This window comes from Ureaplasma miroungigenitalium, assembly GCF_025780085.1.
GTDB classification, from domain to species: Bacteria; Bacillota_I; Bacilli_A; order Mycoplasmatales; family Mycoplasmoidaceae; genus Ureaplasma; species Ureaplasma miroungigenitalium.
This window is the reverse complement of sequence record NZ_JAOXHL010000001.1, coordinates 115343-173013: the sequence shown is the minus strand read 5'-3', so window position 1 is coordinate 173013 and position 57671 is coordinate 115343. Positions and strand designations below refer to the sequence as shown.

The 57671-nt window shown below is 31.1% G+C and carries 33 protein-coding genes (2 of these 33 running past the window's edge); 28 read left to right on the top strand and 5 right to left on the bottom strand.

Translation table 4 applies throughout. The features are described from left to right. On the bottom strand, positions 1 to 6508 hold the 5' portion of the coding sequence (locus tag OF376_RS00565; protein WP_263821610.1) for an ABC transporter permease. The gene continues 242 nt to the left of window position 1, outside the view; the window shows 6508 of its 6750 coding nt (coding positions 1-6508); the start codon lies at positions 6506 to 6508; the stop codon falls past the left edge of the window. A gap of 212 nt (positions 6509 to 6720) precedes the next feature. Between OF376_RS00565 and rplK the strand changes: the two genes are divergently transcribed. The 8 genes from rplK to OF376_RS00525 all read left to right on the top strand — a co-directional run bounded on the left by rplK (position 6721) and on the right by OF376_RS00525 (position 13794). Then, entirely contained in the window at positions 6721 to 7167 is a 447-nt protein-coding gene (gene rplK, locus OF376_RS00560) for a 50S ribosomal protein L11 (protein WP_318031934.1), read from the top strand. 6 nt (positions 7168 to 7173) lie between these two features. Continuing rightward, entirely contained in the window at positions 7174 to 7863 is a 690-nt protein-coding gene (rplA, locus tag OF376_RS00555) for a 50S ribosomal protein L1 (RefSeq protein ID WP_263821608.1), read from the top strand. Between the two features lie 104 nt (positions 7864 to 7967). Beyond that, positions 7968 to 8846 (top strand): energy-coupling factor transporter ATPase, encoded by an 879-nt coding sequence (locus tag OF376_RS00550; RefSeq protein WP_263821607.1) that lies wholly within the window; start codon positions 7968 to 7970, stop codon positions 8844 to 8846. Next, positions 8834 to 10099 carry an ATP-binding cassette domain-containing protein gene (locus tag OF376_RS00545; RefSeq protein WP_263821606.1) on the top strand — a complete coding sequence of 422 codons (1266 nt, stop codon included), beginning with the start codon at positions 8834 to 8836 and terminating at the stop codon, positions 10097 to 10099. The genes OF376_RS00550 and OF376_RS00545 overlap by 13 nt, the downstream gene beginning before the upstream one ends. A gap of 3 nt (positions 10100 to 10102) precedes the next feature. Further along, entirely contained in the window at positions 10103 to 11440 is a 1338-nt protein-coding gene (locus OF376_RS00540) for an energy-coupling factor transporter transmembrane component T family protein (RefSeq protein WP_263821605.1), read from the top strand. Between the two features lie 40 nt (positions 11441 to 11480). After that, on the top strand, positions 11481 to 12365 hold the full coding sequence (locus OF376_RS00535; protein WP_263821604.1) for a hypothetical protein: 885 nt from the start codon (positions 11481 to 11483) through the stop codon (positions 12363 to 12365). Positions 12366 to 12367: 2 nt separating this feature from the next. Further along, a complete protein-coding gene (locus tag OF376_RS00530) occupies positions 12368 to 13078 on the top strand; it encodes a YebC/PmpR family DNA-binding transcriptional regulator (protein ID WP_263821603.1) in 711 nt (236 codons plus the stop codon). Between the two features lie 2 nt (positions 13079 to 13080). Further along, positions 13081 to 13794, top strand: a complete 714-nt coding sequence (locus tag OF376_RS00525; protein WP_263821602.1) for a hypothetical protein — start codon at positions 13081 to 13083, stop codon at positions 13792 to 13794. Positions 13795 to 13875: 81 nt separating this feature from the next. On the opposite strand, the gene yihA is transcribed toward OF376_RS00525, so the two are convergent. Together yihA and OF376_RS00515 are read right to left on the bottom strand one after the other, a co-directional pair. Continuing rightward, a complete protein-coding gene (gene yihA / locus OF376_RS00520) occupies positions 13876 to 14442 on the bottom strand; it encodes a ribosome biogenesis GTP-binding protein YihA/YsxC (protein ID WP_318031919.1) in 567 nt (188 codons plus the stop codon). Then, positions 14442 to 14732 carry a YneF family protein gene (locus tag OF376_RS00515; RefSeq protein ID WP_263817812.1) on the bottom strand — a complete coding sequence of 97 codons (291 nt, stop codon included), beginning with the start codon at positions 14730 to 14732 and terminating at the stop codon, positions 14442 to 14444. Before OF376_RS00515 ends, yihA begins: the two co-directional genes overlap by 1 nt. Before the next feature lie 110 nt (positions 14733 to 14842). Here OF376_RS00515 and OF376_RS00510 point away from each other — a divergent pair, with 110 nt between their 5' ends. Continuing rightward, positions 14843 to 17806, top strand: coding sequence for a cation-translocating P-type ATPase (locus OF376_RS00510; RefSeq protein ID WP_263821601.1), 2964 nt, complete (start codon positions 14843 to 14845; stop codon positions 17804 to 17806). A 75-nt stretch (positions 17807 to 17881) separates the two neighbouring features. Here the strand turns inward: OF376_RS00510 and OF376_RS00505 are convergent, their stop codons facing one another. Next, positions 17882 to 18451 (bottom strand): O-methyltransferase, encoded by a 570-nt coding sequence (locus tag OF376_RS00505; RefSeq protein WP_263821600.1) that lies wholly within the window; start codon positions 18449 to 18451, stop codon positions 17882 to 17884. Further along, positions 18451 to 18906, bottom strand: a complete 456-nt coding sequence (locus OF376_RS00500) for a transposase (RefSeq protein WP_263821599.1) — start codon at positions 18904 to 18906, stop codon at positions 18451 to 18453. The genes OF376_RS00505 and OF376_RS00500 overlap by 1 nt, the downstream gene beginning before the upstream one ends. A 216-nt stretch (positions 18907 to 19122) precedes the next feature. Here OF376_RS00500 and gmk point away from each other — a divergent pair, with 216 nt between their 5' ends. The 19 genes from gmk to OF376_RS00405 all read left to right on the top strand — a co-directional run. Next, positions 19123 to 19695 (top strand): guanylate kinase, encoded by a 573-nt coding sequence (gene gmk / locus OF376_RS00495; protein WP_263821598.1) that lies wholly within the window; start codon positions 19123 to 19125, stop codon positions 19693 to 19695. Next, entirely contained in the window at positions 19696 to 20682 is a 987-nt protein-coding gene (locus tag OF376_RS00490) for a hypothetical protein (RefSeq protein WP_263821597.1), read from the top strand. 8 nt (positions 20683 to 20690) lie between these two features. Next, on the top strand, positions 20691 to 21488 hold the full coding sequence (locus OF376_RS00485; protein WP_263821596.1) for a PP2C family protein-serine/threonine phosphatase: 798 nt from the start codon (positions 20691 to 20693) through the stop codon (positions 21486 to 21488). A gap of 2 nt (positions 21489 to 21490) precedes the next feature. Next, entirely contained in the window at positions 21491 to 22594 is a 1104-nt protein-coding gene (locus tag OF376_RS00480) for a protein kinase domain-containing protein (protein WP_263821595.1), read from the top strand. A 13-nt stretch (positions 22595 to 22607) separates the two neighbouring features. Next, positions 22608 to 23474, top strand: a complete 867-nt coding sequence (rsgA, locus tag OF376_RS00475) for a ribosome small subunit-dependent GTPase A (protein ID WP_263821594.1) — start codon at positions 22608 to 22610, stop codon at positions 23472 to 23474. A gap of 90 nt (positions 23475 to 23564) precedes the next feature. Next, positions 23565 to 25085, top strand: a complete 1521-nt coding sequence (locus OF376_RS00470; RefSeq protein WP_263821593.1) for an ammonium transporter — start codon at positions 23565 to 23567, stop codon at positions 25083 to 25085. A 42-nt stretch (positions 25086 to 25127) separates the two neighbouring features. Beyond that, positions 25128 to 26657: an ammonium transporter gene (locus OF376_RS00465; RefSeq protein ID WP_416906734.1), complete on the top strand. Its 1530-nt coding sequence runs from the start codon at positions 25128 to 25130 to the stop codon at positions 26655 to 26657. Positions 26658 to 26818: 161 nt separating this feature from the next. Further along, positions 26819 to 29074, top strand: a complete 2256-nt coding sequence (locus OF376_RS00460; protein ID WP_263821592.1) for a hypothetical protein — start codon at positions 26819 to 26821, stop codon at positions 29072 to 29074. A gap of 256 nt (positions 29075 to 29330) precedes the next feature. Beyond that, a complete protein-coding gene (locus tag OF376_RS00455; RefSeq protein ID WP_263821591.1) occupies positions 29331 to 29576 on the top strand; it encodes a hypothetical protein in 246 nt (81 codons plus the stop codon). Between the two features lie 13 nt (positions 29577 to 29589). Further along, on the top strand, positions 29590 to 38727 hold the full coding sequence (locus OF376_RS00450) for a hypothetical protein (RefSeq protein WP_263821590.1): 9138 nt from the start codon (positions 29590 to 29592) through the stop codon (positions 38725 to 38727). A gap of 14 nt (positions 38728 to 38741) precedes the next feature. Further along, entirely contained in the window at positions 38742 to 47996 is a 9255-nt protein-coding gene (locus tag OF376_RS00445; RefSeq protein ID WP_263821589.1) for a coiled-coil domain-containing protein, read from the top strand. Between the two features lie 208 nt (positions 47997 to 48204). After that, positions 48205 to 48930 carry a purine-nucleoside phosphorylase gene (gene deoD, locus OF376_RS00440; protein ID WP_263821588.1) on the top strand — a complete coding sequence of 242 codons (726 nt, stop codon included), beginning with the start codon at positions 48205 to 48207 and terminating at the stop codon, positions 48928 to 48930. Between the two features lie 56 nt (positions 48931 to 48986). Further along, the gene (locus tag OF376_RS00435; protein ID WP_263821587.1) at positions 48987 to 49385 is read left to right on the top strand and encodes an HU family DNA-binding protein; all 399 of its coding nucleotides are present in this window, start codon (positions 48987 to 48989) and stop codon (positions 49383 to 49385) included. 57 nt (positions 49386 to 49442) lie between these two features. Beyond that, a complete protein-coding gene (gene greA, locus OF376_RS00430; RefSeq protein ID WP_263821586.1) occupies positions 49443 to 49904 on the top strand; it encodes a transcription elongation factor GreA in 462 nt (153 codons plus the stop codon). Positions 49905 to 50479: 575 nt separating this feature from the next. Next, positions 50480 to 51829 carry an RNA polymerase sigma factor gene (locus OF376_RS00425; RefSeq protein WP_263821585.1) on the top strand — a complete coding sequence of 450 codons (1350 nt, stop codon included), beginning with the start codon at positions 50480 to 50482 and terminating at the stop codon, positions 51827 to 51829. After that, entirely contained in the window at positions 51816 to 52505 is a 690-nt protein-coding gene (locus tag OF376_RS00420; RefSeq protein ID WP_263821584.1) for a tRNA (adenine(22)-N(1))-methyltransferase, read from the top strand. Before OF376_RS00425 ends, OF376_RS00420 begins: the two co-directional genes overlap by 14 nt. Beyond that, on the top strand, positions 52465 to 53283 hold the full coding sequence (locus tag OF376_RS00415; protein ID WP_263821583.1) for a Nif3-like dinuclear metal center hexameric protein: 819 nt from the start codon (positions 52465 to 52467) through the stop codon (positions 53281 to 53283). Before OF376_RS00420 ends, OF376_RS00415 begins: the two co-directional genes overlap by 41 nt. A gap of 326 nt (positions 53284 to 53609) precedes the next feature. Then, complete coding sequence (locus OF376_RS00410; RefSeq protein WP_263821582.1) at positions 53610 to 55442, top strand: Vmc-like lipoprotein signal peptide domain-containing protein; 1833 nt, start codon at positions 53610 to 53612, stop codon at positions 55440 to 55442. A 223-nt stretch (positions 55443 to 55665) separates the two neighbouring features. After that, positions 55666 to 57671 carry the start of a midas domain-containing protein gene (locus tag OF376_RS00405; protein WP_263821581.1) on the top strand. The gene runs 2071 nt beyond the window's last position, so only the first 2006 of its 4077 coding nucleotides appear in the window; its start codon is at positions 55666 to 55668; its stop codon lies beyond the right edge, outside the window.

Here is a 57671-nt window from a genome sequence, read left to right as displayed (position 1 = left end):
AGACAAACATGAAGTTATTAACGTTCGCGAAGTTACTCTTACCTAAGACTTTCATCATGGCAATTGATTTTTGCGATTCTTCAGCTAAAGTTGAAGCAATCACAATGATAATGATGAATAAGGTTGGCATTAAAGCTAACATAACATTTAATAAGATTTTGAAAATTGTATTATCGATGGTATCCGCTAAAATAGTGTTTTCTAGATTAGCATCAACAGCTAGGAAGGATGGCACAATGACTTGTTGTCCAAATGTATGACGAATTTTTAGGGCTAAGCGTTTCATGTTTAAAACGGAGAAATCTTGGTAACTAACACTTGGGTTATCACTTACGATTTGGTTCGTTTTAGCTCATGACAATAGCATCATGTAATTCACAGCTGAATCATGGAAATCATCATTAAAGTTGGTGTCATTAATTGGTCAATTTCCTAGGGCTGGTGTTAAACCAGATGGTGAATAGAAAGAAGCTAAATTATAGAAGAATAATGGGTTTTTTTCTTTGGTAAAGAAACCATTGAAGAAACGAGATTCATCAATTTCTATACCACCTTCATAAAAGTGCGTAGTTTTATAATCATAAAAACCGATTAAATGGTTAGCGATTTTTTGGTTGACAAACATTTGTTCATCCATGTGGGTATCAATAATTCCCTTAACCACAAATTTGGCCTCGTAGTCTTGATTAATACCATTGAAATCATTGGCATACCGTTGAATATGGTTTTTAATTTTATAATCAAAACGATCGCCAACTTTAAGGCGGTATTTTTTAGCCACAACCGCATTAATTAAAATAGGGTAGTAATCCTGGTCTAAACGATCATCTTGTAAATAACTTAAAAGATTTTTTTGTTGTTCATCATAAAAGTCTAATTGTTTGGTCTTGCTATCTAAGTTAGCTAAATAATTAATCCCCATAATTTTGGCGTGGACACGTTTATTTTGTGATTGCATATCCCCGTCTAAATAAGTGTAGGCCTGCATTTGAGTAGCATCTTCCATGTTAATAGTCTTCAAACCAATCTTGTATTGGTGAGGGTTTAATTTTGGAATGGTTAGAATTTGGATTACTAGACGGACAAACTCTGGTCTAAATTGAGCTGCTCCTTGTTGCGTTCCTACATTATCTCGTAAATTAAATTGTCAAACCCCATCTTTTTTAATGAAGAAACTATCAGGGTCATTGACGCTTTTTGGTGCTTTTCCTGTGACTGTTCATAAGTTAACATGTGAATGAACGATGTTAGGGTTGGTAAAATCAGGAACATCATAGTAGCGATCAATTTTATTATGTTGATCATCATACGTATAACCAAAGATTTCAAAAGCGGCTTCTAATAATTCTTGCGCATTTGCTTCAGCTTTTCCTGAAACTTGGTTGGGTAAGAAGTTTTTTGCAAACACTCACGGGTTAAATTGAATTTTAAATCCTCCCGTATCAACTTGGATGTTTCCATCTAAAGCCATTTTAGTAATAATTTTAGAGTCTAAGAACTGAATATTTTGGAAAATTTCTGGTTGGGTTGAAGGTGATGGGAAGTATGTATTACTTAGTAAAGGCCCATAACCCACTGGCGCATTTGGATCGTGAATGTTATTGATAATACGCATGGCGTTATTATATTCAATTGTCGAATATGGGAAAGTGTTAACATCCTGTTTATAAATTTGATCTAAATTATTTAAATAGAGATTGATTTGTTGATCTTGGAAGTAAATTTTTTTAACTTGCGATACGTGTTGTTTTAAGAGGTCATGGTAACTAAACATGACTGTTCCTGGTTTGTTAAAGAAACCTAAAATAGTATATGTTTTGTCTTGTTGATTAGGTGCACAAGTTTGTTGAGCGTTGCTGTTACATAACTCAGTCGCCTTAATATCAATGTGGATAGGACGGTTATAACTCATATAATCAATTTTTCATTGATTTAATTCTTTGTTATTGCTCATGTACAGATTATTGTTGAAGGTTGCAATTTGTTGGTTTAAACCAACATTCTTATTGTACACAGCTGTGTGTTCGGTAACTAAACTATCTATTTGGTAGACCTCATTAATAGTTGGCTCATTTAGGTATTCTAAAACACTTAAATCAAAGAAGACACGTCGATTTTGATCAATCATATTGGTAATTGGACGTTTAGTATAAGGTAAACCCTTAACACGCAATTGTAAAGTAAACGTTTGGTCTGCTATAGATTCAGGGATATTTGTGAAATATATTTCTGGTAGTCTATGGTATGCGTGATATAAGTAATAACCATTTTGACTGTAATCTAAACGATGTAAATTATTCGCAAAATCAGGTAGATCATACACAACCTTATTAGTTTCATCATAAGCCCCTAATAATGTATAAATACTTGGTTGTTTTTGTAATGATTCAACGTCATATAAAACATATTGATCATTTAAATTAGTAATCGGTTTTAAGGTTTTTAAAACATTGTTATTTGTTGTATACACCAGGTTAACAGGTTGATTTAATTGGGCAACTGGTACACCAATATATTGGTGGTGTTGGTGGGCAAAGAATTTGAAAATAGATTTTTTATCGATTACTTGTAAATCAGTTTCTAATTCAGTTTTATCAATAATCTTTTGTTGTTCATCATTTTTTAAATTAGCATATTCAAATTGGTAGACATGATTATCAGGCAATTGATCGATTGGGAAATCAATAAAACCATGTGCATCAATTTGAGATGATAAAACGACTTTTTCATTATTTTCGTTAACAAAATTTAATTTAACTAAGAAATTAGTATAGTCCGTAACTTTAGCATCTAATAAAACTTTTTGAATAATTGGTTTCATTGGTGCTTGTGGAGTTTGTGCTCCGATTAAAGCATACGGTGAAGTGTAATATAAACCACCTTGGCTTGTCGGACTAAAGAGATCAACAGCATATTCGTATGAACGTTGTTTATTAGTATGCACAGCAGATTCAGCGAAATCGTTTTTCGCCGAAGCTAACATCGTCGCTGTAATCGTGAATGAACTCGAAATCACCATCAGAATTGACATCCGCATTAAATTAGAAATCACATATGTTGATCGCAAGACTGCGTTTGCGCCAAATTTACGTAGTAGTTTGTGTGAACGCATCATTAATTTATTTAATTTAAATCCTGGGTCACCTTTCATTGTTTCCGCAACTGGCTTAGCTAAAATTTTGAAAATAGTAATCAAACTAATGATTGCAAGGATCGCCACAAGTGCACCAATTAAGGCAAAAATTCAACCAACAGACACATAGTTAGTAGGTAAACTAATGAATCAATAAGGTTTAAACAAACTCATTAGAAACGGTTGTAAGAAGAAAGCGACTGGATAGGCAATAAGCGTTGTAAATAACGGTGGCAGAATAAAGAATGGTAAGAACGATAATCAGATATGAGTTTTAGAATGCCCTTGGGCTAATAAGGTTGCAAACATAATCTGACGCTTTTTAATCAAGTTTCGTAAACTAGTTCCCACAAAGTACATCCCCAGAATAAGGATTAAACAAATTAATACAATAGCTACACTTAAAACAATGTGTGTTAAACGATCTAAGAAACTAACACGCTTAGAGTATAGCGGAAAGGCTTTAAGTGCTTCGTTGCGTTTATAAATTTGGGCTTTATGTGAAGCATTAAACGCTTGTTTTAATGATTCATACAATTGATTCTTCTTCAATGTTTCGTATGGTTTAGTATTGGTTTTTAAAGTGTAATATGAGAGGATAGGAACAGAGCTATTATAAGTTTTTAATTTATCAAAACCACTTTGATTTAAGAATAAGACAGCTGTTTTTTTAGTATCAATTAAAATGTCATCACTGTTTACGGCAGGGAACATAAATTCAGAAGAATCGGCCGCACCGACTAAATAAAATACCTGGTTGTTAATTTCAATTTTATTTTCATCAGGGACAACATATCGCAATCATGATTCATAGTCTTTTGGGATTTTTTGACCATTAATTTCTACAAACGGCGGGAAGTCATCGTTCTTCTTGTATGGCAAGTTTTGAGCTTTTAAGAAAGTCTCTCAGTCACCGGGTTTTTTTGCATCATTTAAGGCTTGCAAATAAGAGCGAGAAACATATGCTAGATCAGCTGACTTTGTAAAAATATTAATATTAAAAGGGATTTGGATATCATGTGATTTTGAAACAGTAGCTTCAATTAAATAACTATCCCCAGCTACTTGGTAATTTTTAAAATAGAACAATTGAGTAAAATGCATAATTGTTGTTTGTAAATTATGAAAATTATCTGGATGTTCGTTAGTTCATTGTCTTAAGGCATCTAGATCGTGATATTGTGTAAAGGGTTGATATATAATGCTGTATTTTTGCAAGTTAAGGCCCAATGGAAGATGGGTTTCATCCCCTTGTTCACCCTTGACGATTATTTTTAATAAATCTAATTGGCTAGCAGTAGTTTCTGGTTTATTACGTAAGTCTACAAAGACGGTTTCATCATTTAAGAAATGAGCAGGGAGATAAAAAATGTTTTGAGTTGTTTGATCAACATATACGGCTTGTAATTCGCTATCAGGTTGGAAACTGTGCGGTTTAACATGTAAACTAAAGTAATTAGGTTGGACGGCTTTAAATTGTTGATAAACATCAAAACTAAAAGCTTCAGCTTCTTTTTGATATTCATTCGAGGTTAATCAGTCACCGTTTTGATATAGTACATTAAAGAAATCTAAAAGGTTGAACTTATGGATTACATTAGGCGTAATATATACACGATAATCACGCAAGGCGTGGGGGATACTTTGGTCTTGTGTAGGATCTTTTTCATAAGTGTCTCTTAAATAATTTTCAAAAGCCTTATAGCTTAAAAATAAATTTTCGAAGTTATTAAATTCAGCCCCTGTTGGTTCAAAAAAGATGCGTTGATATTTTTGATCATATTTCAGCGAATCTTTATATTTATCAACAATTTGGACCATATTATCCATACGGTGCTCATTATCCACAATTTGGTTATTCATATAAGTGGGTTGATCAACGTTTAATGCGATGAAATTTGTATTTGATTTAGAATCCTTGAACACCCCTGACTCATGACGTTTATAATAAACATCATGTTCATTCAAGGTGCTTAAGAAGCTTTCTTTTAATCAATCTTCATAAACGTAATGTTTACCTTGGGCGACATTGATTTTCGCCTTTAATAAACGCTCATGGTTGATTAAATTAACATCTTGTGGATGTTTATTTAATTCATCTGAAATAACTTGTAATTGGCTTTTTAAATACGTTAATTCTCGATTATTGCTTAAATATTGTTGTTCAGAGTATTCATAGAAGATTTTTGCTTCCTCTTTTATTCGTGCATTTAATAAAGCTTTGGCATTAGCGATAATATCCAATAACACTGGAAACTGTTGTGAATCTGTAATCATTTTTTTAGGGATTAACAGATCATTAACAAAAAGATCGTGGTATTTGAGATTCGTGTTATCAATGGCTATTTCATTGTTATATTGATCTTTCAAACGATTAATCAAGTTAAATGTTTGCACATCTACATTATCTGTAGAATGGTTTTTATATTTCAAGTATTGAGCAAAAAAGAAGTAACGATCTGATGATTTACTTAGATCAACATGCAAGGGAATTTTAACAAACTCCTCATCCACTGTGTTTTGTTCTAAGAAATCAATAATATGACTTCATGTTTGATCGTAATTATTAAACACATTATAATCAAATTGGTGATATGTATTTTGTTGAATTATTTTTTTATAATCTAAGTCAACATTTTTAATAATCATTGGGTTTGTAATGTAATTACGTAAACCAAAACCTAATGATTTATCGAGTGTATGAAATGCAAGGTAAGGATCACCCGCCTTGACTATCGCAGTATTAATTTTAAAAACATGATCATACTGCTTGCGATGATCTTTTAGACTAGGAGTTTTAAATAAGATTTTCCCAGCTTGTAATTTTTGTACACCAACCAACTTGGTTTGGTTATTAACTTTATCAAAGACCAGGTTGTTATAATTGGTTGCTAGCTCATCTTTGTCTTCGTTGTTGTCATCGAATCAAAAAGCTGTATAGATTCGATTTTCATCTAAATAATTTTTATCAACAACGCCTTTTAAATTGGCGATTTTGTTATTATCATCACGGGGTCAATATAAACCAAAATCATTAGGACTTGGTAGGTTTAAATAATTTTGTTGACTAAGTCGTGCTTTATTGAAAACTTGTAACTTAACAATATCTTCTTTATTGTATGCTATTTGATTATCAGTAATTGGGATATCATTGAAAACTAATAGATCCTCATCTAATGGCTGAACTAAAAACTCGTGAGCCAAGGAAGATTTTCTTAAATCTTTTTGCGATTTATTTAATCGTTGTACAGTAATAGTAGTTGTTGTGACGACAATTGTAGAAACGATCATTAAAATTGATAATTGAATCATCAGTGTTTTTGTTCGAAACAACAATTTGAACATATTTTTCATTAATAATCAAAATTTGCGCATAATTCACCAAAACCTTAATTATGAATAGTATTAATTAATATTAATATAAATTATTTTACTTTTACATAATATTTTAATATAATAGTAATGTGTTGTAATGACACATTTTTTTAATAATGAGCATGTGGAAGATATTTCGATATCGTTAAACCACGTAGCGAATACTAAATATTTTATATAGAAAGAATAAAGAGGTGTTGCGTGTGGCTGTAGTGAAAAAGAAAAAAGAAATTACAAGAATCGCAAAATTAAACTTAATTGGTGGCCAAGCTAAACCAGGTCCAGCCCTTGCTTCTGTCGGAATTAACATGGCAGAATTTACAAGAGCTTTTAATGACAAAACAAAAGATCAAAACGGGAAAGTAATTCCTGTTGTGATTACTGCTTACAAAGATAAATCATTTGACTTTGAAGTTAAAACAACGCCAGTATCATACTTGCTTAAAGAAGCAGCAAAAATTCAATCTGGTGCTAAAGACCCTAAAAAACAAGTTGTAGCAACAATTACTAAAGAACAAGCTTTAGAAATTGCACGTTATAAATTAGTTGACATGACTGCTTACGATGAAGAAACTGCTTTACGTATGGTAGCTGGTTCTGCTAAACAAATGGGAATTAAAATTGAAGGATATAGTCCTTATAAAGCTGACAAGGAGTAAACGATTATGAGTAAATTAACTAAAAAACTAAAAGCCGTTTACGAAGGCTTTGATAAGAATAAAGCTTATTCATTAGAAGAAGCGATTGCTTTAGCAAAAGCTAAATCAATTACAAAATTTGATGGTTCAATGAATATTGCTATTAAATTAAATTTAGACACAACAAAAGTTGAACAACAATTACGTGGATCAATTTCATTACCTCACGGAAATGGAAAAGATGTAAGAATTCTATTATTATCTGAAGATGTGAGCGCAGAAGATGCTAAAGCAGCTGGAGCAAACTACTTCGGTGGAACTGATTACATTCAAAATATTGAAAAAATGTTAAACGACATTGATGTAATTATTACAGATCCAAAAGTAATGCCAAAATTAGCACGTTTAGGTAAAGTTTTAGGTCCTCGTGGATTAATGCCTAACCCTAAAATTGGAACAGTTACGACTGATGTTTTAAAAACTGTTAAAGAATTTAAAAAAGGTCGTCTGGAATACCGTACAGATACTTATGGAAACATTCATTTAAACATCGGTAAAGTATCATTTGATGCAGAAAAAATTAAAGAAAATGCATTAGCATTATTAACTTTAATTCGTTCACGTAAACCATCAACAGTGAAAGGGCAATACATTCAAAATATTACTATTTCACCAACAATGGGAGCCGGAGTTAAAGTTTTAATTCCAAATAATTAAGACTATTTCAATAAAAAAAATAAAAACAAGTTCTCCCCTTGTTTTTATTTTTATTATAATTATATAATTATAATAAATGTACTCTTATGAATAAAGGAAAATTTATGGTAGACAACACAAACAACACGATTAAATTCAAGGACATCGATAATTTAGTTCACGATTCCGAAACAGCAGTTAGTTTCGAAAACGTTTTTTTCTCATATAATGAGGATCGTGTTATTTTAAAAGATGTTTCTTTTGAAATTAACCAAAATGAATATGTTTGTATTATCGGTCATAATGGTTCAGGGAAGTCAACTATTAGTAAAGTCCTAACAGGATTATTAAAACCCGCTTCTGGTGCTATTAAATTATTCGGAATCGAGATCAATGAGGTTAATTTAAAGTTTTTAAGAAACAACATTGGAATTGTTTTCCAAAATCCAGATAACCAATTCGTCGGGATTACAGCAGAAGATGATATAGCTTTTGGTTTAGAAAATCGAAAAGTACCACCTCACCAAATGTGAGATATTATTGCTGAGGCAGCCAAGGCCGCTGGTGTTTATGATTTATTAAAACGTGAATCATTAGAATTATCAGGCGGACAAAAGCAACGGGTTGCGATTGCTTCTGTTTTAGCTATTAACCCATCCGTAATTATCTTTGATGAATCAACATCAATGCTTGACCCAAAAGGTAAGCGTGAATTAAAAGATCTAATGATTGGTCTACGAGATGTGGCTAAAAAAACTATTATTTCAATTACACATGACATGGAAGAAGTAATTAATGCAGATAAAGTAATCGTTATGAAAGCGGGCGAGGTGCAATTCGTTGGTAAACCACAAGATGTTTTTGAAAACGAAGAAAAACTAAAAGCGATGAACTTAGATATACCGTTTACTTTAAAATTATCCAAACTCCTTAAACAAGGTGGTTTGAATGTTGATTTAACACTAAACAACAAGGAGTTGATTAAAAGAATATGCCAAAAATAATTCGTACCCCCAACCCTGATGTTAGTGTCAGCGTAAAAAATCTATACGGTGTTTATGACGAAAACAAAGAGAACCAATTCGTTGCTTTAAATAATGTTAGTTTTGACTTTGCTAAAAATAAAATTTACTGCATTATCGGGAATTCAGGTTCAGGTAAATCAACCTTAGTGACCCATTTTAATGGGCTATTAATGTCTAAGTATGGATACATTATGGTGGATGACATTGTAGCTGGGGATTATTACAATATTAGTAATCATTTGCTAGGTGTTATTGACAAAAAAGATAATGTGATTAACAACCAATTATGAAATTACAAACTAGATGATTGAAACTTCCTTGTGTTATTTACTAAACAAGTCAACAAAAAGATTGCACGTATTCTTTTTGAAGGAGCGTTTAAACGCAAAGTGAAATCAATCCGTTTCATTAAAGATTTAAACTTCACACGCAATTATCATTTAAACAATGTAGCCAATATTGCTGTAATCCGGATTGATGAGGATAGTAATTTAGAAATTCCAAACACCTTGTCGTTTGAACAACTAAGAGATTTTGAAGTTCGTTCATTACCTAATATTAAAACTAATTACAAATTAACTTCTAAGTTACGACAATATAAAAAAATACGAAAAAAAGTAGGTTTTGTGTTCCAGTTCCCAGAATATCAATTGTTTAAACACACTATTGAACAAGATATTATGTTTGGTCCAATGAATTTTGGAGTAAAAAAACAAGAAGCGAAACAAAGAGCTAAGAAGTACTTAAACAAACTAGGTTTAAGTGATGAATACTTAGAATATTCACCATTCGGTTTATCTGGTGGACAAAAACGGCGTGTAGCCATCGCAGGAATTCTTGCTATTGAAACCGATATGTTGATTTTTGATGAACCAACAGCTGGTTTAGATCCGGTTGGTGAAATGGAAATGATGCAAATCATTCTTGATGCGAAAAAAGAGAATAAAACCGTTTTTGTGATTACTCATACGATGGATCATGTTTTAGAAATTGCCGATGAAGTAATTGTTATGCATGAAGGTGAAATTATACGTAACGGATCAGCCTATGAAATCTTTAGTGATCTAGAACTGATGCAAAAAACGTCAATTGAACCACCGAAAGTGATTTCTACAATTAACCAGTTAAGAGCACTTGATTCATCCTTTGATGAACTCTTAACTATCGCTCCCAAGACTATTGAAGAATTAGCGGATGCGATTGTGCAAATTAAGCAAAAGAAAGGAAAATAAAAGATGAGTTCAAATGCCTATGTCTTTCGTCACTCAGTAATTCATCGTTTAAATCCAGCGATGAAATTTATTGCCTTCTTATTATTAATTGCAATGGTTTTTTTACCATTGGGTTTCTTTGCTCAATTTTTTATCGGAGCATTTGTTTTAATTATTTTCTTTGTCGCTAAATTACCAGGACGAATGTTATGAAATATTTTTAAATCCGTTCTGTTCTTATTCTTCTTACTCTTACTGATTAACTGGATGACCTATAAAGATCCTATTGCCATTTTTAATGTTTCCCAACATAGTGTGGTTTTTGGGAATTTAGAATGAGTCAAATCACCTGGTTTATACGTAGGGGGTATTCACCACTTTGATACTTCACACCAAGTTGATAATTTGATTTCGCCAATTTGAGGTGGAGAAATTCGTACTTATTTAAATCCTAGTTTCTTTTTATCAAAGGATTTTGATTTCGATCAATTCCTAAAAATTAACGAATTAAATGAACAAGAATTTTATAAAAAAATAGCAAGCAGTTTTAATAGTTTAGAAGATGGACAAATTAAGGATAACTTTTTAAATACGTTTGGTAACCTACCTCCAAATGCCTTGCATCCAGAATTAAAATATGCTGAACTAGCATACTGAATGAGTATTTCGAATTTTAAATTACCAGTAGTTGATCCTACTGATCCAGCAAACATAGTGGTTCTAAAACATTTTGGTTTAGCTTTAAGTCAATCTAAGGAACAACTAGGACTAACAAACACTATGATTTTATATACACGATCAAGTGTAGCTTTATCACCAGTAGCTATTCAATTAGCCCTATATATTGCCATTAAAATTTTCTTGATGATTGTTTTAGCTTCGATTTTAACATCGACAACCACTTCTATTGAATTAACAAATGGATTAGAAGACTTGTTAACACCGTTCAAAATCTTGCGTTTACCAGTAACAGAAGCTTCAATGATGATTTCCATTGCTATTCGTTTTATTCCTTCATTACTTGATGAATCTAAACGGATTTTAAATGCCCAAGCATCTCGTGGGGTGGATTTCAAAAATGGTGGCTTTGCCCAAAAAATTAAATCCCTAGTCGCGTTAGTCGTACCGTTATTTTCAATAGCCTTTAAAAAAGCTGAGGACTTAGCTAATGCCATGGAAGCTCGAAGTTATAATCCGCGTTATGCGCGTACACGTTACCGAAACTTTTCTTTAAAGTTTATCGACTGATTATTATTCTCTATTTTGTGTGTCTTTGTCGGCTTCATTATTTCGCTGGCCGTATCCAAAATTTACTTCACACCGTTTGGTATGTTCGAAGCAACGTCATTATTTTCAAAATAATAAACTCCGTAGAGGGTTTATTTTTTATAATTATATACATATGGTTAAACAAAACAAAAACACTAAAAAACGATGATTGTTATCCTTGGGTTTACCTAGTCTCGGGCTGCTTGCATTAACTAGCTCGTGTTCATTAGTGATTCCATATAACATGACATATAAAACGTATTTAGCTTTAGCTCAAGACGTCGTTGCAGGTTTAGAAACAAAAATCGTTAATAATAAAATGAAGGCGTTAAAAGCTCAAGAATCCAATGCAAAATTAGAACAAATCGAACCAGATGTTTTGGAGCGCTTGAACCATAACGCATTATTTTTAGCGCGTCAAAAAATTCAAATTCAAATTCATAAAGATATAGCCAATTACCAAAAACAACAGCAAGAAATTGTTAGCAGTGTGCAATTTCATTTAAAAAACAAAATCCAAAGTTATATCCATGTTGATTCGGATCATTTGCAAATTGTACAGCCAGACTTTTTTATGAATTATTTAATGAACCAACAATGTGATTTAGAACAATTTCGTTACAGTGTGCGAAGCGTTTATCATATTCAAAATGTTATACGCGATGATGATCCGAACCGTTTAGATATTAGTTTTAAAGTGTTATTTGTTGATCAAAATATTCCCTCAGCATATGTCACTATCGATTCGTTTGTGGGTAATAAGTTTATTAAGTATGAAGTTTATCAGATTATGATTAAGGCTGCTCAGAACTTCTTAAAAACACTGCAAGCAAATAATTTCCAAGACATTACGAACTATCAAGATTTAGGTCAGTTTTTTGCAGAGATCGATTATCATTTAATTTTAGATAATCAAGTTACTATTTACACAGCAGACATATATAATAAGTTATATATGCAACAAAGAGATTTATTATTTCAATATCAAAAAGATCATATTTTAAGACAGAGGAGTTAATTATGCCACGTAAACATTTAATTGCCAGCGGAATTAATAAAAAACAACAACAACAAGCCAAGATATGAATGAAGTGTGCCAAAGAAATTAAGGCAGCAACAAAAGTGGGTGGACCAAATCCGGAAGCTAACCCCCGTTTAAAAGCAGCTATTAACCGAGCTTTATCAAACAACTTAAGCCGTGATAGTATTCAACGAAATATTGAGGGAGCTAATAAAGATCAAGAAAATTTAGTAGAATTACACTACGAAGCTTTTGGTCCTAACGGTTTAGCTATTATGATTCACTGTTTAACAGACAATGAAAACCGGACTATTAGTGCGATTCGCGGGTATTTATCAAAATTAAACGCAAGTCTAGCTAAACCTAACTCAGTAGCAATGAGTTTTAACGAATATGCTATTTTCTTAATTGCCAAAAAAGATGCGACAGAAGATCAAATTATTGAAACGCTGTTAGAAGTTGATTTAATTGATTTAGCACTAATTGATGACATTTATGAAGTCAAAGTAAGTAAAGAACATTTTGTGCAAGCCAAAACTTTATTAGACGATGCACAACTGGTATACATGAGCGCTGATATTAAATGAGTTCCTGACGATTATATCGGTTTAGATGACCAACAAAAAGAAAAACTTGTACGTTTTATTAACAGTTGTGATGACGATGATGACGTGCAGTGAGTAGCAACAAACTTCGAAGAAGAAATTTAATTATGAGTAATCCAGAAGCAAAACAAAACATTCATACGCATTATTTAAATAAACGCAGACGAATTAATAAGATTATTAAGGCGACTGTTTTTTCGAGCGCTTTTGCCATTGTTTCGATTGCTTCGATTGTGATTTCGGTGACAAATAAAAATGAGAATTATTTAAACGAAACCATTAATGAAATTAAAAAATACCAAAACCCCGAATGAAACGCTTTTTTAGGGTTAAGTGTTGACCAAGCTATTACTTTGCAAACTCATAAGAGTAATTATCAATTTAAAGTGCTTGATAATTACAATGATTACTACCAATTTAGCCAGCATTGAAAATCTTATGATGTTAATCCTGAAATACATATTCAAGGTGTACAAAAACGACTAAACAACCAATTTAGTCCCAATTTTTTTGAAAAACATAATTTATTAGTCTTGGTTTATGACCAACCTGATCAGTATTATTTACTGAATGTCTACGATCAAGAAAGTAATGTTTTAAATTTCTATTATCTAAATTATCAAGGTTTATATAATACAACTAATTCCAAACGTTATTTAGACTATCAGATTACGATTGATGAGAAAACCCACAACCATATTGCTATGGTGTTCTTGAGTGTTGAAAAACATGCTGATTACCAAGTTGATTTTCATGAAATAAAATGATCAAATGAACTAAAACGTTTTTATAAACAGAAAAAAGCGATAATGCAAAAATAAAAAACAAAACCAAATGTTCGGTTTTGTTTTTTTGTTTTACATAAATAAAAAAAATATAAGCACAGCTTATATTAGATTCCATTAGGCTCGAGTCACTGATTTCATTAATCGTAGAAAGAAATCAACGTTAGTTTTATTCTTCGCTGAAACTAAAATAATGCGGTCAGCGGGAACTTGAAACATGTCAACAATTTGTTTTTGTTTATTAGTAAAATAAGATTTATTAGCCTTATCAGCCTTATTAAGCACTAAAAAATGACGATATGGTTGTTTTTCGAAGAATTTAGACATTTCAGCATCTAAATCCGTTAAGACGTTTAAATCACAAATTTGAAAAACGGCCTTTAAATTCGTTCTCTGAGTTAAATATTGTTCAATCATAAACGTTAACTCATCTTTACGTTGTTTATTGACACGTGCGAATCCGTAACCGGGTAAATCGACTAAACGGAAACTATTAAAGTCAAAAAAATTGACTAATTGTGTTCGCCCAGGGGTATTTGAAGTTTTAGCGATTTTTTGATTAGCTAAAGCATTAATTAAAGAAGATTTACCGACATTAGATCGACCAATTAGACATACTTCATCTTTTTGATCGTCAATTCATTCCTCTTTTTTGCTTGCAGATTTAAGAAAAACAACAGGCATTATCTTTGGTTTTTATTGGCACGATTAAAGATTTCGTTAACTTGAGCTTCTGTTGGTTTACGCCCAACTTGTGAATAAATCATACGAATTGTATCTTTTGAAATCGGTGGATTCTTCTTTAATTGGCGTTTCATAACCTTTGTTGAAACAAAGAAACCAATAATTAAACCAGCGATTAAAAATAAAACAATTCCGATACTTAAACCAATTTTTAATGAATTAAGTTGTGCTGAAAGTTGTTCAACTGATTCACTTGCTTTATGTAAAATACTAATAAAATTGTTTAGCATTGCTTAATTACCTCATTATATATATCTAATATACTATTATAAAGGTTTATGTATTAATTTGAATTTTAATTGATTATTAAGTAAAATATATTAATTAAGGAGAATTTTAAGTGAAACGAAAAAGAGAAAAAGAGCCCCTCATTTGGGACTATGATATTCAGCAAACAGATCCCGAAAACGGACTTAATAATGAGCAGGTTTTAGCTCATCGTCAAAAATACGGGGCGAATGTCATCGAGAAAAAAAAGAAAACAAACATTTTTATTAAATTTTTAAAACAATTTTTAGACCCAATGGTCTTGTTATTGGCCATTGCTGGAATTATCACATTAGTATTAGCTATTGTCCGTCCAGCAGATGATACCATCGAGTTAATTACATCATATGTAGAATTTGGTGTTATTTGTTTTATTTTATTATTAAATGCCAGCTTTGGTGTTTATCAAGAAACTAAAGCCGAAAAAGAAAGTGAAGCCTTAAGTAAATTAACATCACCGCATGCGCGGGTTATTCGGAACGGCGAGACTATACAAATTAGTGCTCAAGATGTCGTTGTCGGTGATTTATTAGTAGTTGAAGCGGGTGATAACGTGGCAGCTGATGCTATTTTATTACGTAGTTCTTCATTAGAAGTTGATGAAGCTGTTTTAACTGGTGAATCACTACCTGCTAAAAAGGACGATGACGCAATCATTGCTGCTGATGCAGGGATTGGCGACCAAAAAAATAAAATTTTTGCTTCAACGAATGTAATTAACGGAACAGCGAAAGCAGTTGTTGTACAAACGGGGATGCAAACAGAAATTGGAACCATTGCCAACTTAATTAACAAACAAAAAGACGAAAAAACGCCTTTGCAACAAAAAATTAATAAACTATCAAAAATTATTGGTGGTTTTGCGAGTGTGTTATGTATCGTTGTTTTAATTATGTATGTTTATTTAGTGGGTGGGGGCGATTGAAAAACTAATTGAGCTAGTGCGGTAATTCTAGCTATTTCATTATCATTTGCAGCTATTCCTGAAGGTTTAGTGGCGATTGTAACGATTATCTTATCGTTTGGTGTAAAACAAATGAGTAAGAAAAACGCGCTGATTAAACAGTTATCGGCTGTTGAAACATTGGGTTCAGCAAATGTGATTTGTTCAGATAAGACAGGGACATTAACCCAAAACAAAATGACGATTACGCATTTTTATACTCATGAAACAGGCTTACAAACATATAATGCAAATAAAAAAGCTTTTGATTTAATGCAAAAAGCTGTGGTCGTTAATAATGCCACTGTTAATGATGAGGATTTGAATAACATCGTTTATTTAGGTGATCCAACCGAAATTGCCATTCTACAAGCTTATGAAAAATATGGGCTGGACGAAAATATTTTAGATCAACAATTTGAACGGATTTTTGAATATCCTTTTGATTCTGATCGAAAAATGATGAGTGTTGTTGTTAAACATAATAACCAGTTTTATTTAGTAACCAAAGGTGCTATTGAAATGGTTAGTCAGAGAACAAAAACGCGCATGGACGATGAATTATGAGTAGCTAATGCGAAGATGGCAAACCAAGCTCTACGGGTTTTAGCTGTATGCTTTACTCCTTTAAAGGAATGAAATGAAGAACAAGATCATTTAACTGTAGAACAAAACTTAGAATGTATTGGTTTAATTGGGATGATTGACCCACCTCGACCAGAAGCTATCCACGCGATTGATATTGCTAAAGAAGCTGGTATTCGTCCGATTATGATTACTGGTGATCATATTCAAACAGCTAGTGCGATTGCCCGTCAGATGCATATTCTGGAGGGTGATCAAAAAACCATCAGTGGCTTGGAATTACAAGCTATGGATGATGAAACATTAAGCGCTACAATTAATGATTATTCAGTTTATGCTCGGGTTTCTCCGAGCGATAAAATCCGAATTGTTAATGCTTGAAAGAAACATGATAAAGTTGTCGCAATGACCGGTGATGGGGTGAATGATGCGCCAGCATTAAAAGCCGCTGACATTGGGTGTGCAATGGGGATTATGGGAACTGAAGTTTCTAAACAAGCAGCTAACATGATTCTAATTGATGATAATTTTAAGACAATTGTTCGAGCGGTTAAAATGGGTCGGTTAATTATGGATGCCATTAAACGTGTGATTATCTTATTATTAATTACTAACTTATCCGGATTAATTTCTTTATTCTTTGGTTTAATTATTTTAAATATGTCACCAATGAGTAGTTTACAAGTATTGTGAATTAATATTGTTTCTGAAACCTTACCAGGGATTGCCTTAGGTTTAAACTTTACCAATATTAATTTAATGAAAAATCAACCCCTATCAAAATCAGCACCGATTTTAACGTGACGTATGTGGTTGCAAATTATTTTCACTGGTTTATTTATTGGGTTCAGTTCGATTCTTCTATTTTACTTAGGTGTTGGGGGTGCGTTAAATAATTTCGATTTAATGCATATGCGTTATTTATTCGCTAACTTTAATCTTTGAGAACACAACTTTGAACATACGACATCATTCATTGTGCCATCAACTTATACGTTCCCTGAAATCCTACATGCAGTTTGATCAGGTTCATCTTTATCATTCATGTTCATGGGTTTAATGTTGTCATTTAATGCCGCGATTTTAAAGGTAAACCATTCAATCTTCATTGATTCATTCAAAGAATTAAAATATGTCTTTATGACGATTAGTATATCGTTTGCGATGATGTTTATATTAGTTTATGTCCCTAAAATTAATAGTGTCTTTAGTGTCCACCCTTTATACACTGGCGAATATACATGATTTAATGTTTTACCATTCTTATTTGTGTTTGTCGTCTTCATGGTCTCAGAAATTATTAAATTCATTAAATATCGACGATTATTAAAAACTTATGTTGACTATAAATGTACTTACAAACAATTAAAAAATAGTTTGAAAAAACTAAAGAGTACCCCAGTAGCTCAATATTCACTAAAACAACAAGCTTGTGTACAAGCCTTAATTGTGAATACAAAACTACGGATTAAATACTTAAAGAAACAAGTCTACTTACATCAACAATAACTAAAAATAACAGCTTTTTGGCTGTTTTTTTATTAAATACAGATTAAGGGAAAGAAAAAATAACAGCTATGACTGTTATTTTTTAGTAATAATTCCTAAACCATCGTCAATGTCAAGCATGGTGAAATGATAATCAGTGAGTTTTTGCAAATAATCAACAAAGGCATCCACCTTCATTAATAATTTGGTTTGGTTTTTTGTGGGTTGAGTTTGTTCGCGTAAAGCTTTTAGAAACAAATTATCAATGAACATTTGTCCTTGTGGTTTTAAGAACTTAATGTATTTTTCAAACAACGTGATTTGTTGTCCTTTAGGGCCATCTAAGACGATGACATCAAACAATTGCTCTGGTTCGTAAACAAAACAGTCTGTGTGAACAAGTTGTACGCCTGGTAGGTCTTGTAAATAACTATGAGCAATTTGTACACGGGTTTCATCTTTTTCAAGAGTAACTAGTGTTGCTAGTGTTGGTACAAATGTTTTAACACTCAAAGCACTATATCCATAGGCTGTACCAATTTCTAAATAACTAGTGACCTTGTGTTGATTCATTTGCTCAATAATGTATTTAATTGTTTGTTCACGCATTAAGGGAATTTTCTCTTTGAGACAACGCGTTTGTAAAGTAATTAGTCTATCGGTCATTACTTATGTGAATGATTTTTTTGTGCTCTTGTTAAACACATGGCATTCATATACTGATTAATTGTTTTGTAATTTAATTTAATGTTGTATTGTTCTTTTAAAATACTAGCAATTTTTCGGCAACCAATATGTTTAGCATGGTTATCATAAATTTTTTTAATGCATTCCTTATTACGGTTTTTTAAACAATATTGACCATCTGGGTATTCTAATTTTAATCATTTATAATATCCAGAAATGTTCGTATTGTCAAATAATTTAATTAACTTAGTAAGCGGTAAGTTATGTTTTTCAACCAACTGGTAAATAGTTTTATATTTGGTAATGCAACATTTATGATGCTGGTGTTTTAAAATTACCCGGCAAATGTGCTCTTGCTCTCATAAACTGTGACTATCATGATTTAAACCAATTGACTCGCATTCTAGCGGACTTAAGTGACATTTTTCTGACATATTTTTTCCTCTTTAATCAACATGCTTAATATTTTAACGTTTTTTACCTTTTTTCTGCAAGTTTGAAAAAATAAACAACACACTTGGAGTTAAAAATGAAAATTTTTAGCACATTTTTTAGAAAAAATAGTTGTTTATTATCTTAATTGTTTTCAATGGCATGTGGTTTTACTTATAATATATAAAATAAGTTCATATCACTAAAAGGAGTTTTAAATGCATAAAGGTAAAATTATTGTTTTCTCAGGACCAAGTGGAGTCGGTAAAAAAACTATTTTAGATCAAATTTTTAATAAACAATCATTAAATTTAACGTATTCCATTTCAATGACTACACGAGCTCAACGTCCAGGTGAGGTGAATGGTGTAGACTATTATTTTGTCAGTCCAGAAGACTTTAACCAAGCCATTGCAAATAACGAATTAATTGAATGAGCTGAGTTTGTTAACAATCGTTACGGAACATTAAAAAAAGAAGTTGAACGTCTACGTAATGATGGCAAAAATGTACTACTTGAAATTGAAGTAGTTGGTGCTTTACAAGTTTTAGAATTATTTAAAAACGATGATCTTTTATCAATTTTTATTCTGCCACCAAGTTTAAAAGAATTAGAACGTCGTTTACTTTTTAGAAATACCGAAACAAGAGAAGTAATTAATCAACGTTTACAAAAAGCTGAAAAAGAAATGGCGATTAAACACATTTATCAATATAACATTATTAACGATGATCCGAAAAATGCTGCTCATACACTAGAAGCTATTTTAAAAAAGGAATTACGTTTCTAGATGACTGATTATTTTTTTAACCTTGATTTAAAAGCTTTACAAGCAATTTGCCAAATACATCAAAAACCAAAATTCCTAGCCAAACAAGTGTATCAATGGGTTTATGAAAAAAATGTTTTAGACTTTACACAAATGCACAATATTAGTAAAGAAAATCAACTTTGACTAAAAGAAACATTTATTTTTGATAATGTGAATATTAAAGCTGAAAAAGTAGTGGGTGACTTAATTTATTATGCAATACAAGTTAACTTATCAACATTATATTGCACAGTTAATTTACAGAACAACCAATTAGCTTGATATGTTAGTTTGAACAAGAATTGTGCTATTTCTTGTGCTCATTGCCAAGGTATTCAACAAGAGTGAACTAACAGTGAATTATTACACAGCTTGATAGTTTTACAACAAACTTTAAACAAAAAGATTCAACATCTATATTTAGATACATATTTTATTAATCAATTGGATTTAGAAAATTTCGTATACTTGGTGCAACGTTTTAACGACCCTGATGGTTTTAATATTGGTAAACGCAAAATCAATTGATTAACTAATGGATGAAATTTTGATTATGAAGTGTGAACAGCTAAAACGTTAATGATTGACATCTTATTTAAGGTTTATACAATTAACCCTGATGTGTGTTCACAATGATTCCCTCATTTAGTTTTAAATAAGCAAAAGATGATGCAAAATATGCAAGCATTATCACTTGATTCAAGAAATGCGATTAATCTGTATTATTTTTTGATCAAAACAAAAAATGATAGCGTAGAAGATTTGAAACAACTAAAAAAATTTATAGAAAATCAAAAATATTATATTAATTTAATTAACTACGAAAATGCAACAACTAGTAAAGTAATGACTAAACATTTGTATAATTTAGTTAGTATATTTGCAAACCAAATAGTTATTCGTCAAAACAATGCGTTTTCAGATACTGCAACATGTTTGCAAAAACAAAATATTTTTAAAAAGTAGGCAAGAGTATGGTAAAAAGTAATTTTTTAAGTGATATTGGCTCACATCGAGACCACAATGATGATGTAGCAACCGTTGTTAATAATGAATTTGCGCAAACGCTTTTAATTGTCTGCGATGGTTTGGGGGGTTATGATGGTTCAAGTACAGCTAGCTGTATAGTTTTAGAAACTATTCGTGATGCATTTTTACAAACCGATTGTGCTAATTTAAAATTAAATAAGAACGATGAAGAAACGCAAACAACTAGCACTGATTTGCAAGCACGAGAAACCAATTTACGTACATGATTAATCGATTTAATTCATGAAGCACAAAAAAAGATTACTCAACAAGCAAATATTGATACTAAAGCCTATCATATGGCTACAACCCTAGTGCTATGCATCATTATTGATAAACACGCTTATATAATGAATATTGGTGACTCACGAGCTTATCTTTTAAAAAGCAATTCATATATTCAAATTGGCTATGATCACAATGTTTTGAATCGATTAAAACAAATGAATGCTGACCCTAGTTTATTTAAAAAATACGAAAAAAATTTATATAGTTTGACACAGTATATTGGACGGACTTCCAATGTGGCTTTAACATATGATTTTTATGTTCAAGAACTACTACCTAACGACATTATTTTGCTAGCCTCAGATGGCTTTTATCCATATTACGAACTTACTTTATTACATGATTATCTGATCAAAGAATCAGATGATAAAAAAATCCGTGACATACTTTTAAAAACTGTTTTAGACAACCAATCTTTAGATAACATTTCTTTTGCTTATTACGTGAATTTATAATTATGGATTTATTATTAAACAATCAAGCGTATGTCATTGATCCCAATACCCAAAAATCATACCAAGTAATTAAACATATTGCGAACGGTGGTTTTAGCCAAATTTATTTGGTAAAAGCCTCAGATACTGACCAGTTGCAAGTTTTGAAAATTATTACAACGGACGATGATACCCAAAAAAACGTCATCCGTGATGAAATTAGAATTTTTAATATGTTAAAACGAGCAGAAGATCCGGCTCAAGATTATTTAATCAAATATTATGCTAATTTTGACTGTCAGATTGAACAAAAAACTTATCTTTGTATGCTTTTAGAGTATTTTGATGGCATTAGTTTACGTGAGTATTTAGATCAAAACATTCTTTTAACACCCTCAAAAGCTAAACTGATTGTGCAACAAATTGCTAGTGTGTTGTTCTTTTTTCACCACAATACACCCCAATTAATTCACCGGGACCTAAAACCAGAAAACATTCTTGTTAACCACTCACTAACTAAAATTAAGATTATTGATTATGGTGCAAGTAGTGTTGTTTATGACACCAAAACACTAACCTCTGATGACGAACTAAAATGTACGATTTTATATGCTTCGCCTAAATTAGTAACCGTTAATCATAAACAACAACCATTAGAATTATTTAACCCTAATTATGATTTACACTCTTTAGCTGTGATTTATTACGAGCTTTTAACAGGGACAGATCCTTTAGATTACAATCGTTTTAAAAATTACCCGAAACAAGACGTTGCGTATTTAAAAAGTTGATGACGTTTTGATTCTTTATCACCAACTACAATCAACCCCTTAATTAAAAAAGATATTGATTTATTGATTCAAGAATTATTAAGTAATTATCAAGTTAAAAATCAGCCCCAAATCACAACCCAACAGGTACATGATTTTTTAACTAACAAATTACCAATTAATACAAATGCCATGCCCACACATAAAAGCGATCTCATTTTATACAATGACTTGCGCCGTTTAAATAAAATAAAAACCACAGACCATCCGTGGTTTTTACACTTAATGATTTTAATCTGTACCCTTATTTTAACTGGATTAGCTTTATTAGCTTTTATCTTAGTATGGTTTTTATAAAAGGAAGTATGCAATGCGCGCCAAAATAACACAACTAGTCAAATCATCATTTCAGATTTATATTTATGAAAAACAATTATTAGCTAATGCCTTAATTAAAGGTATATTTAAATATGAAAATAAGAAACACAAACCTTTAGTAGGGGATGAAGTTGAAGTTCAAGAACAAGACAACCAATTTGTGATTACTGATTTTTATCCTCGTACAAATGCCTTAATTCGCCCGCGAATTGCTAATGTAGATATCGTTGTCATTGTCACTGCTTTTGTTTCTCCGTTTATTAGTCTTTATCAATTGAACAAATTAATAGCGTATTATGAATCACAAAAAGTTTGTGAAGTAGTTTTAGCTTTCAGTAAATACGATTTACTAACAGACCATACAGAAGCTGACGAAATTATGGCTCAATATAAAAAAGATAAATATACTGTTGTTAATTTACAAAAACAAGAGGATGTCGACCATTTACATACCCTTATTAAAGATCATGTTTTTTGTCTAGTTGGTCAGTCAGGTGTGGGTAAATCTACTTTGATTAACAAATTATTAGATGAAGAACAACAAAAAACGCAAGCTGTTTCATTAAGTTTACAAAGAGGTAAGAATACAACGACAGCAACCAAATTAATTCGTTTTAATGATGCTTTTATTGTAGATACACCCGGGTATTCTAGTTTAGATTTATCGATTTTCACTCCACAAGAACTAGCAGGTAGTTTTAAAGATTTTGCTTTACTTAGTTTAGCGTGTAAATTTCAAGATTGTTTGCATTTAAGCGAACCTGATTGTGCAGTCAAAAAAGCTGTCGAAAATCAAGAAATTCAAGAATTTCGTTATAGTCATTATTTATTAATGCTCAAAGAAGCGAAAAACACGTAAATATATATGTTTTAAAACCGGCTTTTATATATAATAAAGGAGTATTATGTATTCCATAATATTATAAAAAGATAAAAGAGGTAAAAAATAATGACTTTAGGTGTTGATAAAGAGATTTTCTTCTCCAGTCATGAATTATCCTTTGTAAATGCTTTCGCTGATAAAGAAGCATTAGCAGCAGTGGGGTATAGCTCAACAAACACACTACTAGCGAGTCTAGCAATTGTTTTTGTTTTACTAATGACACCCGCTCTAGGATTATTCTATGGTGGGTTAGTACGTCGAAAATCTACGTTAACCATTATTAATCAATGCGTTGCTTCGTTAGGAATCACAACATTGATTTGAATTTTCGGAGGCTTTAGTTTAGCTTTCGGCCCTTCAGTGGGCAAGGGTATTATCGGAGATCCATCTGCATATTTTGCGTTTAGAAACTTACTATTTGCAGATGGCTGACAAGGCCCTGTGGGATTAGTATTTGCTAATTTCACAAACGGTGTGCCATTGATTTTATTCTTCGCATACCAATTAGCGTTTGCAATTATTACGCCACCATTAATGGTTGGGGCTTTTGCAGACCGTATGAAATTTAAAAACTACTTAATTTTCTTAGTGCTATGACAATATTTAATTTATATTCCATTTGCACACTGAATTTGAGGTCAAGGATTCCTTGCACAAGCAGGAGTATTAGACTTTGCGGGAGGAATTGTGATCCACGTAACAGCTGGATTCGGAGCTTTAGCTGCTTCTGTTGTTCTTGGTAAACGATACATTTTAAAAACTGACAAAAACCGTCCGCACAACATTCCAATGACAATTATTGGAGCAACATTGTTATTCTTTGGATGATTCGGATTCAACGTTGGTGGTTCTGCTTTCCAAAAAACTGATGCAGCCACATGAACTGTTGCCACATCATCATGAATTAACACAATTATTGCTATGGGAACTGCCATGGTAATGTGAATGATTTTTGAAACAATCTTCACAAAGAAACACAAACCAACTTCAGTCGGTATTGTAACTGGAGCAATCGCAGGGTTAGCAACTATTACCCCAGCAGCAGGATTTGTTCCAATTTGAAGTGCACCAGTAATTGGTTTAGCTGCAAGTATTATTTGTTATGGATGTGCACGTATGATGCACCATTCAAAAATTGATGACTCACTAGAAGTGTGAGCTGTCCACGGTATGGGGGGAGTAACTGGTTCAATCTTAATCGGTGCTTTCGCAGCTAAAGCTGTTAACCCATCAATTATCTATAGTGTAATTGATTCACCACGTGACGAATATGGTATTTTATTTGGATTACAAATTGGAGCAGTCGCTTTAGCAGCAGCTTATGCTTTTGCCTTTACTGCATTACTTGTTTTAATTACTAAACCACGTCTAAGTGTTCGTCAACAATTAGGACACATTGATTACATGCTTCACGGTGAAGATGCTTACTCATTTGACTTTGTCTTACCAACAGAAAAAGAATTAGCTGAAAAGATGGTAGCTGATAACAAACGTTGAGAAGCTGTCTTTGGTGTAGCTGATAACATTATTGTATTAAACAAACAAAACCACGTGGAATTAAAACACAAAGAAGAACGAGCACATTAATTATGTTCTCTAAATGACATAAAGAAAATCTAAAGGTTGGTGATTGAAGTGTCAAATAGTTATCAATGAAACGAAGGCGCACAGCACGTTATTCATAATTTAACGTACATCTCAGCTAACGCTTCACAAGAAGCATTAGAAGCAGTTGGTTTTAATGCCACAAATACCTTATTAGCAAGTTTAGCAATTGTATTTGTATTATTAATGACACCAGCATTAGGGTTATTTTACGGGGGTTTAGTTCGTCGTAAATCGACTTTAACAATTATTAATCAATGTGTAGCGTCATTAGGAATTACAACATTGATTTGAATTTTTGGGGGCTTTAGCTTAGCGTTTGGTCCTTCAGTTGGAAAAGGGATCATCGGAGATCCTTCAACATACTTCGCTTTCAGAAACTTGCTATTTGCAGGTGGCTGACAAGGCCCTGTGGGATTAGTATTTGCTAATTTCACAAATGGAGTACCATTGATTTTATACTTTGCTTACCAATTAGCATTTGCGATTATTACACCACCTTTAATGGTTGGGGCTTTCGCAGACCGTATGAAATTTAAAAACTATTTAATTTTCTTAGTGCTATGACAATACTTAATTTACATTCCATTCGCACACTGAATTTGAGGTCAAGGATTCTTAGCTGAAGCTGGAGTTTTAGACTTCGCGGGAGGAATTGTGATCCACGTAACAGCTGGATTCGGTGCCTTAGCAGCGGCGTTTGTATTAGGTAAACGTTATACATTAAAAAACGAAAAAGTTAAACAAAACAACATTCCAATGACAATTATTGGAGCAACTCTATTATTCCTAGGTTGATTTGGTTTCAATGTGGGTGGTTCTGCTTTCCAAAAAACAGACGCAGCCACTACCACAGTAGCTACATCATCATGAATTAATACAATTATTGCCATGGGAACTGCCATGGTAATGTGAATGATTTTTGAAACAATCTTCACAAAGAAACACAAACCAAGTTCTGTTGGGATTGTAACTGGAGCTATTGCAGGATTAGCAACAATTACTCCAGCTGCTGGATATGTACCAATTTGAAGTGCCCCAGTGATCGGTTTCGCAGCTAGTGTCATTTGTTATGGATGCGCGCGTCTGATGCACCATTCAAAAATTGACGACTCACTAGAAGTGTGAGCTGTCCACGGTATGGGGGGAGTAACTGGTTCAATCTTAATCGGTGCTTTCGCAGCTAAAGCTGTTAACCCAACAATTATCTATAGTGTAATTGATTCACCACGTGACGAATATGGTATTTTATTTGGATTACAAATTGGAGCAGTCGCTTTAGCAGCAGCTTATGCTTTTGCCTTTACATCAGTTTTAGTATTGATTACTAAACCACGTTTAAATGTTCATGAACAACTGGGACACATCGATTACTTATTGCATGATGAAGACGCTTATTCAATGGACTTCTTAGTTGTTACTCCACAAGAAATTATGGATGCTCAAAAAGAAGATAACCAAAAGGTTTACCAAAAATTAGCAGGCTATGTAACAAAAAAAGAACGTTTCGAATTAATTTCAAAACACCACGAAACAGAAGAAAATCATCATTAATTTTTATCAAACAAACAAAAACTAAGCTTCGTGCTTAGTTTTTTTATGCTATTTATTTTTTAAAAAACAAACAAAAAGTTTTTTTCGATGCACTATTACATATATTTACAGGGATATAGATTAAAATAAAATATTATTTAGAAATTTGTTAAGGAGATATTATGAAGAAAAATAAGCGTGTTTTAGCTTTTGGTTTAGTGGGCTTAATCGGTGCAAGTGCTATGGCCAGTGTCCTAGTAGCCTGCAAACCAGAAACAAACATATCGTTATTTGATTTCAACAAGTTGTGTGTAGAATATACAACAAAATATGTAAATCATAAATATAGCGAAAAGATTAACCAAATCATCGAACACCACAAGGCTTTAGTTGAACAAATTAATGAGACAAACGAAAAAACGAAAGCATTAAAAATACAAGCTGCCATGAAAGCCATGGAAGAAGAAATTCAACAATATGTAGCGCATCAAACTATTATCGATGAGGAAAATGCGAAGGTTATTAATTTTACCCCAGCCAAAACGACAATAAAAATGAGTTATAAAAATGCTGATCAAATTGTTTTTGATACATTTAATGATTTTGTCATAAACGATGTAATCGTGGAATTAGCAGATGAATCATTTAACTATACAATCAAAAAAGTTGTTAAAACACCTGATGGTTTAAAAGTGATTTATCATTTAGAAAAAAATCAACAAGTATCAGAAGATTTCAATTATCTAATTTCCAAGGATGGATTTAAATCTACAGAAGTAGAACAAATTGACTTTCAAGCATTAAATCAACAAGTAGTTATTAGTTACCATGATGCCAGTAATACGTTATTTGCGGATGCAATCACTGAAAAAGAAGCACTAGACACTGTTGTACCACCTGGTGTACTTCTTCATATTCAAAATATTAATAAAGATGATCAAAATTATATAGTTGTTTATCAACTAGAAAAAAATGGACAAAAATCAAGTGATTTAACTATTAAAATCAGTAGTTCAGTTTTTAAACAAGTTAGTGAAGATGAACCTGAACCTTACAACCCAAAACCAATGGAATGAGATAAATTTAATCAAAACACAACAGTTAAGTTTGTTAATCAAGATAATGTTTACTTTGAAGATGTCCCAGAAGTTATTACAGAGAATGATATTATTTTTGAATACTCTAATCCAGAGATTAATGATTTTAAGTTCATTAGTGCGGCGAAAGAAGGTTCTGAAATCATTGTTAAATATACGATTACTTACGACAAGCAAACTTCTAAAATATTAGAAAAGTCGATTTTACAACGCCACTTCAAACAACATAAACCAAAAGAATATGAAGATTTAACGCAAAAATATACAGCCTTACAAACCCAATTAGATACTTTAGAAGATGAAACATTTAAGAATAGTTTAAAGACTAATCTGACTAATGTTTACCAAATTGCTGAAAACGAAGTAACTAATTCACAAACAAGCAAACTAGCAATTAAACGTCTATCATCACATATAGCAATCACTGAACAGTTATTACTGATAAACAAAAAAATGGCTGAATTAAAAGCTAAACCACAAACAAATGACCAAGAAATTGCGGCAGCTAAAGCATTGGCTCAAGAGATTGCACAATTATTTGCCAATAATAAAAACAACATTAGTTTAGAAACACTTGATAGTGGTTATGCAACAATGATAAATGAACTATATGCTAAATTTATAGAAGCACGCCCAGTGGAAACCTTCCACACAATAGGTGGTTTAATGACTACAGACAAGACATTAAAATTAGGTCAAGTAGATAGTGATGTTAATTTAAATTCTGTTTTAACATATAAAATTGTGGACAATGACCATGTAGATATTTTCATTTCTAATGTTCAATTTGATAACGGAAAATACACTCAAGAAAAATATGCAGAAAAACTAGTTGAAATAATTGCTGATTTTCAATTAATTCAATTAACTGAACACAATACCTTTAGTTATGAACCCGATACTGCTAGCAAAGATTACATTAAATCTGATGAAGAACTGCAAAACCCTGCTAACGGATTACGTTATAAACCAGCTAATTTATCATTCTTTGATGAACAAATATGCCATACAAGTATTAAAGAATCAACAGATATCCAAAATATAATTAATGAATTACAAACCAATAAACAATTAGTTTTCAAAAATGTTTATATTCCAAATATTGCAAACACATTAAAATCAAATGAAAGACTATGCTTTGTGATGAGTGATTTTAATATGTTAAAACAAGACCCTAAAGGCAGCGAAGAACTTGTATCATTATTTGAAACGGGATATTCAAATAATGGTGTTGAATTCCTAGGACACGACACTATTGTAGCAATGTCCAAAGCCAAATCATATTTACACGAAAGACCAAGTGTTGTTGTTTTTGAAACAAAACAAAAACAAGAAAACTAAAAAATACCTCCAATGAATATCTAAAAAAGAAAAAGAAATCCGCTTTTTCTTTTTTTTGTTTCTTAAGAGACGAGAAGTTGATTATCTGACATTAAAAATGCATAAAATGCCGATATTAATCGGAAAAATATATCTAGTAAATATGTTGATTAATTTTTTAAAAACTAATGATTGTGTTAAAATCAAATAATATAGTATATACATTTTTTAGACGAAATTGATTAATACGATGTATATAGGTTATTAAGGAGTTTTTATGAGTCAAAATGTAAACAAACCAAAAGCTAAACAGAATTATTCGTACAACAGAGATCCAGCTACGAAAAAGCATCTTGCCGGATGAATAATTTTTTCAATTTTTATTTTCATTTTTTTAGTCGGAATCGCTGTATTAATTGCGTTCATCGCAGACTTTTATATTTATGAAAATACAAATACGGATGGCTTAATTTGAACCGTTGATCAACGTGCTCACGGTTTATTAGGTTATTTTAATAAATAGGTAGGGAATTCATATGAGCAATAATACAAACAAAAACAAAAGAAGAAAATTAAAAATAGGTTTAGGAATTGCGGCTGCTTTAGCAATTCCAGCGATTGCTGCTGCTATTGCCGTTCCTTTATTATTAAATTCAAAAACAGAATTAGATAGTAAGATTAAAACAGGTCATATTTTTGATGAATTAGATCAACAAAAAAATGCAGCTGATAAGTTTATTACAGACAAAAATCTAACTGAACGTGAACCAATAGAAAAAGCTATTTTATATGCTAAGCAATTATTAGCTAACGAACAATCACCAATTAAATTGATGGTTGAACAAAGAAATAAATTAGCGGAATTAGAATTACGTACAACTTTATTAAATGAACCAACAGTCGCTAATGCACAACGTTATCTAGATTTATTTATTCTTGCAGATACACGTGCAGAAGCGCAAAGTGTCATTGAAACATTTGATGCCAATAACATTAAAGGTTTTTTATCTACAATAATTAAAGTATTTGAAAAAGAAAAAAGTAAACTATTGCCGTTTGAAACGACAATGTTTACTTTTATGCGTATGTATGATAAAAACGAATATGGTTTATCAATGAACCACCAAGTTGGTGATTTAAACCAATTAACAAAATACATGATTGGTATTTCAAAAAACAAATACTTAACTTTTGATGAAATTACACAATTCGAAACACTTTATAATCGTGTTTACAACGAAGCAAGTATTAAAACAAGTGATCGAACAGAAAAATTTAGTTCAATCACTAAAGTTTTTGATAAAGTTTTAAAAGAAATCGCAGCAAGTCAATTAGACAACGATATCAAATTAACACTAAATGAAGAAGTTAATAATTTACTTCACTTTGTCCAAAAAAACCAAAACTTCTTAGACATCCCTGTGCTTGATCTAAACAATCAAGAAACAACAGGTTTTGACATCATTAAAAACCATTTATCACTAATTATCAACAACGTAGCCGCATATTTTGTTGATGATAATAAAATTCGCACAGCAGTTAACGATTTAGTTGACCAATTAAAAACAATTAAATCAACATTGCCAGCTATTTTAGCAAAACAAGTTGACACCATCTTAGAACAATTACCGACTGAACAAAAAACAACTAATGAATTGTTCACTACTTACAATACGTTAAGTAAACAATTAAACCAAGTTAAAGTTGCTAATAACATTTTATTAAAAACTCAAAAAGAAATCGAAACAGCACAACAAGCTAATGTGATTAGCCCAGAATTAGCTAACACTTTAAAAAATAAGGTTAATGATTTACAATTTAAAGATTTCTTAACTTATATCGCAGAATTAAATGATATGATATCTGTTATCAATGCCCACCACTTATTAATGGACTTTAATAACGAACAAATTACTCGTCTAAAAGATGAAGCTTTATTTATTGAAAAGAACTTAGGTCGTTTACAAGTTTCAAATGAAACTTTAAACGCTCTAAATGAACATATTGCTAAATTAAACCAAACCGGCATTCATGAAATTAATAATACTATTAACGAAGTTCGTACGATTTGTAAGCAAGTTTTAAACAAAATATTACCACTTGTTCAAACGGAATTAAGCGGTGATTTTGTTCTCGATGATTTTAAAACAGCGTTCAGTAAACAACAACCAATTTATCAAGAATATGCTTCAGCTTATTCATTAGCTACTCGTGATCAATTGAAAACTGCTGTTTTATGAACAATTGATTTCTATGACGCATTACGTGTTAGTCGTCAAAAAGAAGAATCACGTAAATACATTAATGAAGTGATTAAAGGTAAAGCTGAAGAATCATTTGTTGGTGAAGGTACAGCAAAAGTTAAAAAACAATTAATTGATAAATTAGATGTTATCTTAAATCAAATGAACATTATTGAAGATAACCGTGATTTAACGTTAGAAGAAAAACAAAAGAAAATTGCAGATTTAACGAAACACGCAAAGAATTTAGAAAGTAAAATTGAGCAAATTGCTTCACTAGGTAGCTTGACTAGTTTAGTGCAAAACGAATTAGATGCTCTAGAAGAAAGCAGTAATGTTAAAGAAATTAAAGCCCAACTCGCTTCGCGTTTAAAGAAAATTAATAACTTAGTAGCGCAAGCTAAAGATGCTTTAGATGATCCAACTGAAAACAACTTAGTAGCGATTCAAATTGAGTTGAATGACGAATTCAGTAAGTTCCAAAAAGAAAAGGCTGAATTTAATGCGCGTAGTGATTTTTCACGTATTAAAAAACTTGTACAACAAACATATTCAAGCTTTAGAGTAGCTAACGAATCACAAACACCATTAGAAGGTAAGATTTTAGCGAAATTAGAAAAACTACGTAATGATATTATTAACCCACCAGCTCATTTAAATGAAAAAGATAAAGAAATTTACCGTAATAAACTACGTGCGGAAATGGATGTCATTGCGAGTGAAGCTTTATTATCTGCTCAATATGAAAAAACAGTTGCTAATAATGCGGCAGAAATTGAAAAAGCACAAAACTTGTTAAATAAACTAAATTCAGAAAATGTTTATAATGATTTAAGCACTCAAAACCCTAACCCAATTACTTTAAAAGAAGATATTGCTGCTAAGCAAGAAGCTTTAAACGCAATTAAGGCTAAATTTAACAAATTATATAAACAACAAGCTTCTAATGAAGAAGATAAATTAATTCCTGTTATTTCTAAAGATGAATTAACAGCCTTAAAAAAAGAAGCTGACAAGACAAATCAATTAATTAAATTAGATATTGCTAAGGCTCGTTTAATTGCTGACACTTATGAATTAAATAAGTTAAAAGTCGAACCTACTAATCCTGATGATGCATCACAAAATCCATACAAAAAAATGCAAGAACAATTGGATTTAATTAATCGGAAGAAAAATGAATTATTGCAAGAAATTGCAGCGAAAATCGCTGATCCTAACATTAACGATGAAGAAGTAAGCAAACTAGTTGATCAAGTAAATGCACTTGATTCAAGTATCGCTTCACAAAACGCTTTAGCTAAGAAATTATGAGAAGCTTTCAATGTTTATAAAGAACTAACTAGTGCCCAACCTGTTAAATACCCTGAATATGCTAAAGAACTAGGTGAATCTATTGTTGCGAATGCATTAGCATTTGACGATGCATCAGATAGTGAATTTAAACGTGCTCAAAAAATGATTAATTTAGACAAAGAATTAAACAAACGTGATAACGCACAAAAAACTAAAGACTTATTAAATAGTTTAATTAACTTAAGAATTAATCAAAACAAGGTTATTAATTTAGATGACCAAGCTCAAACAAAATTAGATTCTAATAACATCCAAGTGGACGCAAATAATCCTAACCGTTTAATCTACCAAGCAATTGATGTAGAAATGCAAGCTAAAATCAAAGAATATCAAGCTAAGATTGAAAATCCACAAACAACCGTTGATGAATATGCGAGAATGATGATTAATATTCAATCAAATCTGACAACTTACCGTTATAAGAAAAACACTGCAGCTACAGCATTAGATGACAGCATTACTAAAATCAAAAACTTATTCACTGTTAATAAAACTCATGAAGAAGCTAACGAGATTGACTTAAATGCTACTGGTGAAAAGATGCCTTATTTAATTGCTTTAGAAAACTGATTCAATACAATTATTAGTGATGGTGTGATTGATGAAAACGAAGCATTATATACAGAAGAATTCCTGAAACACTTCAAAACCATAGGTGATTTACGTCATAACGATGCAAGTAATGGATTCTTTGATAATTACACAAAACAAAAAGCTGATGCAACAGTTAATGCTTATCGTCCAGTTGGTGATAAATTCAATGCAAACATTGATGTGGCTTACGTTGAACAATTTGCTAATTTAATCAATTTAGCATATGCACAAGACTTATATGTTAAAAAGATGAGTCTTCTAAAAGCTAATGTGGATCAATTAAAAGAAACTGAAGCTAATTTAGATGCATATAGTAGTATTAAATTAACACACCCAACACCGAGTGAAGTACACGAAAGTTTAATTGCCGAATTAACAAAAACCGTTGTTGATGTCACTAAACCAGACCAATTAGCTGCTGTGAATAGTGCGTTAAACAAAATTGCTCAACTAGATAAATTGATTCAAAAACAACGTCAAGTTGCTACAAAAATAACGAATATTAATAACAACCCTGATCGTGAAAAATTAGCTTTAAAAACTGATGAATTAATCAAATCATTAAACGAAAATAAACCAGTCGCTGATTCTAATACAAATAAATACCCATGATTAGAAAAAACAGATGAAGGTAATAATTCATCAAACGAAGAAATTAATAACCACATTAATAAATTAAACGATTCATTTAATAATGCGGGTGATTTAAACGACACAAAACAAGCGATTGAAGCAGAAATTGTCAAACTTGAAAACCGCTTCAAGAGTGTTTATCGTCCAGAAGTTCACGATAAACAAGTTGAGGAAGCTTTATGATCTGAAGAAACATTAGAAGGTAAAATTAAAGGTTTAATTGCTGGGTACCGTCAAGAGTTAAAAGAATTAGGTAAAGCTAATCCAGATGGTTCAATTCCAAGTCTAGCTGAATCAAAAAAACGTGCTGTAGAAATCCAAAACAACATCAATACAGTTGAAGTAAACTTAAGCAATCTTTTAAATTTAGCAGAAACAGTTAAAAAAACAGAAGATCAAGCTGATAATGCCCCTAAAGAAAAAGATGCGAGTGTTGCTAAGGATAATTTAGATTTAATCGAAGGTATTAAAAAAGAAATCGAAAAAGCAACGTCTGATGCTCGTCATAATTACGATAAAATTGATACATATAAAGATATCAATAAAACAGTGGCCGCTTTAAATGACTTAGCTAACGATTTAAGTGAAGCTGAAAAAGTACGTGAAAATTACATTAAGGCTACAAAATACTTAGCAGAATCAACAAACACTTATCACCAAATCAAAAAAGATGTTTCTGATGCAGCACAAAACACAGATACTAAAGCAAAAGCTCAAGCTTATTTAGACTTCTATGTCACAGCAGTTAATAGTCAAACTACAGCTGAAACAAGAATGAAAGAATTAGACTTGCGTCGGGTTAATTTATTGTTAGAAAAAGCATTAAACCTATATCAACGACAACAAGCTCGTTATACAAACCCAACTAACGAAGTGACAATGAATACATGAAAAACAGTTCATGAAGACAAAACTTTTGCAACTGAAAATGCTGAAAACTATTGATGATTTGCAAATGATCCACAAAATCAATCAGCTAGTTACTTTAATCCTTTCACATTTGAAAAGGACGCTTTCTTATTGTCAAAAATTATTGTTGATACAGTTCCTAAAACGCCAGAGAATACTCAAAAAGTTGACGAAGCCTTCTTCGCACAAGAAATTAATAGCTTAAACGACGCTATTAATAATGAGTTAGGAATTGCTTTTGATAATACATATAATACATATACACAACGAAAAGCCTTAATTGACTTAATCCTTGATAAAACAAATGCGCAAGCATACTATCAAAGTGATTATGCTGTTTTAACAAGTACTGAAGATGAATTTTTAAAAAATAATTCAAAAGCTTATGATCAATTAAAAACAGCAATGAATATGTTCTACTATCAAGATGCTGCATCGATTTTAAACGCTTTAAAAGATGAAAGTACGCATACTGAAAAATACATTGATAATCAAAAAGCGATTGCATCAAATAAAAACAAAATTATTCGTATTCACAGCTTATTAACGAATTATGTTGACTTAGCTCAAGCGGTTCAAAAAGACCATTTATTAATTGATGAATTCTTAGTAGATCCTAATGCAGAAAATCCACAAATTAAAGAAGATACAGATCCACAAATGAAAGCAACAATCCAATTATTATTGGCTTACAACTCAAAAGTGAAAGAATATTATTATAAGAATGATAATTTAGGACAAGTTAAAGCTTTAGAGCAAAAAATCCTACGATTATCTGCACGGATTAAAATCATTAAAGCATATATTGAAAGAAAACAATTATTAGACAAAACAAGTAAAGAACAAAATACTTGACTAACAGTTGATTTTAAAGCTGCTCTTGAAAATATTTTAGAACACGTTATGAAATTGGTTAACGAATCAGAAGATACTTCAGAAACAGCTTACAACAAGTACTATCAACAATTAATTACAGGTGATTTAACAAGTTTTGATACATCATTTGCCAACGCTAAAAAACTAGCTGAATTAATTAATGAAGCGAAAAAATTCTCAAATACACAATCTATTAACAATAAGGCTTATGCTGAATCTTCAACAGAAATGAAAGATTTATATAATCAATTAGATGTCAAAATTACAGCAGCTGAGAATGCTTTAAAAAATAAGGCGACAGGTGATACGGCCAATGCATGACTAGAATCACAAAAAACAATCCAAGGACAAATTGAAACATTATTATTTGAAATTGGTGATGATTCAAGAGGGATTATTAACGCCTTAAAAGTTACTAAAACAATGGAAGTTAAGCAATTACGTCAACAAGCGGACGAACTAAACCGTTATATTAAAGATAATTATACTGATCAAGAAAATTCACCATTATTGACTGAAAGAAATAAGGGTGGCCAAAATAATGATCAAACATTTAATTGAGAAAACGATACAAATCCATTTAAGCAAACTGCTAACATCCAAACGTTTGATGATTTAAAAACTTGAACAGCTAATTTAGATACTTGAAAACTGAAAATACATGCGCAAATTGATCGTTTAGTAAGTTTTGAAAAGAACCGTTTACGTGCTATTCGTAACCGTGCTTATGTCTTCTTGAATTATTTAAATGGAACAATGGTAAATGCACAGCAAGAATTGAATACACACAATGATGCTGATTTAACAAAACTATTCCCAGCACCAATCAATACTTATTTAAATTCTGAGGAAGAAATTAAAGTTTTAATTCGTGCTATTGGTTTAGATATTACCGAAATTACAAAAGCAATTGGACAACTAACAACAGCTAATGACAACTTGTTAGCAAGTTTTGAAATTATTCCTGGTTGAAATAGTGATAAAACAAGTGTTTATGAACAATTCATGGATCCGTTAAACGATAATTATTACCAAAAAGCATTACGGATTAAATATATTAACCAAGCAGAAGCGTTGAATAAAACATTCAACAGTTTTATTAGCATCGCCTTTAGTAATTTAGCAAAACAAAAAGTTGATTTATTAGCATTCAGTGAACAATTGGCTACTGACCCAGCTCAAGCTAATAATTTACGTGCTAAAATTGATGAAATTATTAAGGTATTAAAACATATTCAACCAGATAATGCAATTGTTAATGAAATTCTTACAAAATTAAACACAATTAAAACAACAGCTGATGCGTTAAAAGTCTTTGATGATTTAGGAGTAATTGATCTTAGCGAAAAATACAATTACAACCAAAATGAATTAGATCAAACATTGATTAGTAAACGTAATAAAATGTGGAATAATTTTGCTGACCTATCTAAGAAAGTTGTGGACAACCGGTTTGCAATTTATAAAACAATCTACGGTAATGATTTTGAAGGTTGATACAATTCAAGCAAAGATAAAACAGCTCACGATGTTAATAGTTTACGTAAAATTGCCTTCGACTTTGTTGATAGCCGTAAAGAATTAGCACCAATGATTAATCTATTGTCAAGTTCAGCAGACAAAAAAACATACTTTAAAGAATTAATCGATGCTTATAACAATACTGCTAATAGTATAGCTAGTTTAAAATCTGATATCGATAGTAAACTACAAGGTGATTTATTAGTTACAGAACTACAAAACAACTTATCAAAAATTTATGATGCAGCAGTTGATTTAAATCGATGAATGTTAGCGACTGCTAATCAACAAAAAGCGTTTGCAGCTTTAAATGATGAAAAAAACACAAGTTTCGCAGTTAAGGATGATAAACTAGTCGAAGATTTTGAACAAATTGTTAAAAACTGAGAAACTGATCAAACTAGAATAATAACAAAAGATAATAAGTCTTATTTATGAATTAATAAAGATTCAAAAGATATTGAAATCTTGAAAGAATATTACACGCAATTTGCTTTCTTAGTAAAACCAAGAGGACCAGAAGATATTTATTCATCAAATGTACGCGTTTATTTAGTAAAAGATGCAGGGGAATCCTCATATACAAAAACATATCTGCAAGCTGACACAGCCTTTAAGAAAATTAAAGTTAATTTAATGTATGAATATGTACCACCATTAACAAATAAGGATATTCCAAATAATATTTTCTGAAATGTACCCGCTTTTAAATTTAATCAAGATGATGTCTTTATAACTTTTAGAACTCAAGATACATTAAAGATTACAAAAGAATTCTTGACGAACTCTAACATTCATACTTGATTGCAAGCGACGCGAGCTGGGTGAAATAATAAGACTTTAATTTATAACTATGTTAATGCATTAATTAAACAAATCGCTGCTCATGAAGCTAAAAATAATTTAACTTTCTTAAAAAACAATGCCGATCCTAACGTTCAAAATGATCCTAAGGATACAACAAATGGAGTAGAAATTAAGTTCAAAACAACCGAAGCAGGTATACCAGTTACTATCAAACAAAAAACCTATCATCTTGTTAACTATAAAGATGAAACTAATCAATCATATGTATATTGAAACTCGACAGGTGCCGATGTGAAGGGGGACGGTAACAACTTCGAATTCTGAACACCATTCTATATTGCCGTTCCAGTTGTTGCTAAAGAAGATTCTAATATCAAAGGTATTATTTTCATGTTCTTTGAAGCATATAGTGGTAGAGTTGGATGAAGAGGTGTTAACAATGATGTTGTGTTAAAACCATCAGTCCGTAATCATTATGAACTTTATCCAACTGTCTTCTTGGATTTAAACAAACCAGACTCTCATTTACCAAATAATACCAATCCAACTACTGACCCGAATGAATATGCAGAATATTATATGAACACTCCATTATTTGTCGACAAACATTCTGCTGCTAGATCTGCAAGAGAACATATGCAAGCATTATTGAATAAAAATGATCAAAGCTTTAAAGACGGCTTAGAAGATTTCTATATCACCGTAAAATTACATCCGGAATCAAACAAGAAATAAAAGGAGCAACATTTATGAAAATATCAAAAAAATTACTAATTAGTGCATCAGCATTTTTAGTCGGGGCATCTGCCTTAATAGCTACGACCCTATTAATTCACGAAAAATTTGCTTCTTTAAAGAAATCGTATTTATATACTGTTTATACAAAGATGCATACAAAGGCTAACCAATTAGCTAAAACTTTAGATTTAGATATGGCTGTTTTAAACCAAGAATATCAAAAATCTTGAAAAATTTTAGATGACAGTAAAGTTGATGTTGTCGTTAAATTGCAATTAATGCACGAACAACGTCAAAAATATACTGACGGCTTAATGCAAGCTATTAACCAAGCGATAACAAACGGAGAATTTAACGATCGTCAATTACCACTATTAATTGATTTCCTACGTGAAAATGTTAATTTTGTTCAAGAACAAGATTTACGTCAAGCATTTTTAGCAAATGATTTAGTTGACTTAAAATTAATTCAAGGTAACTTCTTAAAACAATCTGCAGAAGCACAAATAGCTAACTTGCAATTGTTTAATCAATATTTATCACAAACCATCAAAACTCAGGATGAAAAATTATTTAGTATTTTAAATAACCCACAAGTCAGCTTAAGTAGTTTAATTACAAGTACAGAAAAATTGGGTTCATACGCTGTTGCTAATGAAGCAATTAACTATGTTAACTCAATTAATGCCTTGGCAATGAATAAAGACTACCGTGTAAATGAATTTAACATTTTAATGCATAATTTAAATCAAAATGTTCAATCATTAGAAGCCAATAAGGATGCTGATTATGTTAAGGAATATAATGATCTAGCAAACAGCACATATACTTTAGTTTTCAACAAATTACAAAAAGCTTTTGGATTATTAGCTAGTGAATTAAAAACTATTGAATTATCACCAGAGGATGAAGCTAAAATTGCTGATTTAGATAATGATTTCAAATCAACACACGATTTGAAAATGGCTGATTATTTCTACCATGAATTGCAACGCTTAAACTCTTCACTAGTAAAGAAACATCTACAAACAAGCGAACACAAAGAATATACTCGTTTAGCTGATTTCTATAATAAAAACTTTGTTTTAAAACTAAATCAAACAACTACAGCTGCTGATGTTGCTGCTCTAAGAACAGAGTTCGAAAAATTCGTTACATCATTAAAAGATAACAAAATTTCAGGTAATGATTTAGTTGCTAACTTTGTGGAAGGTTTAGAATATATTGGCAATCGTCTAGAATACTTGCAAAAACCATTTAATGATTTAAGAAATAAATCAGAAGTTCAAAAACTGATTAATAATCAATATACAGATCGTACACAATTATTAGACATTAAATTCAAATACGAAAATGAATTAAATGCACTTCGTTTTGCTGATCAACGGATTGCACTATTTAAACAAAAACTAAACGAACTAATTGCTAAAGATTTAATCACTCCTTACCAAGAAATTGCTTTCAACCAAAAAATTGATCAATTAATTCAAGAATACAAAAATTCTGATGATTTTATTGCAAAAGTAAATCAAGAAATTTTAGGGTTAGTCGATCTATTAAATGCCCAAAGTTCATTGTTAATTTTAAAAGACCAATTATTAGCTTTAAAAGATCTATATCATGATACAACGGTTGTTTTCAATAAATATTACAACAAACCAATTTTAGATCAAGTTAACTCATTATTATTCACTGTCGAACAAGACTTAATTAGTTTTAAAGTTGAACCAACTAAAGCTATTAAAAATGTGAAAAATAAATGAGAAAATACTCGTTATTTATTACGTCACCAATTACAATATCTGCACGATAAGGTAGCTTTAGAATTAAGTAATTTAAATCCTCGTTTAATTAACAAGGATGATTTTGAAGCAAAATTCACAGCCTTAAACACAACTTCAAAGCAAATGCTTGAAGACTTTAATCCTGTAACTTCAATGGATTTATGAGCACAAATCAACAAGTATACAAATTTATTAAATACATATGAACTTGTAGTTGTATATGCTCAAACAAACGATGCTTTTGAAAATAATGACACTTACATCCGTCGTTTATTTAATGACAAAAATGTTCCTGATTACACTTTTTCACCAAGTGAACAAACACAAATTGATTCTTTAAATGAAAGTAAAAATAATTTCGCTGCAATTAAAGCCCAAATTGAAAACGCTTTAAATAATAATCAAACAATTAACAATGTTAATGATATGATTACGCAAATGCAAAAAGATGTAGAAGATAGTGATCATTTAAGAGATAACGCTCAAGCAATTAAAGATATTACTAACACTGTGGAAAGTGCTAATGAATTAATTACAGCTATTAATAATGGTTCAAGTACTATGAAGGCGAAACTACAAGGTGAAATCGCTGAAATTAACAACCTAAAACAAAAAATTGTAGAAACCCTTAAAGACCCAAACACTACAATTGATGAAATTAATGCTTTAAACAAACAATTAGCTACTTTAGTAGAAGAAACTAATGAAAAACGAAAAGATAATGAAACGTTAGCATTAATCTCAGAAATTGGTCGAGATTTACTAAAAACTTATCCAAATGCAAATTTAGACAATCCACAAGATCCGAATAATTCACCTGGGGCAGAAGCTTTATTAACACGTCTAAATGAATTAAAAAAACGAGCTAGTAAAAAAGATTTAACAGATGAACAAAAAGTTCTTTTATTAAAAGATATGAAGAGTTTATCAGACATTATGCCTTTGGTGAAACAAATTGAAGATGGCCAAGCTTTATTTGATAAAAAAGTGCAAGAATATAATAAAGACGATTCAGTTGTTAAACAATTTACTGTTGGAGCCATTTCAAACTTTGAACCAACACGTAACAATATTTCACAACTCCTTAACTTATTGGGTAGTGGTGAGGAAATTCCTGGACAAAAGGAATTCTATAACTTAATTAGTAATCCAACCGCTTCTGATCCAACTAAATTTGGTCTAGAAGAACAAATTAATAATATAGATTTAGCTTTTAACCATGACCGTATTCAAACCTATAATGATAAATTGCAAGGTGCTATTTATAATGAAGGTCAAGAAGGTGGGTTATCTGAACTTGAAACTCAATTTAATGATAAGATCAAAAATCAATTAAAAGAATATGCCCAAACAGGGATTGATTCAACTAATTTAGTAGAAGTTCAAAAAATTGCCGATACTTTAAACGACGATCAAACATTACAAGCTAAATTAAAAGAAGCAATTGAGTTACATAAACAACTATTAAAAACTTCACCTTTAGATGCAATTAAACTGCAAGAACAAATTAGTAATAATATGTTCAGTGAAACAAAAAAAGCCAGCGATCAAATTCGTGATCTTGATGCAATTATGAAAATTGTACAAGCTAAAGCAAACTTGCGTGCAGAGTATAAAAAACTGGATTCATTACTATCTGATGATGAAAAAAATTGAAAAATTTATAATGACACAAGTAAAAATCTAAATGCCGATTTAAAAGAAAAAGCCAGGGAAATAGATGCTTTATATTTACAATATAATGATTCAAATAAAAACATCCAAGTTGCTGCTTTAGAAAAAGCCTTAACAGATTTACAAGCTTATGTTCAAAAAACAACGCAAGAAAAGCAAGTATTATTAGACAATTACAACAATTCATATAATGAAATTAAAGATAATGTCATTAATGGTGCACCAAAACGCGAAAACAATATTTTAGTTGGTGGTTTAGATACTGAATTAAATAAAATTGATCCAAATGGTGTTCCAAACCACGAAGGTTATAAACACTATAATGATGTCAAGCGTGAGTTAGAAGATGCTTATTCACACAAATCATTAACAAATAGTGAAGATTTAAAAACCTATAAGGATAAACTAATTTATGCTTTCCAACAAGATTTATTATTAAATCGTGTAAAAACATATGAACAATCATATGAACAATTAAAGCAAGCACATCCAAATGCTGATTATGCTAAGATTGACGCTGAACACCGTGAATTTGTTGAATTCATGAATAACTTTGCGAATGACAAAACACATACTCTACAAGAATTCCAAGACATGGCGAAGCGAATTGATTCATATGAGAAATTAAATGTGGTTCAAATTGATGCTATTGTTCAACTAGACTCATGAAAACAAGCACAAACATTTGCTTCAAACACTATTGCTATTGTAGACAAGCAGGATTTAGATTATGCGTCTGCTAAACCATCAATTGAACAAGCAATAGCTGAATTAGAAAAGATTAAACGAACGGTAACTAATAACCAAAAAATAGATGCTCAAGCACAAGCTCATTTAGATGAATTAAATGATTTAATTGCTAAATTAACTGCCCAAAATGCTAATGATCAAGCAAATATGGATGAAGTTAAAGCAAATTTAAGACAGACAGCTAATTTATTAGAAAACAACTATAGTGAGGCTAATAAAAATTTACGTTCAGCTTTATCAAATTCTAATTTAGGTTTAAATAACTTAGCTTATAAAGAGACTGACGTTCAAAAAGCTGCTGCCGCATTACAACAATCTATTAAAGATATTGATGTGATGGCAGGGTTACGTTTAACAAATAAGGTCGCTATTAATATCGATTGATTAACATACATCAAAAACGAAGCTAATAATCCAAATAACGATATGGATGTTAAATTAGAACCAATTGTACGTGAAACAATCAAATCAATGATTGAAGCAAACAAATCACCAAGCGCCACTTTAGACAATTTAAAAGACATTAATCAACAAATTAATGCCCTAATTGCTAATAAAACCAACACAATTGACTTAGCAAAAAAAGTTCGTGAAGGGGAAAAAGTTGTTGCTGAAATTAAAGCTAATACGGGCGAAAGCTCACAAATTTTACAAGACTACATTACCGAATTTGAACACGTTGTAAATAATATTCATGCCAATGTATATGGTAAATTAGGGACAAGTAATGATGCTGATTCAACTAAAGTCTTAATTGATGAAGCTAATGCTGAATTAGATGTGGCAATTAGAAATATGAAATGAGCTCAACAAACTCATTTAAAGATCTTAGAAGCCAAAAAAATCGTTGAACAACTAGACTTTAATGGAACAGATGGTATTGATCGTCAAACAGCTTCAAAACAAACACTAATGAACTGATTAGATGTTAATATTGCTCCTGTGATTGATGACCAACAAGCTCTAGTTGATAAAGTGATTAGTTATTTAAAAACATTAAAAAATGTTTCAGATACGAAGAAAACGTGAAAAGATGCGATGGGTAATTATATTGGTTATCAAACAGATGTTAATAGTTTAACTACCTTATTAGCCGAAACTTTACCAACATCTCAAAATCAATTAATCCCTGATAAAACAGCTAACGAAATTGGTAATTCAATTATCTCTAATGCATTAGATCAAGTTATGGTACAAATTAACGAACGTTACGAAGGAACCAAAGCAATTAATGCTAAACGAGTTGATTTAAACCAACAAGTTAACGCATATGTTGCAGATAATTCATCATATTTAGCAATTAAAGAAAATTATGTTAATTTATCTGCTAATATCGATGTTCGTTTAGATAAAATTCGCAGAGCTAATAATTTTGCTAAAACAATTCAAGAAATCCAAACACAAGAACAAAAACTTTCTTTCTTAATTGATTTATCAGCTGATTTAAAAACATTAGCTGACCAAATTAATGAAGCTAATATCTTTATCGATTCTGCGAGTCCGATTGATGAGGCGATCGGTAAGGAAATTCAAGAATTTAAAAACACCGATGTTATCAATGCTTCTGAATTGTTTGCCTTATCTGGAATTAGTGATTTAGATAGTTTTAAAGTTAAAATTCAAGATAGTATCAAGCGTTTAGCCTTCCAACAAGCACGTTTAAAATTATTAAATGAAAGTGCTCAAATGAAATTCAATTTATCAAACAATGACAATTTAACAAAACAAGAAAAAACTGTTATTTCAAATCGTTTAGATGAATTAAATGCCAAAATTAAGGCCGTTGACCAAAATGCAGCTGATGCTACGGCTCAATTTGAAAAATTACGAACAACTTATTTAAAACCAACATTATCAAGTTATAAACAAGCTAGCGCAGATAATGATTCAATTGTTTTAAGTTATGAAAATGCTAATAACTTACGTAAAATGATTAGTGTTGCTGAAAAAGTTTATGCAAACAAGGTTAATAATGACTTAAACAAAGTTGTAGATGGTAAGTTTGTTCCAGAAAATGACCAAACAGTTATTAAAGCTTATGATCACTTAAATATAATTATTTTGGCAGCCAATAAAGAAAACCAAAAAACCATAGATCGCGATGAAGCAAGAATTCGTGAATACTATCAAGTATTAATTCCGCAAGCAATTAAAGCTGTTTACAAAGCAAAAATGGAATCATATCAAAAGCTATTACAATCACAAGAAAAACTAGTAGAAGCTATTGAAGCTGCTAATACAGGAATCAATGCTTTACTAGCAAGCTTAGATGTTCCAAATAAAGCTTTTGATATTAATAAGATTAAGGAAGAATTGGCTGTTTTAAAAACTGCTTTAGCAAAATATGACACTTATAATGAGGTGTATTTTGCTCAAAACGAATTTAGTTTTAATGATCAATCAATTACAAAAACAGATGCGCAAACATGAAACGTTGTTCAAAAACAAGTTCTTGACAAGATTAATAAATTAATTGATGCAATTGATCTGCGAGCCTTTAATGAGACATTGCGAACAGGAATTTCAACTTATTCAAGACAATTAACTTACTTGTTTAACACGCAAAATGCAAATGTTATTAACACCCTAAACCAAGTAAATAATTTTGTTCAACAAACACTGTTTGCAGATGTTAATAATCCAGCAACAAAAGCTATTTTTGCTAAACTGCAAGCTCTAAAAACACGTTTAGAAAATGAATTTGTAAAAAACAATGCATTAAATAATGCTGAAGCGTTCTATAATAACCAATATACATCATTAGAACCACTTGATTTTATTAACTTATATTTACAACCAACAACCAGCTTGATTGTGGAAGCAAAACAAGAAGTTGCTAAATTTGTAGAAGCATTAAAATCAGATGTTCACAAGTATATTCGTTTAGCAGATCAAGATTCACCTTCGGCAGGATTCTTATATGAATATATGCACTTCTTTGTTATCAGTGATTGAGATGACGCGCAAAAAAACCCATTATTAAAATTAGGGATGCAAAAAGCATACGCTTTATATACTCAAAAGGTTCAACCAAACTATCAAGTATTAGCAAAAGATTTACAAGCCTTTGATAAATCAAATGATCCAACAATTTTAGCAAATTACTATAATCAATTAATTGTTTCAAAAAACAACTTTACAGATTTCATTAATTTGTTAAAAGAATCATTAACTGCTTTCTATGATAAATATGAAGCAAGTAAATATAAAGAAATTACAGGTAATTTATATAAGATTGATGCATCTGGTCAATTACCACCAGAATGAAAACCATACATTAGCAGCCAAGCTAATGAGAATGCAGATTCGGTAAACAACGATCTGTTCTTCGAACAATATAAAGCAGTTATTTCTAATTATTTCAATAACCAAATTTTAGCGAAAATAGATGCTAACCAATGAGATAACAACAATGGTTCTGCATTAACTGCAAGTACATTAGATGCTATTAAACATGCCTTTAGTGTTCATGGTACAACAACGCTTAAGGATGAATCATTAACTTTCATTAATGCAATTCCAGCAATTACAAATGATACAACCAACCCTGATAAACAAATATTTGTCGAATACTTCTATCAATTAGTTAATCTTATTAAAGATCGTATGTTCTATCAAATAAAACGCCCATCAAATGTTAATATTAATGGTGAAACAAACGCTAATAAAGCGATGAATGTTATTAAACCGAAAGATGATGTTAACTGAAAGGTCTTTGTTGATAAATTAGCGAAAATTAAACCTACAGATACAAAGGAAGATATGGATGTTACACAAAATGCCCAATTCCTAGACATGTTCCAAGAATTCGCTTTTACAGCTATTGATAAGAAATCAATGTTTAACCCTAATAGTTTACGAGTAAAAATTAAACCAGCATATGACCCAACTTTAGATCCGAATAACCGAACTTACTGTCAAGTTCAAGAATTAGACCAAAACAAACCGGGTGAAAGAATTCTGAAATTCAAAATTTACTTCGAATATAAACCATCTGCATTAATTGACTTTGCACACTTCAAAGGATGAAAATCAGAAGAATTTGAAGTCAATGTTATCTTTAAAGCTAAAGATGAAATCGCTGCCATTTCTGGAACTTCAGCAATCTTTACAAATATTGTTGATAATCAAGTAAAAACAGGATATGACGCAAAGGTTTTAGTTGCCAACTCCGATGAATTAAACTGAGCAGAAACAACAGAAGATGGCATTGTTCAAAATATTATTAATGCATTCAAAAAACAAGTCTTGAAGAATGAAAATGATGGTGCCCATAAAATTATTGACTATTCAAGTGTTGATTCAGTAGACACAACTGATGCTTCAATGAAATTCTCATTCAATACATTATTTGTGCGTTCACAATTCTCGCAAATTGGTGTGGAAAGCGACAAGCAAATTCTACATGTATCGGTTGATCCGAATAATAAGGAATTAAGCGTTTTAGTGAGTGTCCCAGCAGAATTAAGCACATCAGCTACGGAATATTCTTTCTTGCAAAATAATTTCTTTAAGGTAGAAGGCAATAAAATTGTTGCGGGATCTCAAATGCCGTCAGCTTTACTAATTAATATGAAATTCGCGTTTGAATGAGATACTAATACACATGACATCTACATGTATAATAGCTGATATGAATTACACAACGTGATGAAATATCCAGGATTAAAAGATGATAAAACTATTGATAGAAACGAATGAGTATCTTGAGATAAGATTAAATTTGCACGCTTTATGTTAGAAAATCCATTTGATTCAGATGCTAACCATATTGGTGCGTGATTGAATTCTCGCAATGCTGTATTGTCTGCAAATCAAACAGCTACTTTAATTAATGTGGAACAACCAACAATAGATGGAACACGACAAGATCTTCTACTAAGAGATGTTGAAAAAACACTGACTCAAACACATGGATACTTCATTGTTAACCCACGTACAGGTACATATTTAATTACTCACGGTACTGATATTAAACAAACAAGCTTTAACGATGTCTTCAAGTCATTAAACTTATTCAACTCAGGAATTGTTGACTTCAAATTTAAAATTCGTTAAAACCAAGTCTAAGCACTCCCTATGGGTGCTTTTTCTTTGTTATATTGATATTTAATAATCAATACTACTAATCTAAAACAGTTATTAATGTTTGCTAAGCAAATAAAAAAGAGAAATTAATTAATTTTTCTTTAATACTTGCAAAGAATAAAGCGTAATTAATTTATAATTAATAGTATAATGTTTAAAATTTAAGGAGAAAATATTTATGACACCACATATTCATGCCAAAAAAGACGAAATTGCCAAAGTTGTTTTGATGCCTGGTGATCCAGTACGTGCTCGCTGAATTGCCGAAACGTTTTTAACGGATGCTATTTTAGTAAACGACGTGCGGGGAATGCTATGCTATACAGGTTACTATAAAGGAGAAAGAATTAGTGTAATGGGACACGGGATGGGGATTCCATCAATCGGAATTTATTCATATGAATTATTCAAATTCTATGATGTTGATACGATTATTCGTGTCGGTTCAACGGGTGCTTATGTTGAAGATTTAAAATTAGGTGATGTAATCCTAGTTAATAAATCATATACAGATTCAACATACCCTGAATTAATCGGGGCAAAAAAAGATAAAGATAACTTTATGTACCCAACACCAAGCATTTATGAAGCAATTAAAAAAAGTGCCCAAGAATTAAATCATCCATTAATTGAGGCTACATGCCATGCTTCAGATGTCTTTTATAATAATGGCCATGAAACATTAGATGAAATTAAAAAACGTACACATTCACAGTGTGTGGATATGGAATCAGCTGGGTTGTTTGCTAATGCGCAAATTTTAAACAAAAACGCTGCTACAATGTTAACTGTTTCTGATTCATTAGTTGTTGAAGCTTCAATGACACCAACAGAACGAGCTACAACATTTAAAGAGATGATGGAAATCGCTTTGAATGCCGGAGTTAATTTCTTAAAAAAATAATTTTTTTTATTATTTGTTATAATAAAAATAATCACATTCAAGGAAAGAATTAATATATGACAAATCAATTAAAACCATTAACAAGAACGCAAATTATTAACCAAGTATCGAAAATGATTAATCAAGATAAAAAAACAACGAAAGAAATCCTAGAAACTTATGAAAACTTTCTAATTCTTGAATTAGCACGGACTGGTGTAGTTAGCTTAGGGAAAATCGGTAAATTTAAATTATCACTTCGTAAAGAACGTAAAGGGATTAATGTCTTTACTGGTGAAAAATTAATTATTCCAGAAAAAACAGTTCCTAAATTCACTTTCACAAAGGGTATTAAGGAAATCGTTAATGTTGATCTTCAAGTAACTGAAGATTCAGTGGAATACGAGGAAGATGAAATCGATAACTCAACTGGTGACGAATTCGTTACAGAAACAGTTATTGAAAAACAAGAATAATTTAATCTAGGCCGTTAGTTTATATAATGGTCTATTTTTCTATTTTAAAGGAGAATTATGAAACACACAATTACTAAAGAAAAAGAACGTGAATTGCAGCAGGAATTACATGATATTTTAAATATTAAATGACCGGAAATTACACGTCAATTACAAGCCGCTCGTGAACAAGGTGACTTGTCAGAAAACGCGGATTATGATGCAGCTAAAAACGAACAAGCGAATTTAAACCGACGAAAAGAAGAAATTGAAGACATTTTAAACGATTACGAATTAATTGATGATACAAAAATTTCAATGGATCGTGTATCACTAGGGAATGTGGTCAGAATTTTCAATTATAAGACTAACAAAGAAGAAGAATATAGTATTGTAGGGACAATTGACGTTGATCCTATGAAAAACCGGATTTCTAACTTATCAGCTTTAGGTAAGGCTTTAGTTGGTTTAAAAGTCAACGAAACCGTTACTTTACATATTGATAACCCCTACAAAGTTAAGGTTTTAGAAATTAAATAAATTAACTAATACCAATAACAAATGATTAAGTGAGTTCCTTAATCAATTGCCATAGCTATTTATAAAAGAACTCCGTTGGGGTTCTTTTATTGTTAATCAATTTTGAATCACACAACACAATTTAGAAAATGAATGGATAACTTATGGTTAAACAAAAACACAAACAGTATTTTAGTTTTGAAAAGCATTTACGTAGCAAAAAAGGTCTAGGAATTTCTTGAGGAATTATCTTAGGGATGATTTTGCTATATAGCATTATTTTCGGAATTATTTTACACTTCTTAAAGCCAGAACATTTAAGCGTGCAACAGGCTTATATTGTTATGCAAAGCAATTTAACAAAACCCGTACAATATATGATTTATACAGGCTTTGCCTGCTTGTATTTTCCTTTATTGTTTTTATTAGGGTGTTGAATTAATAGTATTAAAAACATTTATCGCTCATTATACTACCACGGATTTATTTGGTTCTTGTATGCTTGTGCGTCGGTTTTTGTCATTATTTGCATTTGCTTAATAATAAACATTTTTATCAATTTTTAATATATAGAAAATTTGAAGGAGGAGAGAAATATGCAAAAAAACGATCATACGAAACCGGTTTATCATAGTCGTGAAGAACTTGTAGATAAAATTAATTTAAGTTTTGCGGATGATTTTGCTTTTAATTATATCTTAGAGGAAAAGGATGCTGGGATTTTAGAATCACGAAACCTTTTACAATTAAAAGATCATAATATTAATGAAATTATTATGGATATGGTAATCGAATTATCCAATAAAAAAAGAACCCGAAATACAATTAAGTATTTAAAATTACGTGACCGATTAGCCCAATTTTCATTACGTGAAGAACATTATGAAGAAATTGTGGCCCTACTGCAAAGTTTAGGAATCACTGTAACCCAAATTGATTTATTTCAAAAAGATAAAAAAATGACAGCGGCTAAAAAGCGCGATGAATGAGGAATTGATGATACCATGGAAATTTCTTCATCAAAGATGGGGATTGCTTCATCTTTAGGTGAAAAGGTTGATGATGGGATTAAAGCTTATCTAGGAACATTAGGTGAATCAAAAATTCTAAAAAAAGATGATGAAGAAACTTATGCTAAGATGGTATTAGATGAGGATGAAGCAACACATAAAACGGGTGTCGCACAATTATATACATCAAACATGCGTTTAGTTACCTCAATTGCTAAGAAGTATTTAAACCGTGGATTGGATTTAGAAGACTTAATCCAAGAAGGTTCCACAGGTCTACTAAAGGCCATTTCCAAATTTGACTATGAAAAGGGGCATAAGTTCTCAACATATGCAACATGATGAATTCGTCAGTCAATTACAAGAGCAATCGCAGATCAAGCGAGACAAATTCGTATTCCAGTACATATGGTGGAAACGATTAACAAATTAACTAAAACAGAACGAACATTGGTGCAAGAGTTAGGGCGTGACCCTACGGCTGAAGAAATTGCTGCAGCCATGAACAAACTTGAAACACTAAAGACAACAACACCGATTACAGCTTCTAGAGTTGTAGAGATTAAAAAATTAAACGTTGATCCAGTTTCTTTAGATAAACAAATTGGACATGACGAAGAATCACAATTTAGTGATTTTATTTCAGATGATGAACTAATTTCACCAGAAAAATATACTGAACGTCGAGCATTAAAAGATGAAATTAATGAAATCTTCCGCAAGGTTTTATTAGAAAAAGAAGAAAAAGTGATTAAGATGCGTTATGGATTAGCACCTTATGAACGTCCATATACACTTGAAGAAGTCGGTCAAGAAATTAAAGTAACGCGTGAACGTGCGCGTCAAATTGAATCAAAGGCCTTACGCAAACTAAAACACCCTTCAAAAACAGCTAAACTAAAATCATTCTTACTTTCAATAAATGACGGTAAATAAAAAAATACAAACCCTTGCAACCCTGATTGGTTCCTCAAAAATTTGTGTTGACGTGGGTTGTGATCATGGCTACCTTGGTTTGTATTTATTAACAAACAAACAAGTTTACTTTGTTTATAATATCGATATTAATCAAGGACCATTAAACCAAGCACAAAAAAATTACCAACAAGCAGATTTTTCAAATCAAGCTTGTTTTTTATTAAATGACGGCTTGCGTAATTTAGAAATTAATGAACCCGATAAAGTGGTCTGTATCGCTGGGATGGGTGCACAATTAATTATTCGTATTCTAGAAAACAAACCAAAATCATTTACGCGTTTTGTTTTAAATCCCCATGCTGATGTGCATTTATTGCGTGCATACTTATATGAACACGGTTATCACATTAAGATGGAAGAAATAATTCAAGAAAAAACCCTTTTTTATTTCCTTTTTTCTTGCGAACAAGTAAATAAAAAAGCAGATTATACAAAAAAAGATTATTATATTAGTAGATCATTATGAGCCAGTGCTAACAGCTTATATCGAGACTATTTGCAACAACGTTATACATACTTATCGCAATTGGACTTAACTCGGGTAAATAATGATTTACGCGAAGAATGACAATATATTAAAGAGGTTATTGACGATGAAAGAAAAACAAGTTTTAAAAGTACAGGACATTTATAAATTTTTATTAACGAAATACCCCGCTTCATTAATTGAGAGCGACGACAAAGCTGGTTTATTTTATGAACATGATGAACCAGTTAATTTAGTTTATGTTGCTTTAGAAATTACTGATAAAGTCCTACGAGAAGCTAAAATATATGGAGCAAATTTAATTATTACGCACCACCCTTTATTTACTAGTGAAGATGTTAGTGCTGAAAAACCATATTATGTAAATCAAAAAGCGATTGATTTCTTAAAAGAAAATAAAATTGCTCATATTAATTTACATTCAAACTTTGACAAATCACCACAAGGGATGAACATGACGATTGCAAACTGATTGAATGATATTAACAATAAAGGAATCGGTCTTGGTTTATTAAATATTCAACAATGCGAACAAAACCCTTATATCGTAACAGCAGAAACAAAAGTGGGAATCGGAATTGAATTTATTGCGCGTGTAATTAAATCAACTGTACGTTCACCAATGGTTAAATATAACCACAAATGAATTAATCACCGTGTTAACAAAATTGCTATTTGTGCTGGGTCTTCATACAAATATGCTGACTTTGTGTTTAATGAATTAAAAGTTGATACTTTCTTAAGTGGTGATCTAAAACACCATGACTGAGTAGATGCTGAAGCTAAAAACCAAAACATTATTGACATGGACCACATGGCAGAAAATGTCTTTGTGATGGAAATGGTTAATATTCTAGAAAATAAATATAAAGACCAACTAGAAGTTTACAAAGCTTTCGAACCAATTAAAATTTGTTTAGTTTAATCATTTTAATAAATTAATAAAAAAACATTAATAAATTAATAAAAAAACAGGACTTGTTCCTGTTTTTTTGTTTCTATAACATAAAACAAGGCGTTCCACATATTTTTTCAATACTTTTAAGCTTACTAGCACTAAAAAACAATTTTAGGTAAAAAAATGAAAAAAATCGTTATTTTATAGTACCGAATTCCCTGTACTAAATTAGTAAAAGTGTTATTGTTATTGTGTAATTTATTTTTAAAATAAATAATCTGAATGAATAAATTACAAGAAATTTTATATACGTTTTTAAGCCTATTTAAATAGGTTTTAAGATAGGATGATTTATGAAAAAATTAAACAAGAAATTGTTATTTGGATCTGTTGGGGCTCTTGCCATTTTAGGTTCAGTTGCTGCTGTTGCGGCAAGTTGTTCTAAAGTTGAAGACAAAGACAAAGACAAAGGCAAGAAAAACCCAGGTACTGGTACGACAACCGGTGGTTCAACAGGAACGACAACCGGTGGTTCAACAGGAACGACAACCGGTGGTTCAACAGGAACTACTACTGGTAAAGAAAACAAAAATGTTTTCACACCAATGCCATGATCAAACGATAAAAACGCTCCTGAAATTGCAGGTTCTACATTATTTATCGTTCCACAACCACCGCTTGGACAACACGTTCACCCGGATGGAAGTGTGCACGGACACGTCCACAGTGTTTTAAAATTAGAAAGACAAGCACACGATTTAGTTGTAACTAAAAACCCAACTGAAAACATTAACTTAGCTGACCCAGTTCCAAGCATCGCAGAAGTTCGTATTAATTTCGTTTCTAAAGACGAAGCTAATGATATTGAAAACAAATTCGATAGCGAAGGTAACGCTGGACTTTATGAAAAAGATGGTAAAATTTACAACGCTAAAGGCGAAGAAATTAACATCAATGTAAATAAACCTAAATTCTATTATGACAATATGAACAATGTGCGTTTATTAACAAACATTCCAGGTTTCGAATCTAACATTGTCACATTTACAAAAGAAGACGTTGATCGTGGTTATTTAATTGCGAAGTTCTCATTCACTCACGGATTACCAACAGTAGCTGAAAACTTATTTGAAAAACAAATTAACTACTTCTATGTAAACCGTTTACAATTCTTACACTACCACAATGACCAAATTGGTGACCACTGAGAAGTTAACTTAGCTAATTTACCACGTGTAACTGTTAAATATGAAGTTGAAGGTAAAAAAGTTGAAGAATTCAGCGAATTAGATAGCAAGATGATTGAATACCGTGGAATCTTAGATGGTGCACGTGAAGCGATGACTTGAATTCACCCAGATCGTCGTTTCAAATTTGAAGGTAAATATGGTCACAAGATGATTACTTTAAACACTCAAAAAGATGTTCATGATTTCGATGGCGAATTGAAAAAAGACGCTAATGGTAAACCGGAAACTATTGGTGGATACACATTCTGAGAAGGTCGTTTCCCTAAACGTGGTAAAGTTACATGAGTTGAAAAAGTTTCTAGTACTGCACCAAAAGAAGCAGCAACTGCTTCATACGCTTTATATGCTAACCCATATTCACAAGATGCTGCAGGTGGTAAAGATATTAAAAAAGGTAATCTTTACTTATGAAACGAATTTGTAAAAACTGCTGTAGAATTAGACCACTTATTAAATGTTGAAGCACCCAAATCTAAGATGACTGCTGAACTTGATAAGAAAATGGCTCCATTAGCTCAAAAATTAGCAATTTTAACTCAATTCATTGATAAATATCGTGATCTTGACGTTGTCGGTGACGAAGTTTATGGATATACTGATGAATACATGGTTAAACACGTTAGTGACTTTGGTAAAATCCCTGGTCAACCTAATGAACCTACAAACATTTTCCAAACTGAACAACCAAATGATGCTGAAAAAATGTACAACGCTGTTTTAAATGCAGTATTAGCATTAAACTCTGAAATTAACAAAGCAAATATTGATTATACTAAACCACAAGCTTTAAACGAAGGTTTAACTTTAATTCAAAATGCAGTTGATGCTTTAAGTGCTCGTCTTGAACAATTTAAAGCTCAAGACGAATATGTTGATGACGGTAAAGCTGACCTAGTTACTCCTCCTACTAGCACTCCAGCTCCAGCAGGCAACTAATCATTCACAATTAATATAACAAATATAAACAAATATCACAAAAAAACAGGTTATCCCTGTTTTTTTATTTCACTTATTACATAAATTTTGTTAATGTTTTGATATTGAATATTTAAACTGTTTTTTGTTATTATATTCTTAATATCTAAAATATATATGATATTTCTTATCAATTGTGCAAGTTTTTTATAAACTTTATGTAAGTTAGTAATTAGGAGTTAATATGACTAAAAAAAATAAATGTAAAATTTTTCTATCTTTAAGCCTAGCCACATTACCACTACTTTTGTGAACAGCAAGTTGTGTGCAAACAAAAAACAAATCAATTGATCAAATACCAGATAAAAAGACACAAAATGAAATTGCGAACAATGAACAACAAAACGAACCAACAAATCATAGTGACCACGATAAAATACCTAATGAACACCAGCAAATCGATGATGATATTGGTTTAATCAACGAACCAGAAGAAGATATAGAAACCCAACAAAATAATGATAATCAAGATCATTTAGCAAATGATCATGAGAATAATCAGAATAATGATACTAATGATGCTTCACGCACAGAAGACAACAACCAAGACTCTAAACCATCCCAAGATGAATTAGTTAAGAACGAAGAGGATCTTCCACCAAATCAAAAGGATGACCCACAGAATTCTACTCAAGATGATGATCCAACTAATAGTCAAGATACAAATCCAATTCATGATAACAATGAATCTAGTAACAACCAAAAAAATGAAGTTGATCGGAAAATAAATGAGAATAGTTTTCACTATGTTGCACCATTTTTAAAAAATGATAATTCGATTGATGTTTTGACATATAAAAACCAAGATGTTAATGTTAGCGCATACATGCCCAACATTTTGCAACCAGAACGTGTGGCCCCTGTCTATGCAAACTTTTTACAAACAAATGCCAATTTTATTAATTTAGATGACAAACTAACAATCAGTCCATCAAATACTAATGGGGCTAAATTCTTAAACTATAGAATGAACAGTCAGACATGTGAAATTTATTTTAATATCCAAAATGCGTATGGTGAATTTTACTTAGATTACACTGTAGATAATTCCACCACAATACAATCTGTTAGAGTAGTTAAAATTAGAGGTTCAATCTATCGTGCTGTTTTAGAGTTGACCAATCAGCCTCAAAAAATACAAATCAAGAAGATGAAAGATGGTTTAGGACAAACCATCGCTGATTTAAACGAGCAACAAATCGCTATCTCAAACAAAGAAGAATTTGATCCATATGCAATAGGTTATTATCGTTATAGCCAATGAACAAGTAAAGAAAATGATGAAAATGTTCAGATTGCTTTCAACATTTCGCAAGCTAATAATTTAGAACCAGCAAATGCGAGTTTTCAAATTCGCTATTTTGACAATCAAAAAAACTTAATCAAACAAATTTTTAATCGTAGAGTTATTGGTTCAACACAAAACTCTAATGATTACCAATATTATGTAGTTATTCCTAAAAAACAATTAAGCTGAATTGATGGTATTTATTTGCAAAATGAATACACTGATAATACTTATAAAAAAATTGACGTCACTAATTTGTTGGATTTATCAGTGGGTATGGAATCTTTAAATAATCTACAAATTACATGGATCCCTAAGAATGTAGAAAAGGAAGTTGCCTTACATTATAGCAATTTTAATCAAACAAATATCGTTAATGCCAAAGCCTTAGTCAAAAGTGCTAATCCCTTTGAACCGTGAGCGCAACAAGTTGATTTGAAAATTAATCCAACTCAACAGACATTGCTGTTTGATACGCAGGTCTTACCAGCTCATTTAACTGATTTTGTCATCACTGACGTTTTAATTAATAATGAACAACTAATTCATCTTGGCTTACGGGATAATTTATTTGAATTTCATATTTTAAATAAGATTAGCGATGAGCAAGTTAAATTAACTGGCTTTGATGTCTTTAAAGATGAAGTTAATAAGAATGTTTATGGGAGTTTGAAATTAGATTTTAGCAATGCAGATATAAACCAATTCCGTAACAAATGAATTCTCTTAGAGTTTAGTATATCAGATGCTAATGAAACGAGTTCACATGTCTTTGAACAAAAATATAAAACGGTTATTAAATTTGAAGATTTTGCCAAGTTTGGATTAAATGGGTTTGAAGAAGGGGTCGAATATCATTTAGAAAGTGCTCAATTTGTTTCACCCTATAATTTAAAAAAATA